The organism is Collinsella aerofaciens (assembly GCF_015561195.1).
Lineage (GTDB): Bacteria > Actinomycetota > Coriobacteriia > Coriobacteriales > Coriobacteriaceae > Collinsella > Collinsella aerofaciens_AC.
This window is the reverse complement of the sequence record NZ_JADMSU010000013.1, coordinates 1-43,564: the sequence shown is the minus strand read 5'-3', so window position 1 is coordinate 43,564 and position 43,564 is coordinate 1. Positions and strand designations below refer to the sequence as shown.

Annotated in this window: 34 protein-coding genes and 2 tRNA genes; 25 read left to right on the top strand and 11 right to left on the bottom strand. The window is 58.0% G+C overall.

What is annotated here, in order from left to right; all coding sequences use genetic code 11:
• Positions 1–199: 199 nt before the first annotated feature.
• The 7 genes from gyrA to I2H81_RS09555 form a co-directional block, all read right to left on the bottom strand.
• Positions 200–2,911: a DNA gyrase subunit A gene (gyrA, locus tag I2H81_RS09585; protein ID WP_195645388.1), complete on the bottom strand. Its 2,712-nt coding sequence runs from the start codon at positions 2,909–2,911 to the stop codon at positions 200–202.
• Positions 2,912–3,119: 208 nt separating this feature from the next.
• Positions 3,120–5,150 (bottom strand): DNA topoisomerase (ATP-hydrolyzing) subunit B, encoded by a 2,031-nt coding sequence (gyrB, locus tag I2H81_RS09580; RefSeq protein WP_195645385.1) that lies wholly within the window; start codon positions 5,148–5,150, stop codon positions 3,120–3,122.
• A 105-nt stretch (positions 5,151–5,255) separates the two neighbouring features.
• Entirely contained in the window at positions 5,256–5,819 is a 564-nt protein-coding gene (locus I2H81_RS09575; protein ID WP_271817530.1) for a DciA family protein, read from the bottom strand.
• Entirely contained in the window at positions 5,806–6,912 is a 1,107-nt protein-coding gene (gene recF / locus I2H81_RS09570; RefSeq protein ID WP_195645384.1) for a DNA replication/repair protein RecF, read from the bottom strand. The genes I2H81_RS09575 and recF overlap by 14 nt, the downstream gene beginning before the upstream one ends.
• 9 nt (positions 6,913–6,921) lie before the next feature.
• On the bottom strand, positions 6,922–8,025 hold the full coding sequence (gene dnaN, locus I2H81_RS09565; protein WP_099432409.1) for a DNA polymerase III subunit beta: 1,104 nt from the start codon (positions 8,023–8,025) through the stop codon (positions 6,922–6,924).
• Positions 8,026–8,263: 238 nt separating this feature from the next.
• The gene (locus I2H81_RS09560) at positions 8,264–9,988 is read right to left on the bottom strand and encodes a DnaA ATPase domain-containing protein (RefSeq protein WP_324253209.1); all 1,725 of its coding nucleotides are present in this window, start codon (positions 9,986–9,988) and stop codon (positions 8,264–8,266) included.
• Between the two features lie 15 nt (positions 9,989–10,003).
• Positions 10,004–11,356, bottom strand: coding sequence for an ATP-binding protein (locus tag I2H81_RS09555; protein ID WP_195645383.1), 1,353 nt, complete (start codon positions 11,354–11,356; stop codon positions 10,004–10,006).
• 345 nt (positions 11,357–11,701) lie between these two features.
• Here I2H81_RS09555 and rpmH point away from each other — a divergent pair, with 345 nt between their 5' ends.
• From rpmH to I2H81_RS09510, 9 genes are all read left to right on the top strand, one after another.
• Positions 11,702–11,836 carry a 50S ribosomal protein L34 gene (gene rpmH / locus I2H81_RS09550; RefSeq protein WP_019127408.1) on the top strand — a complete coding sequence of 45 codons (135 nt, stop codon included), beginning with the start codon at positions 11,702–11,704 and terminating at the stop codon, positions 11,834–11,836.
• A 20-nt stretch (positions 11,837–11,856) separates the two neighbouring features.
• The gene (gene rnpA / locus I2H81_RS09545; protein ID WP_082435526.1) at positions 11,857–12,195 is read left to right on the top strand and encodes a ribonuclease P protein component; all 339 of its coding nucleotides are present in this window, start codon (positions 11,857–11,859) and stop codon (positions 12,193–12,195) included.
• On the top strand, positions 12,192–12,416 hold the full coding sequence (gene yidD / locus I2H81_RS09540) for a membrane protein insertion efficiency factor YidD (protein WP_022093804.1): 225 nt from the start codon (positions 12,192–12,194) through the stop codon (positions 12,414–12,416). The genes rnpA and yidD overlap by 4 nt, the downstream gene beginning before the upstream one ends.
• Before the next feature lie 29 nt (positions 12,417–12,445).
• On the top strand, positions 12,446–13,216 hold the full coding sequence (locus I2H81_RS09535; protein WP_055251326.1) for a YidC/Oxa1 family membrane protein insertase: 771 nt from the start codon (positions 12,446–12,448) through the stop codon (positions 13,214–13,216).
• Positions 13,217–13,260: 44 nt separating this feature from the next.
• The gene (locus I2H81_RS09530) at positions 13,261–13,830 is read left to right on the top strand and encodes a Jag family protein (protein WP_022093802.1); all 570 of its coding nucleotides are present in this window, start codon (positions 13,261–13,263) and stop codon (positions 13,828–13,830) included.
• Positions 13,831–13,998: 168 nt separating this feature from the next.
• The gene (gene rsmG, locus I2H81_RS09525; RefSeq protein ID WP_229108172.1) at positions 13,999–14,664 is read left to right on the top strand and encodes a 16S rRNA (guanine(527)-N(7))-methyltransferase RsmG; all 666 of its coding nucleotides are present in this window, start codon (positions 13,999–14,001) and stop codon (positions 14,662–14,664) included.
• 134 nt (positions 14,665–14,798) lie between these two features.
• Positions 14,799–15,599 carry a ParA family protein gene (locus I2H81_RS09520; RefSeq protein ID WP_055251322.1) on the top strand — a complete coding sequence of 267 codons (801 nt, stop codon included), beginning with the start codon at positions 14,799–14,801 and terminating at the stop codon, positions 15,597–15,599.
• A complete protein-coding gene (locus tag I2H81_RS09515) occupies positions 15,592–16,497 on the top strand; it encodes a ParB/RepB/Spo0J family partition protein (RefSeq protein WP_195645381.1) in 906 nt (301 codons plus the stop codon). Before I2H81_RS09520 ends, I2H81_RS09515 begins: the two co-directional genes overlap by 8 nt.
• Positions 16,487–16,741 (top strand): hypothetical protein, encoded by a 255-nt coding sequence (locus I2H81_RS09510; RefSeq protein WP_195645380.1) that lies wholly within the window; start codon positions 16,487–16,489, stop codon positions 16,739–16,741. Before I2H81_RS09515 ends, I2H81_RS09510 begins: the two co-directional genes overlap by 11 nt.
• Positions 16,742–16,941: 200 nt before the next feature.
• Here the strand turns inward: I2H81_RS09510 and rlmN are convergent, their stop codons facing one another.
• A complete protein-coding gene (gene rlmN / locus I2H81_RS09505; protein WP_055251319.1) occupies positions 16,942–17,994 on the bottom strand; it encodes a dual-specificity RNA methyltransferase RlmN in 1,053 nt (350 codons plus the stop codon).
• 85 nt (positions 17,995–18,079) lie between these two features.
• On the opposite strand from rlmN, the gene I2H81_RS09500 reads away from it, so the two are divergent.
• Together I2H81_RS09500 and I2H81_RS09495 are read left to right on the top strand one after the other, a co-directional pair.
• The gene (locus I2H81_RS09500; protein WP_117637917.1) at positions 18,080–19,045 is read left to right on the top strand and encodes a D-alanine--D-alanine ligase family protein; all 966 of its coding nucleotides are present in this window, start codon (positions 18,080–18,082) and stop codon (positions 19,043–19,045) included.
• Complete coding sequence (locus I2H81_RS09495; protein WP_195645379.1) at positions 19,039–21,933, top strand: helicase C-terminal domain-containing protein; 2,895 nt, start codon at positions 19,039–19,041, stop codon at positions 21,931–21,933. Before I2H81_RS09500 ends, I2H81_RS09495 begins: the two co-directional genes overlap by 7 nt.
• On the opposite strand, the gene I2H81_RS09490 is transcribed toward I2H81_RS09495, so the two are convergent.
• Together I2H81_RS09490 and I2H81_RS09485 are read right to left on the bottom strand one after the other, a co-directional pair.
• Complete coding sequence (locus I2H81_RS09490; protein WP_195645378.1) at positions 21,930–22,847, bottom strand: helix-turn-helix transcriptional regulator; 918 nt, start codon at positions 22,845–22,847, stop codon at positions 21,930–21,932. The two genes, I2H81_RS09495 and I2H81_RS09490, sit on opposite strands and share 4 nt — an antisense overlap.
• Positions 22,834–23,856: a helix-turn-helix transcriptional regulator gene (locus I2H81_RS09485; protein WP_195645377.1), complete on the bottom strand. Its 1,023-nt coding sequence runs from the start codon at positions 23,854–23,856 to the stop codon at positions 22,834–22,836. Before I2H81_RS09485 ends, I2H81_RS09490 begins: the two co-directional genes overlap by 14 nt.
• A 198-nt stretch (positions 23,857–24,054) precedes the next feature.
• On the opposite strand from I2H81_RS09485, the gene I2H81_RS09480 reads away from it, so the two are divergent.
• Positions 24,055–27,252: a hypothetical protein gene (locus I2H81_RS09480; RefSeq protein WP_195645376.1), complete on the top strand. Its 3,198-nt coding sequence runs from the start codon at positions 24,055–24,057 to the stop codon at positions 27,250–27,252.
• Positions 27,253–27,273: 21 nt separating this feature from the next.
• Positions 27,274–27,492, top strand: coding sequence for a hypothetical protein (locus I2H81_RS09475; RefSeq protein WP_022094153.1), 219 nt, complete (start codon positions 27,274–27,276; stop codon positions 27,490–27,492).
• A gap of 66 nt (positions 27,493–27,558) precedes the next feature.
• Here I2H81_RS09475 and I2H81_RS09470 read toward each other — a convergent pair whose 3' ends face one another.
• The gene (locus I2H81_RS09470) at positions 27,559–30,990 is read right to left on the bottom strand and encodes a SpaA isopeptide-forming pilin-related protein (RefSeq protein ID WP_195645375.1); all 3,432 of its coding nucleotides are present in this window, start codon (positions 30,988–30,990) and stop codon (positions 27,559–27,561) included.
• A gap of 297 nt (positions 30,991–31,287) precedes the next feature.
• On the opposite strand from I2H81_RS09470, the gene I2H81_RS09465 reads away from it, so the two are divergent.
• The 12 genes from I2H81_RS09465 to I2H81_RS09410 all read left to right on the top strand — a co-directional run bounded on the left by I2H81_RS09465 (position 31,288) and on the right by I2H81_RS09410 (position 42,993).
• Positions 31,288–31,362, top strand: a tRNA-Gly gene (locus tag I2H81_RS09465).
• A gap of 425 nt (positions 31,363–31,787) precedes the next feature.
• Entirely contained in the window at positions 31,788–33,134 is a 1,347-nt protein-coding gene (purB, locus tag I2H81_RS09460; RefSeq protein WP_148345729.1) for an adenylosuccinate lyase, read from the top strand.
• A gap of 141 nt (positions 33,135–33,275) precedes the next feature.
• Complete coding sequence (locus I2H81_RS09455) at positions 33,276–34,112, top strand: substrate-binding periplasmic protein (RefSeq protein WP_195645374.1); 837 nt, start codon at positions 33,276–33,278, stop codon at positions 34,110–34,112.
• On the top strand, positions 34,109–35,908 hold the full coding sequence (locus tag I2H81_RS09450) for a GGDEF domain-containing protein (protein WP_195645373.1): 1,800 nt from the start codon (positions 34,109–34,111) through the stop codon (positions 35,906–35,908). The genes I2H81_RS09455 and I2H81_RS09450 overlap by 4 nt, the downstream gene beginning before the upstream one ends.
• Before the next feature lie 113 nt (positions 35,909–36,021).
• On the top strand, positions 36,022–36,285 hold the full coding sequence (locus tag I2H81_RS09445) for a TIGR03905 family TSCPD domain-containing protein (protein ID WP_089572560.1): 264 nt from the start codon (positions 36,022–36,024) through the stop codon (positions 36,283–36,285).
• Positions 36,285–37,496 carry a twin-arginine translocation signal domain-containing protein gene (locus I2H81_RS09440; RefSeq protein WP_195645372.1) on the top strand — a complete coding sequence of 404 codons (1,212 nt, stop codon included), beginning with the start codon at positions 36,285–36,287 and terminating at the stop codon, positions 37,494–37,496. The genes I2H81_RS09445 and I2H81_RS09440 overlap by 1 nt, the downstream gene beginning before the upstream one ends.
• A gap of 153 nt (positions 37,497–37,649) precedes the next feature.
• On the top strand, positions 37,650–38,372 hold the full coding sequence (locus tag I2H81_RS09435; RefSeq protein WP_006236208.1) for a response regulator transcription factor: 723 nt from the start codon (positions 37,650–37,652) through the stop codon (positions 38,370–38,372).
• A gap of 11 nt (positions 38,373–38,383) precedes the next feature.
• Positions 38,384–39,949 carry a sensor histidine kinase gene (locus I2H81_RS09430; RefSeq protein WP_195645371.1) on the top strand — a complete coding sequence of 522 codons (1,566 nt, stop codon included), beginning with the start codon at positions 38,384–38,386 and terminating at the stop codon, positions 39,947–39,949.
• Between the two features lie 118 nt (positions 39,950–40,067).
• Positions 40,068–40,946, top strand: coding sequence for a phosphoribosylaminoimidazolesuccinocarboxamide synthase (locus tag I2H81_RS09425; protein ID WP_035136481.1), 879 nt, complete (start codon positions 40,068–40,070; stop codon positions 40,944–40,946).
• The gene (locus I2H81_RS09420) at positions 40,947–41,522 is read left to right on the top strand and encodes a hypothetical protein (RefSeq protein ID WP_195645370.1); all 576 of its coding nucleotides are present in this window, start codon (positions 40,947–40,949) and stop codon (positions 41,520–41,522) included. It abuts the gene before it with no gap.
• A gap of 89 nt (positions 41,523–41,611) precedes the next feature.
• Positions 41,612–42,892: an aminopeptidase gene (locus I2H81_RS09415; protein WP_195645369.1), complete on the top strand. Its 1,281-nt coding sequence runs from the start codon at positions 41,612–41,614 to the stop codon at positions 42,890–42,892.
• Positions 42,893–42,920: 28 nt separating this feature from the next.
• Positions 42,921–42,993: transfer RNA gene (locus I2H81_RS09410), tRNA-Lys, on the top strand.
• Positions 42,994–43,564: the final 571 nt, after the last annotated feature.

Here is a 43,564-nt window from a genome sequence, read left to right as displayed (position 1 = left end):
GTCGCCTGCTCGGACAGTCCTGCTCGCACGGAGAGCACATTAAGTGCTCTCCGGCTCGTGCGGAACTCGCGATCGACTTCGCACGCCGCCGGGCAGCCGGGGCAGACGTGGGGTTCAAAGATTTTCAAAAAAGCGGTCGGCGCGCAGTGCGCCGACCGCCGATATATGGGGTCTGATATTTTCTACCAGCTAGGGCCTCTTACTCGTCTAGGAGATCCTCTGGCATGTCGTTGCCGTCGCCTAGGTCGACTGGGGCCTCTTCGGCGTCGGTTGCGGCCTCGGCGCCTTCGCCTTCGGGCTTCTCCTTGGCGGCCGTCATGCGGGCTACGGCGCAGATGCGGTCGTTGTCGTCGACGGTCATCATCTTGACACCTTGGGTGGCGCGGCCGGTCTGGCTGATCTCATCGGTCTTGACGCGAATGACCGTCGCGCCCTCCGTCACGATGAACAGCTCGTGCTGCGGGCCCACCGTCTTCATGGCCGCGAGGTTGCCCTTACGCTCGGTCATTTGGATGGTGTAGACGCCCTGGCCGCCGCGATTCTGCTCCGGGTAGTCCGCGACCGGCGTGCGCTTGCCGTAGCCGCGCTCGGTGATGACGAATAGATCGCCGTTGCCGTTAGTGACTTCCATGCCCAGAACGCTCACGCCGTCCTTCATACCGATACCGCGAACGCCGCTGGTATCGCGGCCGGTGGCGCGCACCTGCTCCTCGGAGAACATGATCGCCTTGCCCGCGGTGGTGGCCAGGATAATCTTGTCGCCCTCGCGCACGCGGCGCACGTTCAGCAGCGCGTCGTCGTCACGCAGGTTGATAGCGATCAGGCCGTCGCGACGGCTGCGGTCATATGCGCTCATCACGGTCTTCTTGACCATGCCGCTCTTGGTGGCAAACATCAGGTACTCGTCGGCAGGGAACTCGCGGCAGCTGATGACGCTCGCGATCTTCTCGCCCTCCTCGAAGGGCAGCAGGTTGACGATCGCGGTACCGCGCGCCTGGCGCGTACCCACCGGCAGCTCGTGCACCTTCAGGCGATAGACCTTGCCCTTGCTCGAGAAGAACAGCACGTACTCGTGCGTGGACGCGATGAACATCTCGTCGATGACATCGTCCTCTTTGAGGTTGACGCCCGACACGCCCTTGCCGCCGCGTTTCTGGGCGCGGTAGGCGGCCACCGGGATGCGCTTGACATAGCCGGTGTGGGTGATGGTCACGACCATGTCCTCGTCGGCAATGAGGTCCTCGACGTCCAGGTCCTTCTCGACCTGGCTGATCTCGGTGCGGCGCTTATCGCCAAACTTCTTGGAGATCTCGCGCATCTCTTCCTTAATGACGCCCAGGATCTTCTCCTCGTGCGCCAGCAGGTCCTCGTAGTAGGCGATGGCGCGGCGCAGGCCGTCCAGCTCTTCCTGAATCTTGTCGCGCTCCAGGCCAGTCAGGCGGCGCAGCTTCATCTCGAGGATGGCCGTGGTCTGCTCGGGCGTAAAGCCAAAGCGCTCGATCAGGCGGCTGCTGGCCTCGGAATCGGTCTGCGAGGAACGGATGATGCTGATGACCTCGTCAATATGGTCGAGAGCCATCAGATAGCCCTCGAGGATATGCGCGCGGGCCTGAGCCTTCTTAAGGTCGAAGCGGGTGCGGCGGGTGACGACGTCGACCTGGTGATCGATGTAGTGCTGCAGCATCTCGCGCAGGCTCAGGCATTTGGGAACGCCGTTGACGAGCGCCAGGTTGTTGGCGCCGAAGGTCGTCTGCAGCGAGGTGTACTTATACAGGTTGTTGAGCACGACCTGCGGAATGACGCCCTTCTTGAGCTCGATGACCAGACGGATGCCCTTCTGGTTGGACTCATCGCGCATGTCCGAGATGCCCTCGATGCGCTTGTCGTTGACGAGCTGGGCGATCTTCTCCTGCAGGGTGCCCTTGTTGACCATGTAGGGAATCTCGGTAAAGACCAGGCGGTTGCGGCCGGTCTTGGTGGATTCCACGTGGGCCTTGGCGCGCACGGTAATGGAGCCGCGGCCGGTCTCGTAGCTCTGCTTAATGCCGGCGCTGCCCATGATGATAGCGCCGGTGGGGAAGTCCGGACCGGGCATGATCTGCATGAGCTCGTCGACAGTGGCGTCGGGATTATCGATCAGGTAGCAGGTGGCCTCAATCGCCTCGGTGAGGTTGTGCGGGGCGATGTTGGTGGCCATGCCGACGGCGATGCCCTGGCTGCCGTTGACCAGCAGATTGGGGAAGCGCGCGGGCAGCGCCTGAGGCTCGGCGAGCGATTCGTCGTAGTTGGGCTGCCAGTCGACGGTATCCTTCTGCAGGTCACGCAGCAGCTCCATGGCGGGCTTTGCCAGGCGGCTCTCGGTGTAACGCATGGCAGCGGCGCCGTCGCCGTCGATGTTGCCGAAGTTGCCGTGGCCGTCGATGAGCGGCGTGCGCATGGAGAACCACTGCGCCAGGCGAACCATTGCCTCGTAGACCGCGGAGTCACCGTGCGGATGGTACTTACCGATAACTTCGCCGACCGTCCAAGCGGACTTCTTGTGCGGACGGTTGGGGTAGATGCCGCTCTCGTTCATCGCGTACAGGATGCGGCGGTGCACCGGCTTTAAGCCGTCGCGCACGTCCGGCAGGGCGCGCGCCGTGATGACCGACATCGAATACTCGATAAATGACTGCTTCATCTCGCGGCCAAACTCCGAAATCTGGAGCTGGCCGCCGTTTATATCCTCGCCGGCCGAGGCGCCACGATCGACTTCGCCAAAGCTCTCCTCGAGCTCACCGTCGTCGTCCCCTTCCTCGTCATCATCGGCATCGGGGTTATAGGCGTCAGGATCGCCGTCCTCGCCCTGCTCAGCACGGGCGAGCAGGCGCTTCAGATCGTCGGGCATACCGGCGTCGCCGGCCTCGTCCATACCCTCGTTGTTGTTGATATCGTCTGCCACGTTACCTCCTCATGGTTTGCGTGGTCCATTAGTTCCCTGCCACGGAGACGGATTACCGGGAATGTCTGATAACCCTCCTAGGTTTTCCAGGTGCCCCAGGTTGCCCTGAAGGATGAGGGCGCACGCCTTGCGTGCGGCGCCCGAAATCCTGAAGGGCAAGATGGGGTGCCTGGGAAAGCTAGGCGTCTAAGAAGCGTGCGTCATGGGCATGTTTCTCGATGTACTCGCGGCGATAGCCGACCTCGGAGCCCATCAGCTCGCGCACGGCGCGGTCTGCCACCACGGCATCCTCGATCGACACGCGCTGCAGGATGCGGGTCTTGGGATCCATCGTCGTCGAGGCGAGCTGCTTGGGGTCCATCTCGCCCAGACCCTTGTAGCGCTGGACGGTATAGCCCTTGCGCTTCTTGGTGATCTTGCCATCCTTGGCCTTGCTGTCTTCGTCGTTATCGTCGGGGTTCAGGCCCAGACTCTGGATGGTGTCGCGCAGGATCTCGTCTTCGGGCTGGCGGCCGTTGGGATACACGTAGTGGATCTTGTTGCGCACCTTAATGCCAAAGATGGGCGGACAGGCAACATAGACGTAGCCGGCATCGATCAGCGGACGCATGTACTTGTAGAAGAACGTCAGCAGCAGGATGCGGATGTGCGCACCGTCGACGTCTGCATCGGTCATGATGATGATCTTGTGGTAGCGCGCCTTGCTGATATCGAAGTCGCCGCCGTCGCCGGCGCTCGTCGTGACGCCGCAGCCGATCGCGGTAATCAGCGACTGGATGGTGTCACTCGAGAACGCGCGATGGTCACCAACGCGTTCGACGTTCAGAATCTTGCCGCGCAGGGGCAGAATCGCCTGGATGTCTCGGCGACGGCCGTCCTTGGCCGAACCGCCTGCCGAGTCGCCCTCTACGATGAAGAGCTCGGTCAGCTCGGCATCGCGTACCGAGCAGTCAGCGAGCTTACCGGGCAGGGACGCCGTCTCGAGCAGGCTCTTGCGACGGGTCGCCTCGCGCGCCTTGCGGGCGGCGTTGCGCGCCTTGCAGGCCTGTTGCGCCTTCTTGACGATCTCGCGGGCGGGCTTGGGATGCTCCTCCAAGTAATCGGCAAGGCCGTCGGTCACGATCTTGAGCGTCAGCGCGCGCATATAGGAGCTGCCGAGCTTGGCCTTGGTCTGGCCCTCAAACTGCGGATCGGGCAGCTTGACCGAGATAACGGCCGAAAGGCCCTCGCGCACATCGTCGCCGGTCAGATTGGCGTCTTTTTCCTTGAGCAGGTTCTGCTTGCGCGCGTAGTCGTTGATCACGCGGGTGAGCGCGGTGCGGAAACCCTCAAGGTGCATGCCGCCCTCGGGAGTGTAGATGTCGTTGGCAAACGACATGACGTTCTCGCCGTAGCCGCTATTCCACTGCAGGGAAACCTCGACCTCGCCCATCTTGGTCACAGGCGCGTCCGGATCCGATTTGCCCTCGATGTAGATGGGCTCCTTAAAGGCCTCGGGGACGTCCTTGCCCTCGTTGAGAAACTTGACGAAGTCGACGATGCCGCCCTCGTAGCAAAACTCCTCGACGTGGGGAGTCGCCTCGCGCTCGTCGGTCAGCACGATTTTGAGGTTCTTATTGAGGAACGCCGTCTCCTGCAGACGGTTGTGCAGCGTATCGAAATCGTAGATGCAGGTCTCGAAGATCTCGTCGTCGGGCCAGAAGGTGACGGTGGTGCCCGTCGAATCCGAGGTGCCCACGACCTCCATCTTCTTGACGGTCTTGCCGCGCGAGAACTCCATCTCGTAGGTGTTGCCATCGCGACGAACCTGAACGACCACGCGCTTGGACAGTGCGTTGACGACGGAGATGCCCACACCGTGCAGGCCGCCCGAGACCTTATAGGCCGAGTTATCGAACTTACCGCCGGCGTGCAAGATCGTCATGACGACCTCGAGCGTCGGGATCTTTTTAACAGGGTGCTCGTCGACGGGGATGCCGCGCCCGTTGTCGACGACCGTGATGGAGTTGTCGGCGTGGACCGTCACCTGGATCTCGGTGCAGAAACCGGCCATGGCCTCGTCGACGGAGTTGTCAACGATCTCCCACACCAGGTGATGCAGACCGCTGGCGCTCGTCGAGCCGATATACATGCCCGGGCGCTTACGAACGGCCTCGAGACCTTCGAGAATCTTAATCTCGCCGCCATCGTAATCGTTTTCGTTTGCCACACGTCCTCCTTCAGTCAAGAAAATGTGTACAGCCTTACTAGTTTATCGTAAAAAAATACCCTCGGGAACGAGGGTATTTGGCTCTACAAGGCCACCAGATGCGATTTAAGGCTCTTTTTTGCTTTGCACGCCCTTGGCCCACTCGGCACTGGCTCTCATGGCATTCTCGAGGGCCTCGCGCAGTTTTTGGTCTTCGATGGGCGCCACTTGGCGCTCGATCTCGGTACGCTCGGCCTCACTTAGGTCGGCGTGCGGGGCCGGCGGTCGCTCGGTCGTCGCCGGGCGCAGGCGCTCCTTGGCGGCGGGCGGTGTGTGACCGGGCGCGGTGGTTTTGAACACCAGGCCGTCCACATGCGCACCGGTGCGCTCCATGCGCGCGCGGATGATCTCGCGCAACAGCGTCATTTCCTGCGTCCACGAGGGCGAGTCGAGATATACCAGCAGCTCATTGGACTCGGGCAGGTAGCGCAGTCCCGTCACATGCCGCCCCTCGCGCGTGCCCGAGCACACCGCGTTCCATGCGCGATAGACCGTGCGCGACTCCTCGGCGGCCTCCATCTGCGCACGGCGCTCGGGGGTCGCAGCCGCCAGGATGCGTTGGCGCTCTGCGTTCAAAAACCCGCTGAAGGCGACCGTTTCGCTCTCGCGCTCGTAATTAGCACGTCTCACCCATGCTCACCACCTTGGCTCGATCAAGCAGGTCATCGGTAAAGTACCCCAGGTTGGTCGTAGTTATGACCGTCTGGATATCATCGCCGATCAGCCGCAGGAAAGCGCCGCGACGCTCGCCGTCGAGCTCGCTCATCACGTCGTCCAGAAGCAGCAGCGGGGCGGTGCCCAGGACATCGCGAGCCACGGCGACCTCGGCCACCTTCCAGGACAGCACCAGTGTGCGCTGCTGTCCTTGGCTGGCAAATGAACGGGCGGAGCGACCCGCCACGGTAAACTCAATCTCGTCGCGATGCGGCCCCACCAACGTCACGCCGCGGCGAATTTCCTCGTCGGCGTGCTCGTCAAGGGCAGCCAGCATGCGCTCGTACGCCCAGCCCTTCAGCTCCTCGCGATCCTCGACCTGGGGCAAATCCCCCAGCGTGGACGCATAGGTCACGTTGGCGGCCTCACCGGACGCCACTTGCCCGTAGGCAGTGTGCACATGGCCCGCCAGCCGGTCGAGCAGGGCCAACCGGTGCACGAGCAGGGCCGAGCCCGCGCGGGCAATCGAATCGTTCCACGCGCCGAGCATCTCGCGGCAGCACCAGGTCTCCTTGAGCAAGGCGTTACGCTGGGTCACGCAGCGCCCATAGGTGCTCGCAAGATCGGCATAGCGTGCGCTCAGCTGCATGCCAAAGTCATCGAGGGCGGTGCGGCGCACGCTGGCGCCTCGCTTAACCATGTCCAGATGGTCGGGGCAAAACAGCACGCTCGGCAGAACCCCGCGTACACCGGCCGCAGAGCATCTCTTGCCGTTGCGGCTAAACGAGCGCCTACCGTCCTCCGCGCTCAATCCCATATCAAGCACGCGGCCGTCGCCCTCGAGCCTCAGCTCGATCTTGCACGAGCCCACGCCGTCATGGACGAGCTCGGCTGCGGTCGGATGCCTAAACGAGGCGCCGCTCGTCAGCAGCTGCAGCGCCTCTATGAGATTGGTCTTTCCCGCCGCGTTGGGTCCCGCAAGTATCGTCACGCCCTCATCCAGGGCAAGGCGATAGCTGTCGAAGCTGCGGTAGTGCGCGACGGAAAGATCGCGGGCGAACATGGTCATGGCGCAGCGCTAGATGCGGACCGGCATGACCAGGTACAGGTAGTTGATCTTGTCGTAGGACTTAAAGATACCCGCCTGCGAGTAGCTCTTGAGCTCCAGCGTGATCTCCTTCTCCTTGGACAGGGCATTGAGGCAGCCGAAGATGTAGTGGTAGTTGAAGGCGATGGTACCCGACTCGCCCTCGGCCTCGACATCGATCGTCTCCTGCGCAAGGTCCTGGTCATTGGAAATGGAGGACAGGCCCATCTGCCCGTTCTCGACATCGATCTCGAACTTGACGGCGGGGTTGGCGCTCGCGATAACGGCCACGCGCTTGAGGGCGGCGTTAAAGGCGGCGACATCGATCTTGACGCTCGTCACGCACGAATCGGGGATGAGCTGCTTGTAGTTGGGGTACACGCCCTCGATACGACGTGACACGTAGGTGGTGTTGCCGGCCTCGAAGACGACCTGGGTGTCGGTAGCCCCGATCATGATGGTCGCCTGGCTGGCCATGATGTTCAGCGCGTCGTTAAAGGCGTCAGCCGGAACGTTGAGCTCAAAGGAGCCCTCGAGGGTCGAGGTCTCGACCTGCGTATCGCACACGGCCAAGCGGAAGGAATCGGTCGCCACCAGGCGCACGGTGTTGTTCTCGACCTTCATGTGCACGCCGCCCAGGATGGGGCGAGCCTTGTCGGTCGAGGTGACGCGCCACACGCGGCCGACCATTTCGGACAAGACATCGGTCGGCAGCTCCACGGCACTCTCGATGGCATAGGCCGGAAACTCGGGGAAGTCATTGGCATCGAGCGTGTTCAGCCTAAAAGAGCTCTTCTCGCAACCAATCAGCACCTGGCGCTCGGACAGCTCAAAGGTGACCGGGGCATCGGGGAGGGTCTTGGTGATATTGGAGAGCATCTTACAGGGGATAACCATCTCGCCCTCTTCTTCGACATGCGCCGCGATGCGATGACGGATCGAGATGGTGTAGTTAGAGGTCTGGAATTCCAAGATGCCGTCTTGGGCCTTAACGAGCACGCCCGACAGGATGGGAAGGGTGGATGCCGAAGCGACACCCTTCATAACGACGCCGATGGCTTGTGTAAGCGAGCTCTGGCTGACGGTGAACTTCATCTTTTAATACCTTTCTATAGATATAAATATCTTAATAATAGTAATAGCACTGACGAAACTGTTGATTACTCCCAAAGACGCAGGTCAGACCCAGAAAGAGAATCGACAGCAACCTGTGTGCAACAGGGGTGGTTTTCCACGTTCAAAACCTGCGCAAAACTTTTCATCACCGCGGGTTGGGTTTTAGACACCTTATGCCCGTGGTTTCGACAAGTTTTCAACAGGTGTCTCTATTTCCCTACGAGCGCAGTGTAATTTTATCGCGCAGCGACTTGAGGTCTTCGGTGACGGTGCGGTCTTCCTGGATCATCTTCTGGACCTTTTTGTAGCTCGTACTGACGGTCGAGTGGTTGCGGTTGCCAAATTCGGCGCCCACCGCCGTGGTCGTCATCTCGCACATCTCGATGGCCAGGTAGATAGCGATATGGCGTGCTTTGGCGATATTGGCGTTGCGACGCGGGCCGATGAGCTCCTCGTGCGTCACGCCGTACTGCTCTTCGATGACGGACTGAACCGTCTGGACGTTGATCTTTTTGGCCGATGTGTCGAAGTACTGGCTGGCGATGGCGTCGATATCGTCAAAGGTGAGCTCCCCGCCCTCGCGCTCGCGGTCGCCCGCCTCGCCGGCGCAGCGCTCGCAGAAGCTCTCGAGTTCGCGGATGTTGGTGCCCGAGACCTCGGCCATGTGTTTAAAGTGCTCGTCGGTCAGGTGCCCGCCGTCGCCCCCATAGGCCGCCAGCAGCGAGTCGTCGCCTGCCTCGGGAGCGGCGACGATGGTGTTCTCGTAATAGCGCTGCAAGATCTTGTATTTCATCTCGTAGCTGGGCTCTGCGACCAAGCAGAGCATGCCGGCGTTGAAGCGGCTCGTCAGACGCTCGTCCATGCTCAGGTCCTTGGGGGCGCGGTCTGCCGCGATGACGACCTTCTTGTTGTTGCGGATGAACTCGTCCATGAGCTGGAAAAAGTAGTCCACGCTCGCGCGCTTGCCGATGATGTTTTGGATGTCATCGATGATGAGCACGTCCACGCCGTGGTATGCCTGCATGATAGGGGCGTTGCTCTTCTTTTGGCGGTCGAACTCGGTCATCAGGTCGTCCAGATATGCCTGGGAGTTGGCATACTTGACCTTGATCTCGGGCGACTTCTCGGCGAGCTCGTTTTTGATGGCAAGCAGCAGGTGCGTCTTGCCCAGGCCCGATTTGCCGTAGATGAACAGTGATGTGCACGTGCCGCGCTCGTCCGCGAGGGCGGCAAACTTGAGTGCCGAGCGATAGGCATGGCTGTTCTCGGGGCCGTAGACAAAGTTCTCAAAGGTAAATTTTGAGTTCGCGGCGAGCGGGGCTCCATCCGTATTCTGCTCGGCCAGTACGGTCGGTGCTGGCATGGGTGAAGCGGGGGTCGCAGCTTGCGTGGACTTAGTCGGCGCTCCGCCCTTCATCTGGTTCATCATGCGACGAAAATCATCGGCCGAGAGCGTGTTCTTGATTGCAATGCCCGAATCCGCGCCCGCCGCTGCGTCGTGAGCGATAGGCATGTGCGTGACGGGTGCGTTCGTTGACGTCGCCGCCGCGGTCGGCAACGGTGCCATGGTTTCACGGGAAACATCGCTGTGCTGGTGCTCGATTGTCGGCACGTCGCCTGCGGAGGCCGGCACCGACGGGGAAGCAGCGGGGGCCGTGGCGGGCGCCGTGGCGGCAGCGGATTCCGCTGTGGTGCCTTGCGGTGCCACGATGTCGAGCGCGATCGGTGCAAAGGCGATTTCTTCCAGATAGGCCTCAATAGTCGGCTGATGCTTTTTGAGCTGCGCGATGGCAAAGCGCGAGGGGGCCTCGATCGTGAGCGTATCTTCGGTCAGGCTTATGGCGCGCGATTGCCCCAGCATGTTGATGAGGCGTGCATCTTGGCCGTCGCGCTGGCAAAAGGCGATGGCATCCCCCAGGATGATGCTTGCTTCCTCGTCCACTGTCTCTCCCGTTCTTTAGCTCTGAGCTCGCACGCGAGCGGCGCCGAGTTCGGTCAGATGGTATTTCTGGCCATGCTTGATGACCAAGCCGGCCTGCGCCAAGTCATTGAGCGTGCGTGACCAAGTGGGGGCCGAGTTTCCAAACGCCCTCGCCAGATCGGTTGCACCGCACGCTTGATTTTGCGCCAGATAGCCCAGCGCGGCGTTGCCGCGATCGCTTACGAACACGTCCGGCTGTGGCTGCGCATACTGATTTGCTGCATTAGGATACATCATTTGAGCTGCTGGTTGTTGAGAACTCTGCATCGGCGGCATTTGCTGTTGAAAACTTTGAGGCCACTGTTGGTAAGGCTGCGGAGGCATCTGCTGGGCCCAGGGGTTGTACTGCTGCTGCGGCATCTGCTGGTACGGCTGCTGATATCCCTGCTGGTACTGCTGCGGGAATTGCTGGCCATATCCCAGTGGCGGCATCTGCTGATATGGATATCCCTGTTGGTACGGCTGATATCCCATTTGCTGGCCACCCGGTGCCCCCGTCGCCTGCTGCATTGCTGCTGCATCCTGATCCGCCAGCTTCATGGCCTCTGGCACGTTTGGCGGCATCGACATCGACGCCGCCTGGGACTCTTGTGTAGGAAGCATTCCGGGCTGCTGCATCTGTCCCACGCGGGGCTGCATCTGTTGCGTTGCCATGGGCTGCTGCGCAAAAGCTCCCGGCAGGGGATATGCGGGCTGCTCCGTCTCGGGCCGCACGGCAGCACCGCGCCCGCCGGCACGCTCTATTTCCTGCACGCGTTTAGGGTCCAGGCTTACCGTAACCACGGTGCCGTTGCCCATGTTGTCCTCGATGGACACGGCCCCGCCGGCGTTTTCCAAATACTCCTGCACCATGGGAAACCCGGCTCCGGTTCCACGGATATAGCGCTTCATCTTGCTGTTTGCGCTGGTAACGCCAAAGTCGAAAGCACGCTCCTTGTCGTCGATGCCGGGTCCTTGATCAGCAAAGCGGATGGTGTCTCCGCCGTCCAGAATCGAGATGATGGGCTCGGCAAAGTGCGCGTGGATAAAGTTTTCGACAATCTCGCGGATGACCATGAGCGAGATATGGCCACCTTGTTCTTTCATGCACTGGTAGACGGTGTTGGTCGTCTCTTCCAAATACGTGCGGACATCTTGCGGATCAATGACGATCACACGCGGTGTCGACAGCATATCGTCATAGACGGCGATGCGCGCGGCGTACATGGCTTTTGGCGCCTGCGTGGTCGTCTGCTCGCCTTCCTCACGCTCTTCGCGCACGCCGGTGATGTGTTCGTTGTCGGGTGCCGGGTCTCCGGAATCGACTATGGTGTAAAAGTCGTCAGACATGCCGCTCGCAATCTTTCAAAAGGTTTCGAACAAATAGTAGCTCACCGTGCAATGTTTCTCATCTTTCGACAACTTTTCAAAACCTGTTGAAAACTTTGGAAAACGGACGAAAAGTTTTCAACATTGCCAACATGACCTGTTGAAAACTCGATGAAATATCGTGAAAAGTTGCCATGCACCGCTAAATCGAGCTCGGCTTATGGGGGAACCGTGTGAACTGCGTAACCTTTTACCTTTGATTTCTTGACATTTGAACATTGATTTCCCTACAATCTTCAAGCTCACGTGTCTATATCTGCGTCCGCGCCCCCGCGGACACTCGAAATGCAGCAGGAGGAACTTAAGATGAAGCGTACGTATCAGCCTAATAAGCGTAAGCGTGCCAAGACCCATGGCTTCCGTGCCCGCATGGCCACTAAGGGTGGTCGTGCCGTGCTCGCCCGTCGTCGCGCCAAGGGCCGCAAGCGTCTCACTGTCTAGCAGCGATACACACATCTCGCATGAAGACTATTAAGTCTCGGCAAGATTTCGAGCATGTGTTCAGTCAGGGGCGTCGTTTCAATCACCCTCTGATTCGAATGACCATATGTGAATCGGTTGGCGAAGGCGACTCCGGAAGGGTCGCCTTCGTTGGTGCTAAACGGCTCGGTTGTGCTGTCGTGCGCAACCGTTCTAAGCGTGTGATGCGCGAGGCCGCCCGCAGCTGTGGATTTCCCGTTGCGGGTTATGACATCATCTTGTTCGCAACTCCCAAGACGAGGGTTTCCTCGCCGCAGGAGATGGACAATGCATTGCGTTCGCTTATGAAACGCGCCGGCGTTGCCGGGGAGGAGCGATGAGCAATCACGTTTTGCGACGTGTTGCCATCGCTCCTATTCGCATATATCAACAGGTTATTTCGCCCTTATTGCCTGACGCCTGCATTTATTACCCAACGTGCTCGCAATACGCCGTCCAGGCGATTGAGAAGTACGGTGTTTTGAGAGGCTGCTGGCTTGCCGTGAGGCGCATCGCTCGCTGCAATCCCCTGCACGTCGGCGGTTATGACCCTGTGCCCTAGCGGGCACTCGCTATCGGAGGAAAACTTACATGTGGGATTGGATCGTTAACATCCTTTTCGAGCTGCTCAAGCTCATCCAGACCTTTGCGGTCGACTGGGGCCTGTCCATCATCATCCTGGTGGTCATCATCCGTCTGCTGCTGACGCCGCTTATGCTCAAGTCGACTAAGTCGACGGCACGCATGCAGGTGCTGCAGCCCAAGATGCTCGAGATCCAGGAGCGCTATGCCGACGATCCCCAGCGTCAGGCCGAGGAAATGCAGAAGTTCTACAGCGAGAACAAGTTCAACCCGATGGCTGGTTGTCTGCCGCTGTTGATTCAGATGCCTGTCCTGTTCGCCCTATTTACGCTGCTGCGTAACCTGCCGGACTACTTTAACGACGGCACGTTCTCGTTCTTTAATATTCTGCCCGACCTGACCACCACGCCGAGTGCCTCCTTTGCCGATGGCTTTATGGTCGCGCTGCCTGCGCTGGTCTGCCTGATCCTGTTCGCTGTCCTGACCCTGATTCCGCAGCTCTATATGTCGCGCAACCAGACCGGCCAGCAGGCTCAGAGCATGCGTATGATGGCCGTTGTCATGACGGTCATGATGCTTTGGATGGGCTGGAGCCTTCCCGTTGGTGTTCTGCTGTACTACGACGTCTCGTCTGCTTGGCAGGTTATCCAGCAGATTTTTGTGACGCAGAAGGTCATCGACAAGGCGAAGGCCGATGAGGAGGAGCGCCTTAAGAACGCGCCGCTGCAGGTTGAGGTCACTCGTCGCGAGAAGAAGCCGCGCCCGCACAAGAAGAAGTAGCGGGATATCAATCTTATTTAGGTACCTAACTTTTGGAGTACGTTATGTCTGAAGAGATCATCGAGGATATGCTTGAGGAGGTTGCCCCGCAGGTCGCGGGCGATTATCCCGAGATTGCACAGCGCTACAAGGCCGGTGAAGAGCTGACCGACGAGGAGCTCGACACCATTGCCGATGTCGCGATTTCCATCCTGCGTTCCATCCTTTCGCACTTCGATGCCGCCAACTCTCCTATCGATGAGTATGAGGGCGACGAGGGTGAGCTGATTCTGGATGTAACGGCTCCCGACCTTGCTGTTCTCATTGGTCGTCATGGTCGCACCCTTGATGCCCTTCAGGTTATGTTCTCTTTGCTAGTGAGCCGCAAGCTCGGCTTTAGGTATCCGGTTGTAGTGGACGTCGAGGGATACAAGAGCCGCCGTCAGGACAAGGTTGCCTCCATGGCTCAGTCTGCTGCCGAGCGTGCCATTCGCACTCATAAGAGTGTTTCGCTTCCGCCCATGAATGCCTATGAGCGCCGACTCGTTCATATTGCACTTCGTGGCAATGATGCCGTCGATACCCATTCTGAGGGTTCTGACCCTGATCGCCATGTGGTGATTGTTGCTCGATAATCTACTCGAGCTTATGCTAAGGGGGCGTGGTTTCCACGTCCCCTTTTTTTGTCAAAAGTTCTCGATACACTGATTTTTGTCAGAAAGGAGCTTCTGTTGTTTGTACTTACAGATCTGCAGGTTGACGAGATGTTGAGTCGTCTAACATCCTATTGCAAAGAGTATTCCTTGAGCGTAACTGATGCTGAGCTAAGGAAATGTATTCAGCATTTGGATTTGGTTTTGGAAACAAATAAGACAACCAATCTCACCCGTATTCTTAACGTAGAAGATGCTGTGGTACTTCATATCCTCGACTCACTTGTCTTGCTCCCTTATATCAATAAGGCTCCTGAGGGAGCTTTGCTCGATATGGGAACAGGTGCAGGCTTCCCTGGTATTCCGTTAACCATAACCACGCATCGTAAAGCTACTTATATTGACTCTGTTGGTAAGAAGGTTGAGGCCGTCAATTCTTTTGTTCATGCTCTTGGACTGAAACATGCTCATGCGGTTCATGATCGGCTTGAAGAATATGCTCGAAGCCATAAGAAGCAGTTCTCTGTCGTAACTGCCCGCGCACTGGCCCCTCTACCGATTCTTGTTGAGTATGCGGCTCCGTTTCTCAAGGATGGAGGGCTATTTGTTATCACCAAGGGCAATCCTTCGGATGAGGAGCTTGCTTCCGGCATGTCAGCAGCTAAGATCTGCGGCTTCACTTTGCTTCTTAATGACGCAATCGATTTGCCTGAGGGCCTGGGTCACAGGGAGTTCATTGTTCTTAAGAAGAGTCATCCAGCATCTGTTTCGTTGCCTCGTGCAAATGGAATAGCAAAGAAGAATCCGCTTGCCTAGATGTTTCACGTGAAACATAATGGATATTAACAACTTGCAGTGTTTCACGTGAAACATTGCGGTTGATATCGAATCGGAATGTTTCACGTGAAACATCCTCCGTTTGACAGCTTTAATACACACCAGGAGGGACCGTGGGATTTCGCGACGTTAAGCGTTCTAAGAACGCAAAAGACACGCGTATCATTGCAATCATCAATCAAAAAGGCGGCGTCGGTAAGTCAACGACGGCTGTAAACCTTGCAGCAGCACTGGGCGAGCAGGGTCGTAAGACACTGATTGTCGATTTTGATCCGCAGGGAAACAGTACCAGTGGATTTGGAATTGAAAAAGAAGACCTTGATCACTGCATCTATGATGCATTGTTGAATGATGTGCCGGCAGAATCGCTTGTTCTTGATACAAATTGCAAAAAGGTATTCGTAATTCCAGCTACGATTCAGCTTGCAGGTGCCGAAATTGAGCTCGTAAGCGCAATTGCTCGTGAAACCCGCCTCAAAGATTTGCTTGAGCCGATTCAGGACGAGTTCGATTTTATTTTCATTGACTGTCCTCCTTCGCTCGGCCTGCTTACTATCAATGCCTTGACCGCAGCAGATAGCGTTTTGATTCCAATCCAGTGTGAGTATTACGCACTCGAGGGCGTTACGAAGCTGCTTGAGTCAATGAAGATGGTCAAATCACGTCTGAACAAGGGCTTAGACACCTATGGCGTGCTTATGACCATGTATGACTCACGTACTTCTTTGTCGAATCAGGTTGTTGAGGAAGTTCAATCGTACTTTGGTGATAAGGCGTTTAAGACGCTGATTCCCCGTACGGTTAAAATCTCTGAAGCTCCGTCTTTTGGAGAACCGGTAATTACCTATGCACCTCAAAATAAGGGTGCAAAAGCGTATATGAACCTTGCAAAAGAGGTGATCAAGCGTGCCTAGTGCAAAGAAACGTGGTGGATTGGGACGCGGACTCAATGCTTTGGTCTCAGAGGCTGAGTATGAGACCGGTGGTTCTGCTGCATCTGCTTCAAATGCCGCATCTGAAACAAAACTACCTATTGAGGATATCGTTCCCAACCCTAATCAACCGCGAATTCACTTTAATGAAACTGAACTTCGCGAGTTGAGCGAGTCAATCCAAGAACATGGCGTTTTGCAGCCGCTCTTGGTTCGCAAGCATGGAAACGGCTATGAGATCATCGCTGGTGAGCGTCGTTACCAGGCGTCAAAGCTTGCTGGTCTTGAGGAACTGCCTGTCATCATTAAAGATGTTAATGATGAAGAGATGCTGGCTCTTGCTCTTATCGAAAACCTTCAGCGTTCTGATCTGAATCCCGTCGAAGAGGCTAAGGGCTATCGCCAGCTCATCGATGCTAGCGGTATGACCCAGGAGGCATTGTCGAAGGCCGTAAGCAAGTCACGCTCTGCAATTACAAACTCGCTGCGCCTTCTCGATCTCCCCGAAGTAGTTCAGCAGATGATTTTTGAGGGTAGACTTACTGCTGGTCACGCACGTGCGATTCTTGCAGTTCCCTATGAGGATGCTCGAATTCGACTTGCAGAGAAGGTTGTTGCGGAGGGCCTTTCCGTAAGAGCGACAGAAAATCTTGCTCCATTGTTTTCTGCCGGAGAGACGCCTAAGACGCCGAGGCCTGCAACGCCTCAGTCTTTTAAAAAGGCTGCGCGTGTACTTCGTCAGGTATTTAATACCAACGTGCGCGTGAAGAGCTCGCGTGGAAAGAATAAGATTGAGATTGAGTTTAAAGACGAGGAAGAGCTCTCTCGTATTCTTGGTGAAATGATTCAGTTTGATCAAGGAGGCCAAGATGAGGAATAAGATTTTAACTGCGATTTCATTGGTGACGACTGTCGCGGCTGGTGCCTTTGCTGGCTATAAGATCGCGACAGACGATGAACTTCGAGGTCGTTTGCTTCGTGGCGCGCAAGATATTGTCGATACTTCCAAGAAGAAAATGGATGTTATGACAGAAGATGTTGCCATGCGCACTGCTCAGGTAACGAAAAATCCTAAGATCAATCAAGGTTGGGTTAGCAACCAGTGGGAAAATGTAGGCTATTAGGTACCTAACAATTACCCTGCATATTTTGAGGGGCCCCTTGTCTGATTCATGAGACAAGGGCCCCTTATTTTGTCCGTAAAAAATTGGAAAGGTAGCAACTGGTCCAAAATTGAGGTCAATAAATGAAACGACCCCGGTTGCATATCCTGCAACCGGGGTCGTTCGATGTTTCACATGAAACGTTTTGGAGTGCGACTCCCCTATGCGTTCTTCTGAACTTTGAAGCGCTGCTTCAGCTGTCCACAAGCGGCGTCAATATCGTTACCACGGGAGTTACGAATCGTGGTCTCGATGCCACGGGACTCAAGACGACGCTGAAGATCCTCAACCTTATGAATCGGCGACGGCTTGAGCGGGCTGCCCTCGATGTCGTTAAGCTGAATCAGGTTAACGTGGCACAGCGTTCCCTCGCAGAAGTCGCAGAGCGCCTGCATCTCGGGATTCGTATCGTTGACGCCTTCGATCATGGCATACTCATAGGTCGGGCGGCGACCAGTCTTCTCGGTGTAGAGCTGAAGCGCTTCGTGAAGGCGAAGCAGCGTGTACTTCTTAACACCGGGCATGAGCTTATTGCGCGTCGACTGGATGGCGGAATGCAGGGAAACGGCAAGAGTGAACTGCTCGGGGATATCGGCAAATTTGCGAATACCGGGAATAACGCCGCTGGTAGAGACGGTGAGGTGACGAGCGCCGATACCGATGCCATCGGGGTCGTTGAGGATACGCAGTGCCTTGAGAACCTCGTCGTAGTTGGCAAACGGCTCGCCCTGGCCCATGAAGACAACGCTTGTGGCACGCTCGCCAAAGTCGTTGGATACATGAAGCACCTGGTCGACGATCTCTTGAGCGGTCAGAGAGCGCTTGAGGCCGTTGAGGCCGGTAGCGCAAAAGGCGCAGCCCATGCCGCAGCCTGCCTGGGTGGAAACGCAGACGGAAAGCTTGTTACGACGGGGCATGCCGACAGTCTCGACGGAAATGCCATCGTGGTACTCGAGCAGATACTTGCGCGAGCCATCTTTGGAAACCTGCTTGGTGAGTTCAGTCGGCGTATCAAAGGCAAAAGCCTCTTTAAGCTGCTCACGGAAAGCCTTGGGAAGGTTAGTCATATCGTCAAACGAACAAACGTTCTTCTCAAAGACCCATTCGATGAGCTGCTTCGCGCGGAAGGCGGGCTGGCCGAGTTCGGCCACGAGCTCGCGAATATCGTTTTGGCTCAAGTCGCGAATGTCCTGAGATTTAGTCCTGGGATTCATGGAAGCCTTTCGATTTTGGGGAAACGTAGAGGGTATCGCTACAATATGGTATCAGCTGCAGAAATTATAGAGGAGGAGTCTGCCCATGCCGGGTAAAAGCCTAGAGAACATGCACGTAGCGGTCTTGGCGGGCGGTCATTCCGCCGAGCGCGAGATCTCGCTCGATTCGGGAAAGAACGTTGTGGTGGCACTGAAGGAAGCCGGCTACACCTCGGTGGAGCTGCTTGACACGGCCGCTGATGACTTTATGGTAACCATGGCGACCGGCGGATTCGATGTGGCATTTATCGCCATGCACGGCGCCGGCGGTGAGGATGGCGCCATGCAGGGTGCCATGGAGACCCTGGGTATCCCCTACACGGCCTCGGGCGTACTTGCCAGCGCTTGCGGTGCCGACAAGGAGGTCTCTAAGCTCCTATACGCCAAGGCAGGCATTCCCATTGCCCCCGGCCTTGCGCTCGAGGTGGGCGATGAAGTCGATATCGATCATATCGTCGAGGTTTGTGGCGAGCGCTGCTTTGTGAAGCCGGCCGTCAACGGTTCCAGCTATGGCATTTCCCTGGTCCATGAGCCCTCCGAGCTGCCCGCGGCAATCGCCAAGGCGTTTGAGTACGGCGACAAAGTGCTGGTCGAGAAGTGCATCGAGGGTACCGAGATCACCGTCGGCGTATACGGCGAAGATGACGTGCGCGCCCTGCCGATTGTCGAGATTCGTAAGCCCGAGGACTGCGAGTTCTACGATCTGGACGTGAAGTATGTCGACCCTACGGATATCCATCGCATTCCGGCGCAGATTTCACCCGAGAATTACGCTCGCGCTCAGGAACTTGCCTGTGCCGCTCACAAGGCCCTCGGTTGCCTGGGTATCTCGCGCAGCGACTTTATTGTGAGCGAGGACGGCCCCGTTATCCTCGAGACCAATACCATTCCCGGCATGACCGATACGTCGCTGTATCCGGATGAGATCCGCCACACCGACGACATGACGTTCCCGCAGGTCTGTGACAGCCTGATCCGTATGGGCCTTCGTCGAGCGGGCATTGCATGCTAATCGAGGACGCGGTTTCGTCAGGAACGCCGCAGTTTGTCATCGACTCCTATGCCACGCTCGCCGACCGCGCCAAAACGCAGTCCTTCGGCCTTATCGAGGAAGATGTGATTGTCCTCGATACCGAGACCACGGGTCTTTCGGTGCAGGACAACGAGCTGATCGAGATCTCGGCGGCCCGTCTTTCGGGCCGCGAGGTCATCGATCGCTTCGATACCTTCGTGCATCCCAAGCAGCTGATTCCCGCCGAGATTACCGAGCTCACGAGCATTACAAATGCCGATGTGGCAGATGCCCCGTCGGCGGTTGAGGCCGTCGCCGCTCTCGCCGATTTTGTCGGTGGCTGCCCGGTGATCGCACACAACGCCACGTTCGACCGCTCGTTTATCGAGTCGGTCAAAGGCGGCGTCAACGTGAGCGATATTTGGATCGATTCGCTGGCGCTGTCGCGCATCGCGCTTCCGCGCCTGGCCTCGCACAAGCTGTCTTTTATGGCCGATCTGTTTGGCTGCGACTCGGTATCACACCGTGCCAATGCCGACGTCGACGCCCTGTGTGGCGTATGGCGCGTGTTGCTCGTGGCGCTCACCGACTTGCCCCAGGGCCTCATGGCGCGCCTAGCCGACATGCATCCGGACGTGCCTTGGTCCTATCGTCCTATCTTCTCATTCTTGGCAGGGCAGAACCCTGGTTCTATCTTCTCTCTCAGCGCCGCTCGTGCTGACGTTCTCAAGGCCGATCGCGCCGACGATCGGGTGGACGCCGATGAGCTGCCGGTTCTCAAGATGCCGAGTCGTGAGGAGATCGAGGCAGACTATGCGCCAGGTGGCCTGGTCAATCGCATGTATCCCACCTACGAGCCGCGTGATGAGCAGATCGCGATGGCGCTCGAGGTCCGCGATGCGCTGGTCACGGGCACTCATCGAGTAATTGAGGCAGGCACAGGCGTCGGCAAATCGATGGCCTATCTGGTGCCTTTTGCCGAGGCAGCACGCCGTAACAACATCACGGTTGGTATTGCGACCAAATCGAATAATCTTGCCGACCAGCTCATGTACCATGAGCTGCCAAAACTTGCCGAGCAACTGGACGGTGGTCTGTCATTTTGCGCGCTCAAGGGATATGACCACTATCCGTGCCTGCGCAAGCTTGAGCGCATGAGCCGCAGCCTGGTCGAGATTACCACCAAGCGCGATCCGGCGGACACGCTCACGGCGGTCGCGGTCATTATGGCGTACGTCTGCCAATCAGCCGATGGCGACCTCGACTCGCTCGGCATTCGGTGGCGCAGCGTCAACCGTCCCGACTTTACGACGGCCTCGCGCGAGTGTGCTCGTCGCCTCTGCCCGTTTTTTCCTGATAAATGTTTGGTCCACGGCGCTCGCCGTCGTGCGGCGCATGCCGATGTGGTGGTTACCAACCATTCCCTGCTGTTCCGCAACGTCGCGGCCGAGGGCAGGATTTTGCCTCCGATTCGTCATTGGGTAATCGACGAGGCCCATTCCATCGAGCGCGAGGCGCGCCGTCAGTGGGCGCGCGTGGTGTCGGCGGATGAATCGCGCGTTCTGTTTGAGCGTCTGGGTGGCTCGAGCACCGGCGCGCTAAGCCAGGTTTCCCGTGATTTGGCAACCTCCGAGGGCTCTACGCTCTATCTGGGCCTTACTGCCAAGGCGACGTCGACGGTTGCGCGCGCGAGCATGGCAATCGCCGACGTGTTCGATGGCGTTCGCGAGCTCGGCCGCCGTGCGCGTGGGGGTTATGACAATGCCAATCTATGGATTGGCCCCGAGCTGCGCGAATCTGACGACTGGCATGATTTCTTACCGTCGGCCTACGCTGCCATCGACGCATTGGAACAAGCTGACAAGAGCGTCGACGCGCTGGTGCAAGCCGTCGCCGCCGACAAGCCCGAGGTTGTTGTCGACCTGGGTGATATCTCGCGCCGCCTGCACGAGCTGGCCGAGAACCTCAAACTCATCATTGATGGCACCGATGAACACTACGTGTATTCGTTACAGGTCAATCGCAGGCTGCGTGCCGGCGGAGAGTCGATGACCGCAGAGCGCATCGACATTGGCGAGGCTTTGGCAACCGAGTGGCTGCCCGAGGTTCACACGGCTATCTTTGCCTCGGCGACCATGACGGTGTCCAAAAGCTTTGAACACTTTAACCATGCGGTCGGCCTCGATCGCATCGGTGCTTCAACATCCTCATCGCTGCACTTGGACTCGAGCTACGACTTCGATTCGAACATGGCTGTAGTCGTTGCGGGCGATATCCCCGATCCGCGCGATCGTGAGAGCTATCTTACGGCGCTCGAGCGCGTGCTGGTCGACGCCCATCTTGCCATGGGCGGATCGGTGCTCACGTTGTTCACCAATCGGCGCGACATGGAAGACCTGTACGCCCGCGTTGAGCCCAAGATGGCCCGTGCGGGTCTGGAGCTCAACTGCCAGCAGCGCAACTCATCTCCTCGTCGCCTACGCGACCGGTTTATCAACGAGCCAACCTCGTCGCTTTTTGCGCTTAAGGCCTTCTGGGAGGGGTTTGACGCCAGCGGCGAGACGCTGCGCTGCGTTATCATTCCCAAGCTGCCGTTCTCGAGCCCCACGGACCCGCTCTCGTGCGAGCGCAACCTGCGCGAAGACCGCGCTTGGGCGCGCTATTCGCTGCCCGAGGCAGTGCTCGAGGTCAAGCAGGCGGCCGGCCGCCTTATCCGCTCGTCGACTGATTGCGGCGTGCTGATTCTGGCCGACCCGCGCCTGGTGACGAAGGGCTACGGAAAGAAGTTCTTAACGTCGCTGCCCACGAGCTCCTACCAACGCATCGAATCGGCGCAGATCGGTCACTATCTGCAACTGTGGCGCGCACGCCACGAGCGGCGGCGCTAAAGCGGACAGACGAGGGTTTTTGCCATATCGTACAGACGCTTTGACAGGGTGGGGTCATCCAAGATGCGGATGGCTCCGCCCGCTGCGATTATCTGGCTCAGCAGCCAACGCTCGGAGCCGTAATGCACGGTTACCGTTGCCGTGTCTGCCCCACTGCGCTCGATGAGGGTGATGCCGGCCCAGTCCAGATGCTCCGCCATATCGAATGGCATCAAGAGCTTTGCGCTACGCTGCGTCCGGGCAAGGGAATCGTGGAGGGATGCAACGTCCGGTGCGTGAGGCACGACGGAGTCTTCCGTCAAGGTGAGTCCCTCGATTTTATCCATGCGATAGGTGCGCTGCTCATCGACTGCGATGTCCCAGGCAATCAGGTATGTTTGGTCGCCGTTTGCCGTAATGCGCAAGGGGTCGACCAGACGCTCGCGTGGCCGTGCATCGTCCATCGAACGATATGAGATACGGCAGCGAACGCCGTCTTGAATGGCGCAGCTCAGCTGCTGCCAGTGCGACCCGTGGTTGACGGTGTCAAAGACGCGCTGGTTATAGCCGAGCTCTTCGGGTAGAAGAGCAGATCGAATCCGAGCTGCCGTCTGCGGCTCGATCCCCAACGATTCAAGTTCATGGTTGAGCACAGCGCCTTCGGCGGCACTCAGGCGCAGCGGTAGCACACGTCCGGCGTCACCGGTGAGGACCACACGCTCGCCGTGGCATTCGCAGATGATGCGCGCACCCGATTCTCGGTCCGCGAGCGTCGAGACGATCTCGAGAATCTCGTCGAGCGACGCCCCCGTGATGTCAAAGCGACTGCAAATCTCGTTTCGAGTCATGCCGTTCTCGCCGGCGGCGTAGAGGGCCTCCATGATGTCGATGGCGCGCGAGAGCCTCTGCTCGCTGGTGAGTTTACGCACGGGCATGCTCGTGCACCGTCCTTTCGATGAGGTGGTTCCACGCCTGTTTGAGCGATTTGGGGGCCATGGGCCTCATGCCGTCCATGGCGTGGACCATGCAAAATGAGGCGGCGGCTTCAAGATCGCGCACGTCAACGGTCCAGGTCCATCCCGCATCGGTGTGTGTGAGCTCACCTCGCCCGCGCGTGAGGCCGTTGATCATATCGATCTGCGTCTGCGGGGCGAACGAGAACGTAGCTGCAACGGGCGGTTGGTCGGCAAAATCGAATTCAAAGAACAGATAGTCGTTGAGATTGAAGTCCGCAGGGATGACGTAGGCCTTCGAAGGACGCCAAGCGCGAACGATACGGTCGCAGCGGAATGTCCTGATGTCGCCGGTGGCATTGTCGAGACCGCAAAAGTACGCCGAGCCCTCGTGCTCGAACATGCCGTAGACGCAGACGGTACGTTCTTTCTGCTCGCCGCGCCCGTTCTGATATAAAAATCGCAGTGCACAACGATCGGCAAAGGCGCTCCATACCGCATCGACGGTGGGAGAGCGGCGAATCGGTGCTTCGTCCACCGTCGTCCTACCGGTGAGATAGGCAATCTTGGAGCGAATATCGGCAAGCGGCGCGGCAAAGGCGGAAGAGCCGGCCGCTAGTGTCTGGTCGATGGCGTTGAGCAGGATATCGGCGTCGTCAGCGGTGATGAGGCCGCCTGCCGCAAACGTGTGCTCGCGGTCGATTGTCCACGAGCTTTCCTCGGTCTCCTGCGCACCGGCGGGGCGAACCTCCTTGATTAAGATGCCACGCTCGAGCAGTTTGTCACGATCGCGCCGAAACTTGCGCTTATCCGAGTCGATGTTGCCCGAGCCATATCCCAGGTCAGAATCCAAGACGATCTGCTTGGTCGTCAGCGGTTCGGGGGAGCTGTTGAGCACAAAGAAAAGATTGAGGATGCGCTGAGCCGTTTTATCGAAACTGGGCTCCGAATTCCCCTTTTTAATTGTCGCGGTCGCGTCGCTTGCCGTCATAGAGTCCTCGCATGAGAAGATGGTTTGCTGCCATGATTTTAGTCCGATATGGAGATTAGGCTATATCCTTGTCCGCTCGGGGCGTTAAGATGGCCCGAATTCGGTCGTTTGCGCTCGCTCGGGGTATACTTTCGACTATATACGGTTCTAATGTGCATGCATTGGGCCTATTTGTCGGATTATGGATGTGGAGCGCACATGGCGAACACCCAGAACTATATTAACCACCTGCTGCAGAACACCGGCATTACGCCGGCATGCAGCGAAGAAGAGCGCTTGGCTGCCGAGGATATCGCTCAGATCTTCCGCAACCACGGCTTTGATCCCGAGGTTCAGGAGTTCAATGCCCCGGCGCCTAGTAGGTTGGCATTTGCCGTTACCGGTATTCTTGCGTTTGCCGGCGCCCTACTGATGGGCATCGGCGGCGGTATCGGCTTGGTCGGCACCTTGCTGGCCATTGCCGGCGCCGTTCTTTACGTGCTCGAGCGCACGGGCCACCCCGTGGTTTCGCGCCTGGGCAAGACGGGCGTGAGCCAAAATGTCATCGCCTACCACAAGGCCTCGGGCCCGCTCGCGTCTCCGCGCAACCGCCCGGTGGTCGTTGTCGCACACTACGACTCTCCCCGTGCCGAGCTGCTCGCCCGCGAGCCCTATGCTTCGTATCGTGCGCTCATCGCCAAGCTGTTGCCCGTTGCCACGGTTGCCCCTGCTGCCGTTGCCATCTTGCGCCACCTGCCGCTCCCCGGCGCGCTCAAGGTTTTGCTGTGGATTGTCGCGATCCTCGCTTCCCTCGTTGCGCTCGCCAACGCGGCAAACATCATTTCTAACCGCTACATTCTTCCCTATACGTCCGGCGCGGTGTGCAACAAGTCTTCTGTCGCCGCTATGCTCGGCGTTATGGACAACGTTGCTCCCTTCCAGGGTGAAAACGAGTTTCCCGACGATGTTCCGTTCGATACCTATTTTGGGGAGCAGAAGCGTCGTGCCGAGGAGATGGCGCGCGCAGCAGCGGAGCATGCCGCGGCCCAACAGCAAAACGACTACGGCAACACCATCGAGTATGAAGAGCCTACCTACGCCGAGGACGAGTTCGGTCAGCCGATTGCTCCCGACGCTCAGACCGAGCTCGAACAGGGCGAGGCTTTCGACGAGCAGATCGAGGGCTTTGAGGGTGCGTCTGCCGACGAGACGCTGATTGGCGCCATCGTGCCCGAGGATCAGAATCAGGCTGTCCAGGCCGAAGAGTTCAATGACGAGGTTCCCGCTGCCGAGCCGGCGGAGGAGCCTGTCGCGGCCGAGCCCGAGCCCAAGCTCTATCGCAATGCCGCCGGCAACATCCGCTTTGGTTCGGATGCCATCCGTGCGCTCGGAATGCTTCCCGAGTCCTGCACGCTCGATTACGAGGAAGGCGAGGAGCCGACGTTTGAGCCCGAGCCTGCCCCCGTCGTGACTGCACCTGCGCCCGTTGTCGCCGTGGATGATGAGTCTGCCGCGGTTACCGCTGTCGTTGCCGAGCCCGAGGCGGTGTCCGTGATCGATCCCGCGGCAGGACTGGACATTTTGGCTCCCGCCGCGCCGGCGCAAGACGTTACGGACGAGTCTGACGACGATTACGTTGAACAGCCGAGGCGCGTGTCTTACGAGAGCGATACTGATTTCTCGGCCGAGATTCCCGCGGCAACGCCCCATGCCGATATTGCATCCGCGTTCTCTTCGATTGGCGCCAGCGCTTCCAACTTCTTTAAGGGTGCGCTTGCAAAGGGCAAGAAATTTGTCGACGATTTCGAGGAGAAGCGCGCTGCCGCACGCGAGGCTGCCGAGCAGGAGGCTATCGCTCAGCAGCAGGCAGCCGAGGCGGCACGCGAGCGCGCAGCGCAGGAGTTCGAGCAGAACGAGACTATGCAGTCCGTGCCCGTCGACGCTGCCGAAGCTACAACGTCCTTTGAGTTCCAGCAACCGGCGTCCGCGGATGTTGTTGAGGCGACGACGTCTTTCGAGGCTCAGCAGCACGTCGATGGCACCATGTCGTTTGATGCCGCGCAGTTCGATTCCACGATAACGTTTGAAAAGCAAGGCACCGCGATTGCCGAGCCCCTTCCTGTTTCCGATGAGCAGGGCGACGCGGCAGGCGATGACGAGCCTATTGATGCTGCCGAAATCCAAGATGCCGCCGAGGACGAGCCCGTCGAGGCCAACTCTGACGAAGAGCAATACGCGGCAGCCGAGCAAGATGATTCGACCGAGGTCGAACAGGAGGAAGTGCCTACGGTTTCCGAGGCTCCCGAGACAGATGAGTCGAGGCCTTACTCCACGCAGATTTTCACCATGCCGACCCCGAGTGGTTCCGGTGCCACGGTTGCCGATGTTGCTCCCACCCAGGACGAAACGGTCGATTCCCTTATGGCCCAGATTTCCTCCCAGGCATCACCGCGTCCGCAGATGAATGTTCCCGATCCGGCGTCGGCTCCGTCGCCCGCGCCTTCCTCGTCTCCGCTGGCTTCGGTCCCCGATCCGTCACTGCCGTCGATGAAGCAGGCAAACGTTGCGTCTCGCACGTCGCTGTTCGACCTTCCTGACCCCTCTGCACAGGTCAACGACCCCTTTGCTACCGCCCGGGGTCCCGAACCCACATCGGCACCCGTTGCGCCTCCTATGCCCGTTGCGTCGGGCGCTCAGCCGATCGAGACCATTTCGGCTCCCGCCCCGGCGGCACCCAAGCCTCGCAAGCGCGGCCTGGGCGGTCTGTTTGGTCGTAAAAAGAAAAACGAACAGGACAGCATGAGTGATTGGCTGGGCGTCGAAGACGATTACGATGCCAAGAAGTCCGGTCGCGGCATCGGTTCGTGGGATAATTTCGAGGACGATAACGATGGCTGGAAGGGCGGCGCTGCGTCTTCCGACGGCGCTTCTTCCGAAGATATGCTCTCGGCTGTCGCCTCTATGGGCGACGATGAGCTGCTCGGTCACGATATCTGGTTTGTGGCAACGGGCGCCTCGGATTGTGATGGCGCCGGTATGAAGGCCTTCTTGGCTTCGCATCGCGATAAGCTCCGCGGCGTCTTCTTCATCAATCTTGAATCCGTCGGCGCCGGTAGGCTTTCGGTGGTGACGGTTGAGGGCGAACAGCAGCTGCTCAAGGGCGATCGCCGCATCATGAACTTGGTCAGCAAGGTGTGCAAGTCGTTCCATGTCGATTGTGGCGCGCTCGAGATGCCCTATGCCAAGACCGATGCCTACGCCGCGCTCGAGGCGAGCCGCCGAGCCCTCACCATCGCCGGCGTGGACGGCACGCGTCTGGCTTGCGCTCGTACCGAGGACGACCTGCCCCACAATGTCAACCCGACGAACATTGCCACGGTATCCGAGGTCGTGACCGAGGTTATCCGCCGTTCGTAGACGGAGCTCTAAGGAGTCAACGTGTTTTCGTATATTAAGCGCCATTGGCCTGTCTACGTGATTTTGACCTTGATTGCCATTGCGTTAGGGTTTGGAGCTGCCTACATCGTGGGCGCGAAGGGCTCGACCCCCGCCTCCGCAATCAGCGAAGAGGTGGAGCAAGAACAGAGCACGGGTGCCGATGGGATTCCTGAGTCCGAGCAAGCAATCGTTGATGGTGGATCTTCGTCTGCAGAGTAGATACGGCGATTTAAATGATTGAAAGCGGGCGAGCCGGGGGACTGGCTCGCCCGCTTTTTCATCGCGCTAGCGCTTCTTTGGGATTGACCTAAGGCGAGCGAACCATAGGGCTGCGGCACCCGAGGTCAGGAGCGCGGTGATGCAAGCGGCGATGGGAGCTGATCCTGTTGTCGGTAGGTCCTGCGGTAGGGTACAGCGTTGAATGACACGGTCCTCGTCATGTGACTCAAGTTTATCGCCGCCGCCGTTGCGGCAAAGATCGACGCGTGCGCTGTTGGTGAGTGCAGTTTGGGGTGTATAAGCCGACGTTGCCTGCATGTGCACGACTGCGCCCCGAGCATCTGTGCCAAGGATTGCTTTGGCATCGTCAAGGTCGTCGTGCTCATCTTTGAGATCATCGCGGGTCCAAGAATCCACATCGCTTCGAGTCGTAAAGTCGGCGGCTACTGCACCGTATTCAATGCGAATGCCCGTCACGACGGTATTGGATGCAAGGTCGAGTTCTTTCGCCTCGAGTGTGATGGATTCCGTGGTCGAGACATCCGCCTTCCAGAGGTGCCAGCCGTCGTAATCGACGAGGCGGCAATCCTCACCCAGGCTCTCTTTTACTTCGTCGGACTCAAGCCAAGGATTTTCGTGCCCATCGTCAAGTGTCGCGTTTGCCGGCTCATCGGCGTCTGTCGAGTCCAACGGCGTCGTGCGATACCACACGTTGCATAGACCGTTGAGGTCGCCGATGGCGACGGGGGTTTCGATTGAGACGAATCTCGCTGTATCGTCCTCGGCACACTCAAGATCATCGGTAATTGTGAATTCATCAACCCAGGTAGCTGAATCGTTTCGAGCGTCGATGGTATAGGAGAAAAGTCCGTCCGTATTGGTTTGCGTCGCGGCGCGGTTTTTTCCATCGCCGTTGGCCAGCAGACCCTTCCCGATAGGTTGGACAAGCTCCTGACGCTTGTCGACCTGTCCTTTGATCTCGATGGGCGCATCCTTCATCGCGACGGATTGGACTTCTCCCGTATCCTTTATTTCAAACGTTATCTCCTCGGCAAGGTCATAGGTCCGCGGAGACATCATTTCGCGCAACGAGTAGATGCCGGGTGCAAGATGTTCGACGCGGTGCGGCTTGTCGGATGAGGTCCAGGAGTCTATTTCGGTTTTATCGGGACCATATAAGGTGAGCTGTGCGCCTTTCACTTCCTGCTCTCCGCTTGCATCGACCTTGGAGATATCAACCTTGGTGTAATCGTCGGATACGTTAAGCCGTGCTTCTACAACGGGTGTTTTCTGGTCGGCATAGGTAAGGTCGACAATATGAGATGTCCGATCGAGTAAGAAGCCGGTCGGCGCTTGAGTCTCGACAACCTCGTAGCGTGCGGTGCCAGATCCCAGCGGGAGGTCGTCCGCGCGTGCTTCTCCAGTTTCATCCGTCGTGACGGTAGCGACAGTCTCACCGTCGAGCGCGGCAATGCTACCGTCGGGGCGCACGATATCACCTGAGGCACGGATCTCAAAGATGGCGCCCGCGAGGCTGCTGCCGTCTACGGCATCGGTTTTAACGATCCTGATGTTTCCGGTCGCGGCGTGGTCATAATACGAGACGATTGCAACGGGCGTTAGGTTTATATCGGCGGGTATGTTTACCTCGATCTCTCCGCCGACAAGATAGGGCTCTTTGGCCGAGGTTTCGCGTACATAATAGGTGCCCGGCACGAGCGATTCGGGCAGTGTGACGGTGCCGGTCGCGTCAGTCGTAAAGGTGTCCATTACGTTATGTGCTGGGTACCAGCATGTTTGTGAGACAGGTTTGTGATTGCTGTCGAGGAGTTGGAAGGTGAATCCGGCTAGGGGAACAGAAGCGCCTGTTTGGGCATCGCGTTTTACAATCTGGAGATGCGTCGACAAAGCGTGGTTGTCCACGATATATTGAAGCTCGGCGCCGTCGGAAATCTGATTGGCCTCGACGGTCCATTCCCCCGCACGTTTAAAACCCTCGGGAACGGTTTCCGGAACCTCACGAACCGTGTAGCCGGCGCGGTCGTATGGGATGGCTCCGTGGACACCGGCGGGTCGCTTGCCTGTGCCGAACCATGCTCCGGGCTGATCTTTGGTGGAGGCAAAGCCATAGATGTTTGTAGTCAGTGTGCCAACAACCTGCTGAGAGCTGTTGCTGACAACCTCAAAGACAACATCTCCTGCCGGCTGCTCCAGGCCGGATTGATCGCTATTGCCGTAGTCCTTGAATTTGGAAATCTCAAGGTCAAACGCAATGGGGATATCGGAAACGCGAGATTCGATCTCGACCACGCCTGAATCGCCGAGTTGGTCGGCTCCAACGGTGTAAGACCAACTGTCACCGGAGGGCAAATAGCCCTCGGGCGCCTTCGATTCATAGATGGTAAAGGTTCCCAGGGGGACATCGGTGAGGGTAGCTCGACCGCTTTCATCGGTTCTGAGAGTTTGTGTCCATCCAGGGGTTGATTGCGATACGCACACGAATTCTGCTCCTGCGAGCGACGCCCCAACTTGGGGGCCTGCATTCGTTGCGGCGTCGAGCTTTACAATGCGCAAGGTAATGGTGCCGGGTTGTTCATCAATGGTGACGTATCCGCCGTTATCCGTCGTGGTAAAGGCAATGCGATCGTGCAGGGGGATATAACCAGCTGGCGCTGTTGTCTCAACTAGATAGTATGCCGTGTTGGGTAGGAGTGTTGCCTGCGCTCGACCGTTGCTGTCCATCTGGACGGTGCCGACACGCGCGCCGCTGGCGCTCTCAAAAACATCGAATGTTGCCCCGTCAAACTGATAAGTATTGTTTCCGCTGGTAAGGGCAGCGTTTGCAGACTGCTTTTGGAAGGAAACAGAGACCGCCGGCAGTACATAGAGCATGTCTTGACGTTTGCTGCCGCCCGATACGGTTCCTAGATAGCGCCGCGCGCGGTGCGGAGCGGCTTTGATGCTTCCTGATTTTGCGCTGTCGTGGAGCCATCGCGCAGCCGCCACGACTTCATTGTCGGCGGTAAAGTGCCCGCTCTTGGTTTTGCCCTGAGCGGTCGTGTAGGAGTAGGTGCCGTCGACATGGGTAGTGCCGTTGAGCATCCATACGGCAAGCTGGGTGGCGGCGCGGGCGCGATCGGGTGAAAGATGGTAACTGCCAAACGACGTGGCGGTAGGATATCCGTGACAAACGATTGCCGCGAACTCGTCGTCGAGCCACACCCAGCCTTGATCAAAGTTGAGCCATGGGCCGCCCGGCTTGGTGGGGCCGGGGCGCTCCTGGTTCATGCAGTAGGCAATCGAGGCGTCTTGAGCTTCATACTTGCCGATGAAGAAGGGCCCACAATCATCGCTAATAGTGCGGAAGCCGAGCTGGTCGTAGCCATCGACGGCAAATGCGGCTCCTGGTGCCAGACAGCCGAAAAGCAGGAAGAGGAGCAGGAGCAGCGGACCTGTTGCGATTGCGCTGTGGACAGAGTGCGTGGGTGCGTTGGACATGGCTGCTCCTTATCCCTCGTGCGCCGCATGGGGAGGTTGCGACGCGTAGGATGAGGCTACCCCCGAGGTTCATGCGGGTAAGTACCGGAGCCTGACCAAAAGCTTGCCCAATTCCTGACAAATTGAGCTCAAATACAACAATCAAGCAAAAGCGCAGGTAGAAGATAAGGAGAACAGGAGGCCAAAGGTCCTCGTCTCCACAATTGATGCGATTTTCAAACGATTCTCCACAGCTAAAACAAGCATCGTTACCCTTGTATCGAACAAGACAACCGCGTTATACTAGCCAACACACAAGCGGGCATCGCCAAGTGGTAAGGCATCAGCTTCCCAAGCTGACACTCGCGGGTTCGAGTCCCGTTGCCCGCTCCAGTTAAAGGCACAAGCACGGCACCATCACGGTGCCGTGCTTTTTTCAATAAAGCGCCGGGACTCGAACCCGCCAGGGTGCGAGCGTAAAACAAACGCGAAGCGTTTGTAGCGAGCAGGCGAAGGCGCCGGCAGGCGCCTGAAGCCGGTGCGGATTTGCGAAGCAAATACGCGGACGTCCCGTTGCCCGCTCCATCGAGCGCGGGAGACCTCGGGACGGACAATTCAACAAAGTCTTCCCCATCGTCTCCGTGAATCCGGGGAGATCGACCGCAGCCGGTGCGGATTTGCGAAGCAAATGCGCAGACGTCCTCATGCCCACTCCAATTCCAAAATGTTAGGTTAATGCCTGCTGCCCATACTTGCACCTGCGCACGGTACAATGGTTGGGTTACGACCAACGTGCCAATAACCAAAAAGGAGCCGCTATGATCGATCGCTATACCCGCCCGGAGATGGGACACATCTTCTCCCTCGAGAACAAGTACACCATTTGGCAGGAGATCGAGGTCCTGGCCTGCGAGGCCCAGGCGGAGCTCGGCAAGATCGGCATTTCTAAAGACGAAGCCCAGTGGATCCGCGACCACGCCAACTTTGAGAAGGCGAAGGTCGATGAGATCGAGGAAGTCACGCGCCACGACGTTATTGCCTTCCTGACCAACATGAAGGAATACATCGACGCCGATGTTCCCGAGGGCGACCCCAAGCCCAGCCGCTGGGTTCACTATGGCATGACCAGCTCCGATCTGGGCGACACGGCTCTGTGCTACCAGCTCACCCAGGCCTGCGACCTGATCATCGAGGACGTCAAGAAGCTCGGCGAGATTTGCAAGCGTCGTGCCTTCGAGGAGCGCAACACGCTCTGCGCCGGCCGTACCCATGGCATCCACGCCGAGCCTATGACCTTCGGCATGAAGTTTGGCTCTTGGGCCTGGGAGCTCAAGCGCGATCTGGACCGTCTTGAGGATGCCCGCAAGAACGTCGCCTTCGGTGCCATCTCGGGTGCTGTCGGCACGTACAGCTCCATCGAGCCGTTTGTCGAGGAGTATGTCTGCGAGCACTTGGGTCTGGTCCACGATCCGCTGTCCACGCAAGTTATCAGCCGCGACCATCACGCCTATCTCGCCGGCGTTCTCGCCACCACCGCGGCCACCTGCGAGCGCATCGCTACCGAGGTTCGCAACCTGCAGAAGACCGATACGCTCGAGGCCGAGGAGCCGTTCCGTAAGGGCCAAAAGGGCAGCTCCGCCATGCCGCACAAGCGCAACCCGATCACCATGGAGAAGGTCTGCGGTCTGTCGCGCGTCGTGAAGTCCAACGCCCAGGTTGCCTTCGATAACGTCGCCCTATGGCACGAGCGTGACATTTCGCACTCCTCTGCCGAGCGTGTCGCCCAGGCCGACAGCTTCATCGCCCTCGACCACATGTTCCAGTGCCTCATCCGCGTTATCGACGGCCTGCAGCTGTACCCTGCCCGCATGATGGCCAACCTCAATAAGACCCGCGGCCTCATCTTCTCCTCCAAGGTGCTGCTGGCCCTCGTCGACACGGGCATCACCCGCGAGGACGCGTACGCCATTGTGCAGGAGAACGCCATGGCAACCTGGCACGAGGTGCAGGATTGTGTCTCCGGCCCCACCTTTAAGGAGCGCCTCGAGGCCGATCCGCGCTGCACCGTCAGCCAGGAGAAGCTCGACGAGATCTTTGATCCGTGGGACTTCCTCACCCGCATCGACACAGTCTTCGATCGCCTGGAGCAGCTAAGCTTCGAGTAGGGTTAACCTAATTCGACCGCTTGCGGATGCATTTCAACCATTGGCGCCTTGCCCGTCTTGGGCGAGGCGCTTTTTTCGTTGCTGCCGCAGGCTCCGGTAATAGAATGAAAGTTCGACTGCTGTTTCAACGAAAAGAGGCACGTGCCCAGACGTATTAAACGAGCCACCATCGTCTCGTTTACGCTCATACTCCTTGTTGCCGTCTGTGCGGGCGCCCTGACGTATACCGTTCGAGGCAACTCTCCCTCCTCGGATGAAGCTGACAAAGATCTTCCGGTGCTCAAGATTGGCGTTACGGATAACGACCCCTATGTGTATGTCGATACCACGGGCGATTACGCCGGTATCGATATCGATATTGCCCGCGAGGCCTGCAAACGTGCGGGAATCAAGCCGCAATTCATCGACATATCTTGGAATGACCGCGATCGACTGCTCAAAAACGGCGATATCGATTGTCTGTGGTGCGACTATTCACCCTGTTATCGCGAAGACGATTATTACTGGACTGAGCCGTATCTGACCGTGACAGTCTCGGTCGCCGCCAAGAAAACGAGTGGTATCAAGGGTTTGACGTCTCTCGATGGAAGCAAGACCATTGCGGTGATTGCGGGTTCGGTGAGTGAACGCCGATTGCTTGCCGGGGACCTGGGTATCTCGCCGGATGTGCACATCAAATCATATGGCTCTGCCGAACTCTGCAAAGCTGCCCTGGTCAAAGGTTATGTTGACTGTTGGATGGCGGACGTTCAATCGCTCGACCGGCTCGTCGCGCAGTATCCCGGTGTTTATCACGTGTTTGCCGACAACGTTATGACAGTTGACCTGGGCGTTGCGTTTGAGAACAGCTATGAGGGGGAGTACGTCAAAAACCTCAATACCGTGCTGTTCGACATGGATCGGGACGGCACGATTGATCGTATTGTGAGCAATTACAAGGCAGGAGCGGCGGCGGACGGGCAAAGGGCGGAATCATGACAAATGACAAGTGCCGCTTGCGTCGAAAGGGTTTGGTCGCCGCGGCTATCGGCGTTGTGGCCAGCGTTGTCCTATTGAGTTTGCTCTACATAGTCGGTACGCATCGCTGTCTCGATAAAACGCTTGGGTTTGGCCAGGAAACCATGGTGTTTCTAAAAAACGCCTGCAAAAAATATGACCGATATGAACAGGGAAGAAAAACCGAGGCGACGCACAATTTGGATGCTGCGCTCGAGTCGTTTGCGGCGTTCTTGCCGCCTGATCGCGTTGAAGTCAACGACGATCTGGTCGAGGAATATGTCCATACCGAGTGTCTTTCGGGAATGTTGGTCATGGACGCCGACGGCCATATGGCCGCTCATTACGATACTGACGGTCGCGATCCACTGATGCTGTGGCGAGAGGAGCTGGCCTGTTCGCCGGTCGCATCGATGTATCGAGGCTCCAAAGTGTCCTACTCGACCGTCGTAGAGCGTCGCGGCGTCGACTTTGCCGTGAGTGCCATTCCGTACGGTGATGGGGTGGCGTTGGGGTATCAATCGCTTGCGGCTGAGCCCTCCGATGACTATTCATACGTTATCGCCGACGTGCTCGTGAACAACACGTTCCATCAGGGTCCTACGGTGCTCGTGATGCGCGATGCGCAAATCGTATCCTCAAACGATTCGACCGTCGATATAGCCCTTGCCCGACTTCTTGCCGATAGCGGAACTGACTGGAAAGACGAAGGCCTAACGCGCGTCGAATATCAGGGAACTACCTGGTATGCCGTGCGTGCGGCGTATAAGGACTACCGCCTGTTTGCGCTCTACCCCAAATCTGAGGTCATGTCTGGCAGGATTGCATTTGTCGCTGCCGGCGTGCTGGCGTGCCTGGCGTTTTGGGTCGTAGTGCTGTTGGTGCGCACTATTGCCGACCGTCGCAACTTGGCCGAAAAGGACAAGCAGCTCGGCATCATCAATGCCATCAGTTCTGCGTATGAGTCGACCTTCCTGTTGCATCTCGATACGCTCGAGATCGAGGGAATTAACATGTCGCCGTCGATGGCGAAAATATTTGCTGAGCATACCGAGGCATATGACTTTTTGGACACGGTTTGTCGAGACGTTGTGAGTCCCGAAAGCCGCGAAGTGGTCATGGAACTTATAGATACAAGTACGCTTCGGGACCGTATGGAGGGCGTGCCGCACTTGGATGCCGAGGTGCGAGATTGCCGAGGCGCTTGGTATTCGCTGCAGGTTGTTCCGCAGCGTCGCGATGAGCGGGGCCGACTGGAATCGGTCGTCGTGGCGACGCATAACATCTCGATGGCAAAGCGCGCCGAAGAGCTTTCTTTTCAGGACAAACTGACGGGGCTTCGCAATAGAAATTACCTTGAGTCCCTTGGCGACGACTCGGTGAACAAATCCCTGCCCGTGAGTGTGATCATGATGGACTGCAACCACCTCAAGCGCACCAACGATCTTTACGGTCACGAAATGGGCGATGAGTTGCTGCGGCGTACGGCGTCTGTATTGAGGCGGGTGGCAGGCGAGAAGTTTGTGCCCATGCGCGTTGGTGGAGATGAGTTTTTGTTGATATGCCCCTACACTGATCGTGAGTCCGCGCGTCAATTAGTGCAAGATCTTCGCCGCGGTCTTGCTGCGGCGAGTGATGATGCGCTGGCCGTCAGCGCGTCATTTGGCATCGCGACGGTAGAGACACCCGGCTGTACGCTAGCCGAGATATACCGCGTTGCCGACCATAGCATGTATCAAGAGAAGCGTGAAGTTCACGCTCAGGACGCGAATCGTTAGTATTGCAGTCACCGGTTTGTGCATCGTAGGATGTTGAATCGGTGCCCGCGATACTATATCGGCCTAGGCGGGGATAATAGACATCTGAAATTTCTCTATGAGAGGGGATCTCAATGATTAGCTTTGACTACAAGCCTCAGGGCGTGTGCTCTCGCAATATCCATCTCAATCTTTCCGACGACGGCAGCAAGGTACTGGGCGTCGAGTTTACCGGCGGCTGCGATGGCAACCTTAAGGCCATCTCCAAACTGGTCGAGGGCGCTCCTGCCGACCGTGTGATCGAGGTTCTTGCCGGCAATACCTGCGGCATGAAGAAGACCTCTTGCGCCGATCAGCTTACGCGCGCTATCGAGGCCGCCCGCGCCGAGATCGCCTAATGGGTATCGCCGACCACATCAAGAACGGAATATCGCGCCGCGGCTTTGTGCTCGGTGGAGCTGCCGCGGGCGCTGCCACGGTGCTTGCCGGATGTTCGAAAAAAACAGGCACCAGTGATGATGCCGCTGGCGAGCCGCAGGTTATCAAGGACGATTCCAAGATCATCTCGATTACGGATGAGTACGAGGCAGTCGACATCGATCTTGAGCCGGCGGCATCGTGGACGCTGCCGCTGGGCACATTGTTGTACTACTGCGAGGGTGACTATGCTGCGGCAATGATGGCGCCCGCATCGGCACTGCACGCCAACACACTCGGTGTGCTCAACCTGGGCGATGGCTCACTTACCACATTAATTGAGGATCCTATCGAGGGCACGGGATATGCTTTTTACGATGTCCGTGCCGGCGATGGCGTGTTTGCGTGGGTTGAGATGAACTTTGCCAATTCATCGTGGAAGCTCTACGCTCAAAATCTGTCGGGCGCTTCGCTCTCTGGCGACGTGGTTGAGCTCGATCGAGGTGGCAAGGACTACGATCCGCCACTGTTTACGGCGTTCGGGCCATCAGTCATCTGGTATAAAATGCCTTCGGCAAGCGGCAATAAAACGAGTAACGATTCGTTTTGCTATCGTCGCTCGCTTGATGAATCTAAGGCCGAGACAATTTGGAAATCGACGGGCCGCTTTGCGTCGGCCCCACGCGCGAGCGACGGCATTTTGACCATCTCGCCGCGTGTCCGCAACGACGAGGGCGTCTACTACGGCATAACGGCAATCGATCTGACCGATGGCAACAACACCAAACGTGCCCAGCTAGTCCTTCCCTCGTCAGTCTCGCCATTCGAGGCCGTATATATGGGCGATACCTTCGTGTTTTCTATCGAGGCGACCTATAGTGGCGTGGGCAGCTTGGGCAACATGGGCACGTATATCGGTAATGAGGGAGGGCCGTACCTCTTCCTGTCCCGCGAGCCTCTCGCATGTGCGGCTGGCAAGAAGAATAAATACCTTGTTAAGGTACAGGCATCGCATTTTCTCATCGACACCTCTGCCAAGACCTATGGTTCGCTGCTGTCGCCCGACCGCGCTTTGGAGTATGGCGATTATCCAGCTACGGCGGGAAAATCGGACTCATTCCTTACGTACGCCACGGTGCGCAACAGCCAGGGTATACCAGAGACGGTCACCGCACGCCTATTCTCTCTTTAAGCTTAGAGGGGTTAAAAAGGCGCCAACAGGGGAATAAACGCGTTGTAATTGTGAGTACCGCCCGCCGAGCTGCCACGTCATAGCGGCATCCGGCGGGCTCAGGTGCGTTAAAATGGGCTTGTTCTTAGCTAATTGAGACAGGGGGGCCGTGTTATGGCTTCAGATGCAAAAAAGATTCTGCTGGTCGAGGATGAGAAGGCAATCCGTGACGCCGTCGCTGCCTATCTCGAGCGCGAAGGCTACTGGGTTGTGGGCGTCGGCGACGGCCAGTCCGCGATCGAGGAGTTCGAGAAGCATCAGTTCGACCTGGTCGTGCTCGACCTGATGCTCCCCAAGATTCCCGGTGAGCGCGTCTGCCGCACCATTCGCGATACCTCGGATGTCCCCATCATCATGCTGACTGCCAAGGGCGAGATCGAGGACCGTATTATCGGTCTTGAACTTGGCGCCGACGACTATCTGATTAAGCCGTTCTCGCCGCGCGAGCTTGTCGCCCGCGTACGCGCCCTGTTCCGTCGTGCCCACCAGGCCGACGAGCCCGCCGTCGAGGTACTCGACTTCGGCGATCTGGTCATCGATATCTCGGGCCACAAGATCTTGGTCGAGGGCAAGGAAGTCGATCTGACGGCTTCCGAGTTCAAGCTGCTCACCACGCTTGCTCGTCATCCCGGCCGTGTCTACAACCGTATGGAGCTGGTCGAGAAGGTGCTTGGGTACGACTTTGAGGGCTATGAGCGCACCATCGACAGCCACGTGAAGAACCTTCGCGCCAAGCTGGGCGATGATCCCAAGAAGCCCAAGTGGCTCTACACCGTCCACGGTGTCGGCTATCGCTTCGAGGCTCCGGCCAAGACCGATAAGTCGGACGAGAAATAGGGAAATCACATATGACACCTGCGCGCTTTGAAATCGGACAAAAGCACAAGCAGGAGAGCGAGGCGGGTTCCAAGGCTAGTTGGAACACGCCTCGTTCCGATTCACGGCCAACGATGAGCTATCCCTCGCGCATGGCACTTGCTTTTGCTCTGACATCGCTCATGACGGTATTGGTGCTGGTGGGCGTTGTCTCTGTTGTGTGGGGCACGGTCTTTTCGGATTACACGCGCTCCAATATCGTCGAAATCGCAAATTCCGCTGCCGAAAAGCTTGCGATGTCGTATGAGGAAAACGGCAATTGGACTGCGGGCGAGCTACGTACGGTCGCGACATCGAGTTTGGTGTCCGACGATTTGGGTATGCAGGTCGTCAACAAGAAAGGCGTTGTCGTTTATGACGACTCATGGCCTTCAGCAAGCGCGACCGCCGATGTGCGCGAGAGCGAATCAGCGTCGAGCAGCTCGAGCGGTAAAAAAGCATCGCATAGCCCGGTCTCGTCTGCTCCAACCGGCTCCGATAGCGTTGCCAACGTCGAAATCATAACGTCTTCGGGCGAGCATGTCGGACAGGTAAAGCTATGGGCCATCGGCTCCGATGCCTTGCTCACCAAGGCGGATTCTGCATTTAGGGAGAAGACCTTTAACGCCATGGCCCTCGCCGCGGTTGTTGCAATCTGCATTTCGGTCGTTATCGGATCGCTCGTGTCGCGCATGCTCACCAAACCGATTCACCGTATTACGAGCACGGCCAAGCAAATTCGCGATGGCGATCTGTCCGCTCGTACTGGTTTGCGCGGTGATGACGAGATTGATCAGCTGGGTGAGACCTTCGATGAGATGGCCACTTCGCTCGAGAAGGATATGAAACACGAGAAGCGCCTGACCTCAGACGTTGCGCACGAGCTTCGCACGCCGCTTATGGCCATGCTCGCAACGGTCGAGGCCATGCAGGATGGCGTGTATCCCACCGACGATGAGCATTTGGAGACCGTTGCTTCCGAGACGCGTCGCCTGGCTCGTCTGGTGCAGCAGATGCTCGACCTGTCGCGCATGGAAAACAGCACGGCTCCGCTCAACCTTGAGCCGGTGGACATGGTTCCTTTCGTGCGTTCCATCGTCAATGCCCAGGAGCGCCTGTTTGTCGACCGCGATCTGCGCTTGCGCTTTGCTGACGAGACCCAAGGTCACGACGATGTCGTCGAAGCTGATCCCGACATGATCACACAATGCGTCATCAATCTCATGAGCAACGCCATGCGCTACACCCCCGAGGGCGGTTGGGTCGTGGTGTCGGTGCTCAGTGACCGCAAACACGTCAGCATCGCCGTTTCTGATACCGGCATCGGTATTGCCAAGGATGACTTGTCGCGCATCTTCGGCCGTTTTTGGCGCGCCGATGCCAGCCGTGCCCGTGAGGCGGGCGGTCTGGGCGTGGGCCTCGCCGTGACCAAGCAGATCGTCGAGCGTCATCACGGCTACATATCCGTGGAGTCGGAGCTTGGAAAGGGTACGACTTTTACGATTCATCTGCCTCGCGAGCACACGGCGGACGCGGCATCTACTACAATGGAGCACTAGCTTTTCGCTATTCGGTGAAGGAGGGGTTTCGTCCCTGCCGCTCCGAGTTTGCGAAAACATGCGGGAAAGAACCCGCATTACTGTCGTATTTTGGTAAGGAGTGACTCACGTGACAACGATGGAGCGTCGTCCGGATTCCCGTGGCAAGGTTCGTGATATCTATGATGCCGGTGAAAACCTGCTGATGGTCGCCACCGACCGCATTTCTGCGTTCGACTTCATTCTTCCCGACGAGATTCCGTTTAAGGGAGAGGTGCTCAACCGCATCTCGGCATTCTGGTTCGATAAGTTTGCCGACATCGTTCCCAACCACCTCGTTTCCATCGACCCGGCGGATTTCCCCGAGGAGTTTGCTGAGTATCGTGACTACCTCGCTGGCCGCGCCATGCTGGTCAAGAAGGCCCAGACGATTCCTATCGAGTGCATCGTCCGCGGCTATCTGACCGGTTCGGGCAAGAAGACCTACGACGAGAACGGCACCGTCTGCGGCATCCAACTGCCCGAGGGTTTGACCGAGGCTTCCAAGCTTCCCGAGCCGCTGTTCACGCCGTCCACGAAGGCCGAGATCGGTGACCACGACGAGAACATCTCGTTCGAGCGTTGCTGCGAGATCGTGGGCGAGGACATTGCCACGCAGATTCGCGACCTTTCCCTCAAGATCTACAAGGCCGCTGCCGAGTATGCAGCGACCCGTGGCATCATCATTGCCGACACCAAGTTCGAGTTTGGTGTCATCGATGGCAAGGTCACGCTGATCGACGAGTGCCTCACGCCTGACTCCAGCCGTTTCTGGCCTGCCGCCAGCTACGAGGAGGGCAAGATTCAGCCCAGCTACGACAAGCAATTCGTCCGCAATTGGCTCAAAGCCAACTGGGATATGACGGGGGAGACCCCGCACCTGCCCGCCGAGGTCATCGATGGCACGTCCGAGCGCTATCGCGAGGCCTTCCAAATCATCACGGGCTCCCAGTTCACAAGCATGAAGGAGAACGCGTAAGTGAGTACCCGCAGCGCCACGAACAAGCGCACGCAATCCCGCGAGGTTACCGGGGTTGCGCGCAAGTCCGCCGCATCCGCTAAGCCCGCCCGTCAGGCAGCGAGCTCTGTTCACGTCGTGCCGGCATCATCCAAGGCACGACGCAAAGAGCTCGAGAAGGGCGAAAACCTGGAAGGCCTTTCCAAGGAGGAAAAACGCGCCCGCAAGGCCAAGCAGCGCGCCCGCGAGGATCGCATCTACACGGTGTCGAATATCCTTCTCAAGCAGGATGAGGACTACACCAAGCGCCGCCGTATTTGGTGGGCCGTGCTCGCTATCGGCATGGTGCTCGTCGTGGCAATTGGGGCTTCGCTCTACTTCGCTCCCGGCGGCACGGTGTCCAGCCCTGTTCAGATGGTCGGCATCGTTTTGTCCTATGTCATCATCCTGGGTGACTTTATCTATGACTTCGCTCGTATTCGTCCCTTGCGCAACATGTATCGCGCGCAGGCCGAGGGCATGTCCGAGAACAAGCTCAACGCTCTTATCGAGCGCTCGGCTGCCGAGGAGGACAAGAAGGACTCCAAGAAGAAGTAGCGTTTGCATGCATACTTATCGCTAAGATATAAGGCGCGTCGTTTTTGCGGCGCGCCTTTTTACTGTTCTATAGATAGATGGAGTGGCACATGATTCGAGCTGCCCTGACGGTCGAAGAGGCTCTGGAGGGCATGAAGGCCCTAGAGCCCAAGATTAAAAACTATGCGCGCCTGGTTGTCCGCAAGGGCGTAAACGTCAAGCCCGGCCAGGAGGTTGTCGTTCAGTCTCCGGTCGAGTGCGCGCCGTTTGCGCGCGTGGTGGTCGCGGAGGCCTATGCCTCCGGTGCCGGTCACGTGACGGTTATTTGGGCCGATGACGCCGTGACGAGGCTCACGTACGAGCATGTCGAGAAAAGCTATTTTGAGCAGACGCCCGAGTGGAAGCGCCTGCAGCTTGATTCACTGGCCCAGGATGGTGCCTGCTTTATCTTTATCGAGGGTGCGGACCCTGCCGCCCTTAAGGGCATCGATCCCGCTAAGCCTGCTGCAGCTTCTAAGGCAAGGAACACGCAGTGCAAGGTCTTCCGTCGCGGACTGGACTACAACATCAACCCGTGGTGCATCGCCGGCGCGCCGGTCGTTGCCTGGGCGCGCGAGGTGTTCCCGGGAGACGCCGATGAGGTTGCAATCTATAAGCTGTGGAATGCGATTCTGCACACCGCTCGCGCCGATGGCCAGGACCCGGAGAGCGACTGGGAACTCCATGACGCCGCATTCGAAAAGAACCTGCGTTTCCTGAACGACAATCGTTTCGACTACCTGCATTACACCTCGGCAAATGGAACCGATCTGACGATTGGCATGACGAAAGGTCACGAGTGGGCCGGCGGCAAGGGCAAGACGCCCGATGGGCACCCCTTCTTCCCCAACATTCCCACCGAGGAAGTCTTCACCTCGCCTGATCGTATGCGTGCCGACGGTATCGTGTATTCGGCTATGCCGCTCATTCACCACGGTAACAAGGTTGACGATTTTTGGATTAAGTTCGAGGCGGGCCGCGTAGTGGACTACGATGCCCGCGTGGGTAAGGCGACGCTCGCAAGCATCATCGATACGGACGAGGGCGCTGCTCATCTGGGAGAGGTCGCGCTCATTTCCAAGAACACGCCGATCCGCGAAAGTGGCGTTCTATTCTACGATACGCTCTATGACGAGAATGCTAGCTGCCATCTCGCGCTAGGTGTCGGTTTCCCCGAATGCATCGAGGGTGGGTATGACATGTCCAAGGAGGAGCTCCTGGAGCATGGCGTTAACATCTCGAGCACGCACGTCGATTTTATGATCGGCACGGACGACATCGATATTACGGGCATTACGCCTGATGGACGTGAAGTTGTGATTTTCCAGAACGGCCAATGGAGTTGGGAATAGTCCCAGACCGTGGTACAATGCCACGCGCGGGCCGTTAGCTCAGCTGGCAGAGCAGGGGACTTTTAATCCCAAGGTCCAGGGTTCGAACCCCTGACGGCCCACCCAAAGATTGTTGAGACGGTCAACTTCGGTTGGCCGTCTTTTTTGTCGCCTTTTCATGGGTTCGAACCCGTCGGGGCGCGGAGCTGAGTAAACGCGTGAGCGTTTGCCAGCGCAGCGCGCAAGGCGCGAAGCGCCGCAGCGGCCGCCTGCGGAGCAGGCTGGACCCCTGACGGCCCACCATAGACTAAAAAAGCGACTGGCGGATGCCGGCCGCTTTTTTGTTGCCGCGACACGGGTTCGAACCCGAACTTCTCTATATATAAGAACGCTTGGCGAACAAAACCTGCCTTTTACCGACGGGAAACAAATAGCTGATGCTTTTGGAGTAAAGTGGCGCTCCAGAGATGACCGATGCCTTAACACCTATAAACCAGCTGGTCATCGCCAATATCAGAAGCCACTGCTTCAGTTTTAACCTCAGTGATGCGACTGAGGGACCTATTCATTTGTGAACAAAATATGGAGTGTGCGATTCCCGCCCCCGGCGCCCCTCCGGTCTGGCAATATATCTCCTTGCCGCGCGGCCCGGTCGGACCGGATCAGCCGCGGGGCGTGCACCTTGAGAACCGG

Bases quoted from the DNA above. Each gene is read 5' to 3' on its own strand.
- recF (WP_195645384.1), bottom strand. From the start codon at position 6,912: ATGACCATGTTCGCCCGCGATCTTTCCGTCGCGCACTACCGCAGCTTC.
- I2H81_RS09485 (WP_195645377.1), bottom strand. From the start codon at position 23,856: ATGACGGCAAGCGACGCGACCGCGACAATTAAAAAGGGGAATTCGGAG.
- gyrA (WP_195645388.1), bottom strand. From the start codon at position 2,911: ATGGACGAGGCCGGCGACGCCGGTATGCCCGACGATCTGAAGCGCCTG.
- I2H81_RS09480 (WP_195645376.1), top strand. From the start codon at position 24,055: ATGGCGAACACCCAGAACTATATTAACCACCTGCTGCAGAACACCGGC.
- I2H81_RS09490 (WP_195645378.1), bottom strand. From the start codon at position 22,847: ATGCCCGTGCGTAAACTCACCAGCGAGCAGAGGCTCTCGCGCGCCATC.
- I2H81_RS09510 (WP_195645380.1), top strand. From the start codon at position 16,487: ATGAGGAATAAGATTTTAACTGCGATTTCATTGGTGACGACTGTCGCG.
- I2H81_RS09495 (WP_195645379.1), top strand. From the start codon at position 19,039: ATGCTAATCGAGGACGCGGTTTCGTCAGGAACGCCGCAGTTTGTCATC.
- I2H81_RS09500 (WP_117637917.1), top strand. From the start codon at position 18,080: ATGCCGGGTAAAAGCCTAGAGAACATGCACGTAGCGGTCTTGGCGGGC.
- I2H81_RS09555 (WP_195645383.1), bottom strand. From the start codon at position 11,356: ATGTCTGACGACTTTTACACCATAGTCGATTCCGGAGACCCGGCACCC.
- I2H81_RS09415 (WP_195645369.1), top strand. From the start codon at position 41,612: ATGATTCGAGCTGCCCTGACGGTCGAAGAGGCTCTGGAGGGCATGAAG.
- rnpA (WP_082435526.1), top strand. From the start codon at position 11,857: ATGAAGACTATTAAGTCTCGGCAAGATTTCGAGCATGTGTTCAGTCAG.
- yidD (WP_022093804.1), top strand. From the start codon at position 12,192: ATGAGCAATCACGTTTTGCGACGTGTTGCCATCGCTCCTATTCGCATA.
- I2H81_RS09435 (WP_006236208.1), top strand. From the start codon at position 37,650: ATGGCTTCAGATGCAAAAAAGATTCTGCTGGTCGAGGATGAGAAGGCA.
- I2H81_RS09430 (WP_195645371.1), top strand. From the start codon at position 38,384: ATGACACCTGCGCGCTTTGAAATCGGACAAAAGCACAAGCAGGAGAGC.
- rpmH (WP_019127408.1), top strand. From the start codon at position 11,702: ATGAAGCGTACGTATCAGCCTAATAAGCGTAAGCGTGCCAAGACCCAT.
- I2H81_RS09535 (WP_055251326.1), top strand. From the start codon at position 12,446: ATGTGGGATTGGATCGTTAACATCCTTTTCGAGCTGCTCAAGCTCATC.
- I2H81_RS09425 (WP_035136481.1), top strand. From the start codon at position 40,068: ATGGAGCGTCGTCCGGATTCCCGTGGCAAGGTTCGTGATATCTATGAT.
- I2H81_RS09450 (WP_195645373.1), top strand. From the start codon at position 34,109: ATGACAAATGACAAGTGCCGCTTGCGTCGAAAGGGTTTGGTCGCCGCG.
- I2H81_RS09530 (WP_022093802.1), top strand. From the start codon at position 13,261: ATGTCTGAAGAGATCATCGAGGATATGCTTGAGGAGGTTGCCCCGCAG.
- purB (WP_148345729.1), top strand. From the start codon at position 31,788: ATGATCGATCGCTATACCCGCCCGGAGATGGGACACATCTTCTCCCTC.
- rlmN (WP_055251319.1), bottom strand. From the start codon at position 17,994: ATGAATCCCAGGACTAAATCTCAGGACATTCGCGACTTGAGCCAAAAC.
- dnaN (WP_099432409.1), bottom strand. From the start codon at position 8,025: ATGAAGTTCACCGTCAGCCAGAGCTCGCTTACACAAGCCATCGGCGTC.
- I2H81_RS09445 (WP_089572560.1), top strand. From the start codon at position 36,022: ATGATTAGCTTTGACTACAAGCCTCAGGGCGTGTGCTCTCGCAATATC.
- I2H81_RS09470 (WP_195645375.1), bottom strand. From the start codon at position 30,990: ATGTCCAACGCACCCACGCACTCTGTCCACAGCGCAATCGCAACAGGT.
- I2H81_RS09440 (WP_195645372.1), top strand. From the start codon at position 36,285: ATGGGTATCGCCGACCACATCAAGAACGGAATATCGCGCCGCGGCTTT.